Origin of the sequence: Pedobacter psychroterrae (assembly GCF_004331695.1) — a bacterium.
Lineage (GTDB): Bacteria > Bacteroidota > Bacteroidia > Sphingobacteriales > Sphingobacteriaceae > Pedobacter > Pedobacter psychroterrae.
In genome coordinates this window covers 115,343-173,013 of the sequence record NZ_SJSL01000001.1, presented here as the reverse complement: position 1 = coordinate 173,013, position 57,671 = coordinate 115,343, and the positions used below count along the sequence as shown (strand labels likewise).

Sequence of the window (57,671 nt, the reverse complement as noted above, 5' to 3'; positions counted from 1 at the left end):
TTATCTCCTATCTTAAGGTTAGCAACCTGAGATTCGTTGACGTTTACCTTTAGTTTTAATTTAGAAACGTCTACGATTTCAAACATCTGGGTTCCCTGCGTATTCACAAATGCACCAACCTCAATGTATCTTTTATTGATGATCCCATTGATTGGAGATTTGATATTCGCATCACTTAATTTTCTTTGCGAAGCCTGCAGGCGCAATTTTGCATTTTGAGTTACCAATTTGGCCTGATCCAGCTGCTGTTGGGTTACACCGCCAGTTGCATAAGAACTTTTATACCTGGCTTCATCTCTCAATGCATTTTGATAAGTTGCTTCTGCTGTTTCTCTGTCTGTATTGATAATCTCTGCATCTATGCGGGCCAGCACCTGGCCTACACTTACACGGTCTCCTTCATCAACAAAAATTTTGCTAACCCGCCCTGCATTTTCTGACAGGAAGTTTAGTTCTTGTTTCGGAGCAAAGGTTCCGTTACTGCTAAAATCCAGATCAACTATTTTCTTTTCTACATTTGCTACACGGACCGCCACCGCACCGCCACCTTCAGCTATAAAGGCAGTTTTTGCTGCATTCTTCTTCTTATTATTTGTCAATACCAGGGCTATTGCTCCGATAGTTACAATAACTACCAGGACTGCTATGATTATTCTTTTCATTGTAAAAGTGATTTTATATTTCCGTTTGATTTGATTAATTGTATTTCGGCTATTTTATAATTCAGTAAAGCCTGGGTGTAGCTATTTTGTGCCTGTGTAAGAGAGTTTTCTGTATCCAGTAAATCGGTCAGGCTAGCCAGTCCGTTGTTATAATTGTTTTGTGTGCTGTTATATATTTCCTGTGCCAGCAACACGTTCTGACGCTGAGAATTGATGGTATTGATATTGTTTTTCAACTGGATCTTTGCATTCTCATATGCCATGTTTAATGAATTCGTCGCCTGTCTTCTGTCCTCTTCTGCTTTTCTCAGGTTCACATCTGCCTGGCGGATTTTTGATCGGGTCAAAAAGCCATTAAAGATCGGAACTTTCAGGGTCAGCCCGATAGATGAAGCATCAAAGCCGATCGCCTTAGGGTTAGAGTTTAGAAAATCAAACGTATTGTTCTGGCTGGAATAAGTATAGTTTCCGGTCAGCGCCAGGTTTGGATAATACTCGGCCACATAAGCCTTGCGCTGTAGCGTTAAAAGCTTGTCCTGGATGTCCAAAATTTTGATCTCTGTCCTGTTGGCCAGTGACAGGGAATCTGCAAACTGGGGCAGTATATTTACTTCAGTGAGTTCCGTTTTAGGTAATGCAATGTAAGCGCTTACCGGCATGCCCATCGAAAATTTCAATTGGTTTTCCAATTGGGTTATGGCATTAAGGATTTGCTCACGCTGTGTCTGCAAGTTGGTCAGGTTCACCTTGATCCTGTCTACATCGATTTTCTTGGCCAGGCCATTCTGGTACTGGTTGCTAATGATGTTTTCAATCACCTTTACATTCTTGATGTTCGTGTCTATCACATTCAGCTGCTGTCTGCTTACCAGTACCTGGTAGTAATTGTTGGCTACCAATTCTATGATCTGCTCTTCAGTCATCTGTGCAGTAAGGTTATAATATTCCTCACTTGATCTTGCTGCCTTCAATCCGGTAAATACCGTCTGATTGAACAGCTGCTGCGATAGCTGAACGCCTGCAGAAGAGTTCCACTTTTGTCCAAATTTCAGGGTCTGTACCTGTCCGCCAAAATCTACCACCTGCTGGCCAATAATGGCATTGTAAGTTAACCCTGCATTGCCGGTCAGTTGCGGTAAAGCCTGAGACCTGATCTCTTCTGTTTTAAATTTACCACCCGCTATATCCAGTTTCGCTTTACGTACGTTCACACTGTTCTGTACCGCATAGTTCAGGGCATCCTTTAAGGTAAGCGTTTGCTGTGCGCTTGCAGAGGTGGACAGTGCCAGTCCCAGCAGGAGCAAAGGAATTGTTCTTAATTGTTTAATTATTGTATTCATATATAGTTGTTTCTGTTTTATTTCAATCCTTTAATGAATATCTGCGACAAACTGAGTTGCTTGTCCAGTATTGTTTTTAACTCTTTTTTACTTGGGAAAAGCTCTTTATTGCCATGCATGATACAGAGTGAGGTAATCCCTGCCAGGCTTTCCAGGTACAGTTCGGCTATTTTCTCCGTATCTGTAGGGGCTATATGGCCCGTTTTCATGGCCTCTTCAAATATGGCTGCGTGCATCTTCAGGTCCTTGCCTTTCATTTTCATGAAATGGGTTTTCAGATCAGCTGAATTTAATGAAGAATCAGGGCTGCCGCCAGATAGGTGAAGCATGTAATATTTTTGGAAGAAACGGTGTTTTATTTCAATGAAAGACGAAAGGCGTGCTTCAAGTGTTACCTCATTAAGCAATTCTTTTTCTGCCAGTTCAAAATAATCAGAGAAGATCTTATCGATCACTCCAAATACCAGGCTGCTTTTATCAGGAAAATAATAATACAAGGAGGGCTTGGATACCGACAGGTCCTCAGCTATCTCGTTCATAGTTGTTTTATTAATCCCAAAATGGATAAAGCGTTTTATAGCCCCATATATTATCGCATCCCTTTTTTTATCAATCTCTACCATTCTACTTTTTTACTTTTTGACTATTTTATTTCAATGGTCAAAGTTACTGCCATAATTTTGATTCAGGAATAAATCGTTAAAATTCCTTAGGAAACTTACATAATCATGACGAATAGAGGGGGTTAGGCTTTCAGGCCTGTCAAAAAGATCTCTGCCAGCAGTTTTTCTTTGGCAAAGATTGCCTTAAATTGTTCCTTTCCGGGGAATATATGCTTCTCACGGGTCATTTTGTTAAAATGTATTCCCGATACCGCATCCAGAAAAACCTCTGTTACTTCTTTTGGATCTTCCATACGCAGTTCACCGCTGGCCAGGCCGCGACTGAAAAGCGAGCTGATCAGCAGGTTTTCAAATGCCCTGGCCCGGCTAAACTTTTCATAAAGTTCTTCCGGCAGTTCATTGCTGATCATTTTGCTGGATTCAAACAAGTTATAGTACTTCTGTATATATTGCTGGCGTTTCAGGATCAGTTTTAGTATAGCCTCTCTGCAAGAAATGGTTTTGTCTATCGATTTTACAATATCGCGGCTTATCAGGTGCATCAGGTGCTCCATGGTACTTACATAGAGGCTCAGTTTATCAGGAAAATAATAATACAGCAAAGCCTTCGAAAAGGAAATGTCTTTAGCTATTTCAGTCATTGTAGTCTTTGCCAGACCATAATGCGCAAAACGCTTCAATGCAGCTTCAATTATTAAAAGTCTTTTCTTATCCTGGTTATCCATAAAATGTAAATTTAAAGATATTTATTATAATCCTTATAGATTACCTTTGTTCTATGTCAGTTGTTCAGGAGTATAAATCGCTAAAAGCATATAATAGTTTTGGTATAGATGTCAAATCCCATTATTTTATCGAGATTTTTACTGAGTCCGCCTTGACAGAATTGCTTCATTCTGCCATCGTCCGTCAGCAAAAGCTACTGGTGCTGGGAGGGGGCAGCAATGTGTTATTTACGCAGGATTTTGACGGTTTGGTCATAAAAGTAAGTATTCCCGGTATTTCGGCAGCCGCACAGGAAGATGGTGATGAAGTCATTGTCACCGCCGGAGCAGGCGTAGTATGGAATGACTTGGTGAATTATTGCGTGGCGCATGATTTTGCAGGGATAGAAAACCTTAGCCTTATCCCTGGTACCGTTGGGGCCTCACCTATACAAAATATCGGTGCCTATGGGGTAGAGCTCAAAGATGTCTTTCATTCCTGCAAGGCCTATGAAATAGCAAGCGGACAGGCACGGACTTTCAGTTTTGAAGGCTGCCGTTTTGGTTATCGTGACAGTATCTTTAAAAATGAACTAAAAAATAAGTACATCATTACCTCCGTCAGCTTCAGACTGAGTAAGGTAGCCAGTCTCCATACAAAGTATGGCGCCATTCAGGATGAACTGGCCAAACGAAATATTAACCATCCCGGTATTGCCGATGTATCAACCGTGGTGGCCCACATCAGGGTCAGTAAATTACCAGACCCATCTACAATTGGCAATGCCGGAAGTTTTTTTAAAAATCCGGTGATAGATCAATCACAGTTTCAGCAGTTGATTGCGCAGTTTCCCGGAGTGGTCAACTTTCCTGTGGGCAGCGATAAGGTAAAAATAGCCGCTGGCTGGCTGATAGAGCAATGCGGTTTCAAAGGGAAAGTGGTGGGCAATACAGGCACTTGGAAAAATCAGGCCTTAGTTTTGGTCAATCATGGTGGGGCAACTGGTCACGAAGTGTATAGTTTTTCAGAACAAATCATCAAAGATGTGGATGCCAAGTTTGGCATTCAGCTTGAAAGAGAGGTAAATATTCTGTGACATTGTCAAATTTATTTAGATAACCAATAAAATTTATTTCCTGGCATAAATTCTCATTTTTTGGTACACCTATTGTATATGTTTTAGTGTATAAGATTAAACAAATATACGAGCGCCACGTTGAAAACTCGGTTTTGTTTGCTTTTTTAACCTTAAAACTTTAAACATTATGACAAAAAATGAATTCAACCTCCAGTTAAATGACCATTCGGTTTCTTTGCAGTCATTCGCTTTAAATTTTACAAAAGACATTGAAGATGCAAACGATTTGGTTCAGGATACCATGCTCAAAGCGGTAACCTATTATAGCAAATTTAAAGAAGGTACAAATTTAAAGGGTTGGTTATTTACTATCATGAAAAACACGTTCATTAATAATTACAGGAGGTTGGTAAAAACGAATGCGTTGATCACACAATCAGATGATATCTCCTCTGCCAATCTGCACTACAGTGCTTCAAGAAATACCAGTGAGAGCAAATTTATCATAGGCGATATCAATAAAGCATTGGCCACCCTGCAACCTGAGTATTATGTGCCATTCATCAAATATTTTGAAGGATATAAATACCATGAGATTGCAGACGACCTTAACATTCCTATCGGAACCGTTAAAACGAGGATTCACGTTGCGCGTCAGATTCTGAAAAAATACCTTAAAACATATTCAAAAGAGATTCTTGGCGCAGACATCGCGTAAACGATATTATATATAAATCATCTATCGAGGAATAGGGAAGGATGCAAGTCCTTACCCTATTTTTTTTGCTTCAGCACCTGGCTTGTCAATTTAGCCTACCCAGGTACTCACTATATGAAACCTAATCTCCAAAGTCTTAAAACCCACATACCTAACCACCAACACCCCATCATCCGGCACATTCGCCAGCACAAACTCACCCTTCACATCCGTCTTTGTACTTCTAGTAAATCCTCCCTACTTGTCGGGACCGGGGGCCTTCAGTCCCGCCGTCGCCCCCTCCAGCGGTTTCCCATTCTCATCCAAAATCTTCCCACGGACATCAATAAAAGTAAAAACAGACTTAGGTAAATCCAGAAAGGAAGGCTGTTTCTCCTTCACTACAATGGTATTTTGTTCTATGGTAAAATTTAAAGGCTGATTTTGAAAACATGCATGGAGTGCATCTTCCAAATCTGCATCTTTAAGGTGTATGGTTACTGGTTTTGCTTTTGCTATTACATCTTCGGTGTATACAAAGTTGTAGGCTGTCTGCTGCTTTCCGGCAACCAGCACCTGTTCCAGCGGAACATTTTTGAAACTTAAACTAACCTTTTGGGCCAGTCCTGCTGCAGATACCTGCATCAGCGCTATAGTAATTATGACGATGGTTAGCCTCATATCCGCATGAATTTACTCTTAAAAAATTTCATACATTTGTATTGGTTTGGTTGTTTAATTGATTTGTCTAAAGCACTTTTATTGGTTCCAAACCCTCCACCAGTCCCTACTGTGAATCGGGATTGGCTTTTTGAAAGAAACCTTTATAGGGAGGATGAAGTATTCGTATTCATTACTTCATAACCGTCACCCTCCGTCCTTCTACCTTAAAGTGAACTTTTCCTGTTAGTTCCAGTACCTGGAGTATGGATGATATGTCTTTAAACCTGGATATTGAACCTGTTAATAGTATGTTTTCCAGTCCCGGCCCGTACACCACTTCTACGTCATACCAGCGCGAAACTCCTCGCATAATGTCTTGCAGGCTTTGCTTTTGGAAAACAATCATGCCGTTTTTCCAGGCTATGGTCTGTTCTATGTTGGCAATGATCACATCAAGCTTGTTACCAGTCATAATAGCTTGCTGGTTGGGTTTGAGGACTTCAGAAAACCCTTTGCCTATCTTGCCCCCCGGCGTAGGCTGCCGGCTCACTTTTACCGATCCTTCCAGCAAAGTAGTCTTGATACTGCCTTCATCCTGATAGGCTTTAATGTTAAAATGTGTACCGAGTACTTCTACCAGTTGCCCGCCGCTTTCTACTATAAATGGCATTTTCTTATTCTTGGCTACTTCAAAATAGGCTTCTCCTTCTAACAGAATTTTTCGTTCTGATCCAGTAAATTGTGAAGGGAAGGAGATTTTTGAATCTGCGTTCAGCCATACTTGTGTTCCGTCGGGTAGCACCACCTGGTACGTTCCGCCCCGAGGGGTACTTGCCGTAAGCATCGTCGTTACCTGTACACTATCTGTTACCGTTACACTTGTTCTGTTGGTGTCCAGGTGAAGTACTTTACCATTGGCCAGTGTCAGGGTTGCTGTATTCTTACCCGGGGCAATGTCATTGACCGCAGCCTGTGCTGAACTTGTTTCAGTATCAGGATGACGTGGAGTATAATAGAACCATACACCCAAGGTAATCGCTGCTACCGCAGCGGCTACACCTACCAATCGCGGCCATAGCCGCGTAGGTGTTGTCACTTCAGCAATCCGCACATTAATCTCCTCGCCAATCCTTTCGTCAATCCCCGCCTTAACATTTGCTTTCAGCTTTTCCTTCAGCTCATCACTAATCAATAGCATCACATCTTCATCCGCCATAAAAAGCGCATAATACCCATATAGAAAATTCCGCTCTTCTAAACTTGCGTCCCCCTGCAGGTATTTACTCAGAATCGATATAAAATGCTTCTTTTCCATCCTATTAGTTTGTTCCCATATACTCCATGAGACATGAATTGAAAAAAGTCACACAAGAAATGAAAATAAATATTGAGACTGTTCATGCTAACACACTCGTCCTGAATTTATTTCAGGATCCCAGAATAGAAAACCGTGCGATCAAAGCTGAAACTGGTTTCCTATTCTGGATCTTTTTTCAGGAATGCAATATTGGTCACTTTATAATTTAATGCACTCGTAGTGCCAGCAGTTATATCAATGGTAACACCTGTAATTTTGCCTGCCATCGATGATGATAGAAATACTGCCGTATTGGCTATATCTTCCATAAGTGGGAGCTGTTTTAACATGGTGTCGTCTTCCAATTTTTTGAGAAAATCTTTTACTTCAACCCCGCCTGTTTCTAAAGCTTCCTTAAAAGGTCTCGAATCAGGAGATCCTGCTGAACGGATATTCACTACGCGAATGCCATAAGGACCAAGTTCCGACGCAAGGTTACGGGAAAACCCTTCAACGCCGTTACACGCAGGACCAAACCCGCCTACATTGGCATATCCTATGCCTCCTGGCGTAGCAGTAAGTGAAAGGATCACTCCAGACTTATGCGTTATCATCGCTCTTCCGGCTGCTGTCGCTGTTATAAACTGTGTTTCTAAAGCAATATTTATTGGGCGCATAAAATCCTCCAGAGTCATATCCGTTAGTGGAATGTCCTGCGTGTCCTGCCAGCCTATCGCATTAAATGATATATCAACAGATCCCGCTCTGCGCAATACTGAATTTATATGGTCATCTACCGATTTTTCATTTCTGGCGTCTACCTGGTCAATTGAAACCTTTCCACTCGCCGCCTCAATTTTACTGGCTGTTCTTTTTACGCTCTCCAGATTATGACCTGTCAGGAATACATGTGCACCCTCGGCTGCAAGTGCAGTGGCAACAGCTCCTCCAAGTGATCCGCCTGCGCCATATATAATTGCATTTCTATTTTGTAATAACATAGTGTAGCTAGTTGATAGTCAAATTTGTAATAAAATACTGATTTATATACTGTGCAATCATGACAAAATATATGGTCGTTTGCGACAAGAAAGTTTCATGTATACCGTATACTTTTCCTATTGCTGACTAATCAACACGGCATAGAAAGCAACGAAGCCCTAAGCATCGTCACAGCCCTGGTAAGCTGGTTTTGCACAGTGCCTCTCGATAAATTCAGCTTTTCTGCAATCTCCAGCGTAGAAAGATCTTCATGATACCGCATCCTGAAAATCGTTTGCTGGGCCGGGGGCATAGACTGGATCAGCAGGTCATAGGTCCTAAAAAATTCTTTTTCCAGCAGTTCCGCATCCGCATCGGGATAGTGCAGCCTGCTTTCTACTATCAGATCAGAAATCGGAATAAACTTTCCTTCTTTCTTTAAGGCCCTGAATACATTGTTCCTCACCGCAGAAAACAGGTAGGCCTGCAGGTTCTCTATATGGTTATCCTCCCGGTGCATCCACAGATAAACAAAAACATCCTGGGTAATGTCCTTGGCCAGGTCCGGATCATTCAGTTTTTTAAAAGATTGGCTATATACCTTATCCCAATGCTTTTCATACAGCACATCAAATGCATACCGGTCACCCGCCCTTAGTTTGGCCAGCAATTCCTGATCAGTAAATGAGCCGTAAGCAGCCATGACATTTCTCCTTTAATTAAAGTTAACGAAATCTGTTAACAAAGCTATATAAGTTTTCAGCACCGGCACTAAATTTAATCTTTTCTGTTACCTAACATTTTCTTAACAGTGGATCTTTACCTTTGTACCAGTACCTTTTAACCCATATCGACCAATGATCAGCTCAAGAAGAAGTTTTATAAAAAATACAAGCCTGGTAAGTTTAGGCTTTATCGGATTAAATAATTATGCGGCCAACGCTGCCATGAACCTCCTTGATCCTGCTGGTCTTGATGTCGGGTTCGGCCCCCTGTTTCATAAAGCAGGTGATGTACTGAGCCTGCCAAAAGGCTTTATCGCCAAAGTGATCTCGCGCAAAGGAGACCCGATGAACGATGGCTTGCTCACACCGGGCATGTACGACGGGATGGGCTCATTCAGGCATAAGAACAAAACCATCCTCATCAGAAATCATGAAAATTCCCCGGGTGCAAAAGCCCTGGGCCCGTTCGGAGAAAACAATGAGCTGATCAGTAAGATCCATAAAAACAAGGTATACGATTTTGGCAGTGCCGAGCATACTTGCGTAGGGGGTACAACCACTCTGGTATATGACGAAAAAACACAAAAATTAGAATCCCAATACCTTAGCCTGATAGGCACAGTAAGAAACTGTGCTGGTGGCATCACCCCATGGAACTCATGGATCACTTGCGAAGAGAGTACACTCAAAATTGGTACTAAAGGCATTGCACTCGAAAAAGACCATGGCTTTAACTTTGAAATTCCGGCTACTGACCGCATTGGCCTGATAGATCCGCTTCCAATCAAGCCAATGGGCCGTTTTACCCATGAGGCAGTTGCTGTTCAGCCAAAAACGGGTATTGTCTACCAGACAGAAGATGAAGGCGACAGCCTTTTTTACAGGTACCTGCCAAATACTTACGGCAAATTGCAGGGTGGGGGCAAACTTCAGTGCCTTTCTTTTAAAGAATGGAAAGCCGCCGATACCCGTAATTATGAAAACCTGACTACCGATAAATTCCCTGAAAAAAAATCTTTCACAGTAGAATGGATAGACCTGGACGATGTGGAAGCTCCGGAAGGCGATTTAAGACTTAGGGGTTTCAAACTTGGGGCTGCGAAATTTTCAAGAGGTGAGGGCATCTGGTATGGAAAAGATGAATTGTTTTTTGCCTGTACCGATGGCGGCAGAAATAAAAATGGCCAGATATTTAAATACATCCCCAGCAAATTTGAAGGCCGGCCGGAAGAAAAAGACGCACCCGGGGTACTGGAGCTTTTCCTGGAGCCCAATGATGTGGAGACTTTTCAGAACTGCGATAACCTGACCATTGCGCCATGGGGCGATGTGATCATCTGTGAAGATAAAAGCGACCCGAGAGTGATCGGAATTACACCTCAGGGTAAAACCTATGTGATCGCAAAAAATATTGGTTACAGAGGCTCCGAATTTGCTGGTCCTGTTTTTTCTCCTTCAGGCAATACCTTGTTCATCAATATCCAAAGTCCGGGTTTAACACTGGCCATAACCGGCCCCTGGAAATAAGACAAGTAAACTTAACTCTAAGCCAATGTTAACAGTTTTCTTTGTGCTTAACATAATGATAATATTAAAGTAACACTTACATAACATATATTTGGGCTTATGAATAAAAGTAAGCTCAAATCATTGGTCAAATCTGCAAAGAAAGCATTAAAAGCAGACATTAAACTTGGTTTAATTAAGGAATTGAAACAAATAACCGGTAAACTGGGTCAGGAATCTAAAAAAATATCAAAAGAGATCGAGAAAGGCGCCGAAAAGTTGGCCAAAAAGATCTCCAGAGAAATAAAAATAGATAAATCAACCTTAGTGGAGCCTGTTGCAGACCCTAAACCAGCCGTTGCGGTGAAGGTAACTACACCAAAAGTTAAAGAAAAGCCTTTAAAAAAGGAGACTGAACAACCATCATAAAGATCGTGTAATTACACTTTATACTTAACGCCTGCTTAACATTTCAAGGCTAACTTTAAGGCTTCTTACAAAAGCTGGAATGTAGCGTGAAAATGAAATTGTCCTTCTGTAGATTACTGTTATTAATTGCATGCTGCTCATCAGCCTATGCACAGAAAGTTGAGTCCGACAAATTCCTGCAAACGGATGACCTCATTAAACAAAAGCCGGATACCGCCTTCAGAAAAATAAGAGCTGCACTCACCGATGCCGTAAACCGCAAGGATCAAACTGCGGCAGCCATTTGCTATGAGCAGATCGGGGTATTGTTTTATGATCAGGCGGCCTATTCACAGGCATTGGTCAACTTCTACAAGGCCAATGCCTTGTTAAGAAAACAAAACAGGACTGACCTGCTGGCTGGTAACCTTAATAAAATTGGCAAGACTTATTTTTATAACAGGCAATACACCACCGCACTCAAAACGTTTCAGGAAGCGCTCAGCAATTATAGAAAACTCAACAACCTGAATGGCATTGCTGATTCTTACGGCTTTATCGGGCAGACCTACGAAAAACGGGACGACCATAAACAGGCTTTCAGGTACCAGACCCTGGCCCTCGCTGAGTTTAAAAAGCTGGATGACCAAACAGGAATAGCTAAGATCTATGAGAATTTAGGGAGCATCTATGAGGATAGACTGGTGCTGGATTCTGCACTGAAGTACTTTCGCCTGGCGCTTGAACTCAATAAAACGCAAAAAATCCCCAAAATAGAGATCATCAACAACATTGGTGATGTATACCGCAAAACGGGCAGGTATAAGGAGGCGATGCCTTATTCCTTAAAAGCGGCACAAATGGCCAGGGATATGAACGAACAATACCAACTGGCCAGCGCATACCGGGACCTGTCAAAAACATTTTACCTGGAGGGCCGGTATGACAGTGCCTATCATTATAGTGAGGCCGGCAGGGATATTTTTCTGAATATCTTCTCTGAAGACAATAAAAAACAGATTTTACTTTTACAGACTTTGTTTGAAATTGAACAAAAGGACAATGCAATTATCCAGTTTGAAAAGGACAAGAAGATCAATACCGTACTTACCATTGCTGCCATTACCATTACGGTCCTGGTATTGTCCCTCGGTGCCAGTATCATTAGCCGGCAACGGCTAAAGATCAGGAACGAACGAAAACTCAATGAACAGAATAACGCATTGTATGAAGTGCAAAAAAAGGCCATGGAGGCCGATCTGGAATTGAAGAGTAAAGAGCTGACCAGCCATACCCTGCACCTGATCCAAAAAAATCAATTGCTGGAGGAACTTAAATCCAGGCTCAGCGAAATGATCAAAGATGATAAGCGCGATCAGCGGAAGGAATTGAAACAGGTAATTAACCTGATCACCTTTAATAATAATCAGGAAAAGAACTGGGACGATTTCAGGATTGTCTTTGAACGGGTACACGAAAATTTCTTTGAAAGCTTAAAAAAACATAGCAAGGCGTTAACCGCTTCTGAGCTTCGTTTGGTAGCCCTGCTTAAAATGAACCTCAGTTCAGCAGACATTGCTACGATGCTGGGGATTTCACAGGATAGTCTCAGGATCTCCAGATACCGGCTGCGTAAAAAACTGAACCTGGAGGAAGGAGAAAATCTAAGTGCTTTCCTGCAGCAATTGTAAAAAAAACAGCGCTTTATATACAGGTAATCGTATGTTAACACAAGCTTAATGGCTGAATTCTAATTTACAAATCATTGATAATCACTTATTTGTGTATGAGTTTTCTGCTTTGTTAATGTTTTGTATACGCAGTTTGCGCCACTGTATACATTTTGTAACGTCATAAAATTGATTCCCTGATGGAACCGCTTAATCTTTGTCCCAAAGCAAAAAATAAATCAAATTTTATGAAACTTAAAATGTTACTTTTTGGAGTTCCTCTTTTATTACTCGGCACAGCGGCTATGGCCCAGCGGGGAATAATAAAGGGCAGGATAACGGATCAAAAGAACAAAGAGCCGCTTACGGGCGCTACTGTGGCGGTGAGTGGTACCAGCAATGCCGCAGCTACCAATCTGAGCGGTGAGTACCAGTTTTACGTAAATTCAGGCACAGTAAGCCTCACCCTGAGGTACCTGGGCTACAGGGACACTACCCTGACTGTTACCGTAAAAAGCAATGAACTAAAAGTGCTGAACATTGCCATGTCGGGCAGACAGCAAAATCTAAACAATGTGGTGATAACCGGCTACACTCAGGGACAGGCCAAAGCATTGAACCAGCAAAAGAATGCGGACAACATTAAAAATATCATTGCTGCCGATCAGATAGGCAGGTTTCCAGATCCTAATGCTGCGGAAGCTTTACAAAGGGTCCCGGGCGTAAATATAGAACGCGATCAGGGAGAGGGCAGGTACGTCTCCGTAAGGGGCCTGGCGCCTCAGTTTACCAATACCAGTATCAATGGGGAACAGATCCCTTCGCCTGAGGCTGATGTGCGCTTTGTGGCGCTTGATGCCATTCCTTCAGACCAGCTGGCTTCGATAGAGGTAAGCAAAGCACTGACCCCTGATATGGACGGTGACGCCATCGGTGGATCGATCAACCTGATTACCAGGATCGCGCAAAATAAAAAGGCTGAAGTAAGCGGATCTTTTGGAGGTGGTTATAACAACCTCATGGGTAAGCCCAACCTGCAGGGGCAGCTGCAATATGGTCAGCGTTTTGGAGAGAAAGAAAAGTTCGGCCTGCTGCTGAACAGCAATTACTACCACAACGACCTTGGCTCGGACAATGTAGAGCGGGCTGTAGAAGATAACGAGCTGGAAATAAGGGATTATTCCCTTACCCGTACCCGCCTTGGTTTGAGCTCTTCTATGGATTACAAGTTTAATAGTCATCATGAGGTATATTTTAAAGGGCTGTATTCAAGGTTTACCGACAGGGAGCAGCGCAGACGTTATGTGTTTAAACCGGGCGATGAAGAGATTGAAAAACTGTTGAAAGACCGCTTTGAGTCTCAGTCAGTAATTTCACTGAACGCAGGGGCCAGACATACTTTTAAAACGCTGTTTCTTGACTACGAAGCTCAGTATAGCTATGGTGAGCAGGATACGCCTTATGATAACGAGGCGGCTTTCGTCGCTGGCATTTCCAGTACACTGGATTTTGGTGATGCCAGGTTTCCAAAATTTGAGGCTGACGATTACCTGAACAATTCCCTGTACGAATTTGATGAGATCGGCTATGGAAAAACAATAGCAAAAGATAAAAACCTGACCGCCAAATTTAACATAGGAATACCATACAAGCTTGGCAACAACGATGGGTTGATTAAAATTGGTGCCAAGGCAAGGTCTAAGGATAAGAATTACAGCATTCAGCAAAATACCTTCCAGAACCTGGGTGGCGTACCCAATCTGGATCAGTTTGACGGAGCACCGGTAAAAGATGAATTTTTGAAAGGACGCTACAATCTGGGAAGACCATTGGCCATCAATAGATTGATGAATTACTTTAATGCCAATCCGGGACAGTTTGAACTACAGGTAGAAGACAAGTCTATAGACGAGGCTTTGGAGGCTTTTACGGCCAATGAGGATGTGGTAGCGGGATACCTGATGGCCAGGCAACAGCTTAAAAAACTGATGGTGCTGGGTGGTGTAAGGTATGAGCGCACCAAAGTAAGCTATACATCAAGCGATGTGATCATCAGCGAAAACGGAGACCTGGACCAGATTGTACCTGTTTCCGGTAGCAGTACCTACAATTTCATCCTGCCTCAGTTTCACCTTAAGTATGAGCTGAACCCGCTTGCCAATATCCGTGCAGCGGTTACCTGGTCATATGCAAGACCAAACTTTTCAGAGATCATCCCCGCACAGGAAATTAACCGGGAGGATGGCGTAGCTTCATCCGGAAACCCTGCCCTGCAGCCCGTTAGTGCCATTAATTATGACCTGATGTTCGAACATTATTTCGGCTCGGTGGGTATTGTATCGGCAGGTCTGTTTCACAAAAAACTGGATGATTTTATATACAGAAGGGTGTTGTTCAACTCGTCTTATCCGCTCACAGGGACACCTACCGCAACGGGTATAGATGTGACGCAGGCGCAAAATGGCAATAATGCCAGCCTGAATGGTTTGGAGCTGGCTTTTCAGCGCAGGCTTACCTTCATTCCTTTACTGAAAGATTTTAGCATCTACCTCAACTATACGTATACCAAATCAAATGCTCAGATTCAAAGCAGGGACGCAGGTGCAGGTAATGAAAATGCAACGGAAGAAATCAGGCTTCCCGGCCAGTCTGTAAGTGTCGGTAATGCTTCACTGGCTTACGAAGGCAAGCGCTTTTCACTTCGCTCATCAATGAACTTCAATGGCTCATTCCTGTCAGAAGTAGGCGGTACCAAAGATGCCGATATCTATGTAAAAAGCAGGATGCAGCTGGATGCCAGTGGCAGCTATTCAATTACGAACCGCATCAGGTTCTTTGCCGAGGTAATGAACATCACCAACCAGCCGCTGGAAGTGTATCAGGGCAATAAAACTCAGACCATACAGCGCGAGTTCTATTCGTTCTGGTCTCGCTTTGGGATTAAATTCAATTTATAGCCAGGCACAGGGCCGGCTGCGGCAAATGCAGAGGCTGCAAGAGTTTAATGTGCATGCATGCCTTTGCCCGCCTAAAATAAGACGAACAGAAAAAAAAATCAACTTTTTAATATAATAGAAATGAAACCATTAAAATATTTACTCCTGGCGCTGGTGCTCTTGTCAGCCTGCGAGAAAAAGAATGAAGACCTGGTAAAGCCATTGGTAGAAGGTGATTTCCCGCAAATCCTGATGCTTTCTGACGAAGGCGATGGAGAACTGGAAGATGAAGATAAGTTTAGCTTCAAGATTATGCTGGCCGACCGGCCGGATCCTACCGGCAAAGAACTGGGCGGAAAGGTAATCCCTCTGGAAGCAGATGTGACTGTGAACTTTGAAGTCAGCAGTTTCAAAGGATTTAGCAAATTATCTGATTACCTCCTTGACGCCACAGCATTTTATGAAATAGATGATTGTACCACTTCGGAGGACGAAGACATAGACCTGAAGCTTGTTTTTGATAAAAATACAGGCAAGGGAAGCGTTACCTTTCCAAAAGGCGTGGAAGAAATTGAAATAGAATTCGTAACCGACGAAGATTTATTTGACGATAAAATATTTAATACCCAAAGCCGTAAGCTGGAAATTAACCTGACATCGGTAGACCCACGTGGACAGAAAGTGGTGGTCAACGACCAGAATACTTTTGAATACCTGGTTCTTGACGATGATGGCGTTTATGGCGAGTATGAACTGGATATCGACGATCAGGAGCAAATTCAGAACTACATCAAGCTTTTTGGTGTGATCAATGAAGATGTAAAAGGCCTTAAGGCGGACGATATAGAAGAGATTAAAATTGAATTCCAGTATGGCGAATTCAAAGCCATTGTGGTACTCAAAGAAACAGAAGAAGTAGAAGAGTGCGGAGAAACAGAGACCGTAAACAAGGAAATTGAAATCGAAGGGGATTTTGAGGATCTTGAAGACGACAAACTCTCCGGCGACCTGGAAATAGCTGGTGATGTGGAATCAGACAATGGACAGGAAAAAGAATTCAGTTACAAAGGCAGCTTCAAACTCGTACACGGAAAGCTTGAGCTGACTTTGCAAGGTGAATTCGATGATGAGGAGACAGATGAAATCACCCTGATCTTCCATAAATAATTTATAGCTTTAATACATTCAAGAAAAATGAACCTAAATAGAATATTCATTGTAGCGATGGCCGGCATGTTGTGCATGTCCTGCGGTAATACGGGCACAGATACAATTATCAAGCCTCTTTATACTACAGAACCTGTTGAGTTTGACACTGATGATCCAGCCATATGGTTAAATAAACAAGATCCCTCTCAATCATTGGTGATAGGTACTGACAAGGACGAAAACGGAGGCCTGTACGTGTATGACCTACAAGGAAAGATTATCAAAGAGAAGGTAATCAAAGGAATTAAAAGGCCTAACAATGTAGATATTGCCTATGGTCTACAACTTGGTGGCAAATCTCTTGATATTGCCATTCTTACAGAAAGGATGACACATAAGATCAGGATTTATTCACTTCCTGATATGAAGCCAATTGATAATGGCGGAATTGAAGTGTATGTGGGTGAAACCAATGAGATGTACCGTGATTTGATGGGTATCGCGCTATATACTACACCCACGGGACAGATCCATGCAATAGTCGGTAGAAAAACCGGGCCAACCGATGGTACTTACTTATGGCAATATTTGCTGGAAGACGATGGGCATGGTAAAGTGAAAGCTACAGTTGTAAGGAAATTTGGAAAGTATAGTGGAAAGAAAGAAATAGAGGCAATAGCTGTCGATAATGAACTGGGTTACATCTATTATTCAGACGAGCAGTTTGGCGTACGTAAATACCATGCAGACCCTGCCAAAGGGAATAACGAACTGGCTTTATTTGCCAAAGAAGGATATACGGAAGACAATGAAGGTATCAGTATTTATAAAACTTCTGATACTACGGGTTATATTCTTGTGTCCGACCAGAGTGCCAATCAATTTAAGGTATATAGCAGAGAAGGCGGGAAAAATGCCAATGACCATCCGCTGATTACTTCCATCAAGACTTCTACCAATCAAAGTGATGGTTCGGATATTGTTTCTGTGCCATTGAACGGCGATTTTAAGCATGGGTTGTTTGTGGCAATGAGCGATAATAAGACTTTCCAGTTTTACAGATGGGAAGATCTGGCAGGAAAGAAGCTAAAGATAAACCCATAGTTTTTTAAGCCCTTTTTGTGATATGATGATGTTATGGTTCGTGTTTAACGTCAGGTCCATATCTGGATAGTATCACAATAGATGTTGGTTCGCTTTCAAACGAACCAACATCTATTGTGATATTTTGTTGATACTTCAATGTTATTGCGCAGGGAGCATGGCAAGACCAGTGCTCGTTATTGCTTTTCTACGAAGGCCTTTAAGTTTGCCAATCCTTTTTGATAATCCTTACCAATCATCCCGTCGTACATTAATGCCATCCATCTTTCCGAGATGGAGTTATTTTCGCCGCTAAAATCCCAGGTTACCTTGGTGCTGCCATTTGCTATGGACTCAAAATAAAAGGAAGTCTTTGATGTGCTTTGAAATGGTTCTAAAAATTCCAGGCGCTCGTCTATTTGTTTAAGTGGGGTGATTTTCTCAATGGTCATGCTACCGGTTCCGACTTCTTTCCCTATCCATCCAAAACTGGAGCCTACCGATACTCCATCTCCGGTAATTGTTTTCTTGGCAGAAGGTTCCATTTCCATCCATGGATTCCAAAGTGCAAAATCATTAAGGTTAAGCGTTTTCTGGAACACTAAGCTATCAGGACTGTTTATTTCAATAGATCTGCTTACCCTGAAGCTTGTAGGCAGGAAAAATCCGATGATAAAGAAAAGTGCGACTAGTCCCAAAACGATCCCGGCCAGAATTTTAAGAATTTTCATGATATTAGTTTTTAGTTTAAAATGGTTACTTAAAGTTATTATAAAATATTTAATTAATAAAAGAAATATTTTTGTTCATTTGGTGTATGGATTTACCGGTTTATACCAAACAACAACTAGCCTTGAGAAACGGACAGGATAAACCACAGATATGGGTGGCCTATAAAGGACTGATCTACGATGTAACGGAAAGCAGGTTATGGAGAAATGGCAAGCACTATGAGCATTGGGCGGGGCAGGACCTCACAGACGAGCTGCCGGATGCACCACATACGGAGACAGTGTTTGAAAAGTTCAAAGCAATAGGGGTGATAAAATAGGCTTACTACGCTTCGATGGTAAAGGAGCTCAGGCTTACAAACTCCTGTACACGCGCTTTTACTTCTTCTTCAGTTAGATTAAGGATTTTCTCGATCCCGAATTTTTCTACGCAGAAAGAGGCAAGTGCCGATCCAAAGATGATCGCATTCTTCATGTTGTTGAAGTTTACTGTGCCTACTTTGGCCATATAGCCTATAAAACCACCTGCAAATGAATCACCGGCTCCTGTTGGATCAAATACTTCAGCCAATGGCAGGGCAGGGGCAGAGAAGATCTTACCGTCGCCAAATAGCAATGCACCATGCTCACCTTTTTTGATAATCAGGTATTTTGGCCCCATTGTAAGGATCTTTTGAGCTGCTTTTACCAGGGAATATTCGCCTGATAGCTGGCGTGCTTCGGCATCATTGATGGTAAGCACGTCTACCAGCTTAATGGTTTCCAGCAGGTCAGACATCATAATGTCCATCCAGAAGTTCATGGTGTCGAGGACGATCAGCTTTGGCCTTTTTTTAAGGCGTTTTATAACTGTTTGCTGTACGATTGGGGTAAGGTTGCCCAGCATCAGGTATTCGCAGTCCTGGTAGCTGTCAGGTATGATAGGATCGAAAGTTTCCAATACATTGAGTTCCGTGGCCAATGTGTCGCGACTGTTCATGTCATTGTGATACTTGCCTGCCCAAAAAAAAGATTTTTCGCCTTCTTTTATTTGCAATCCTTCGGTATCTATATGGTGTTCTGTAAAGGTGTCAATGTTCTCTTGTCCGAAATCATCACCGATCACTCCTACAATTTTCACCTTATTATAGAAGTAAGAGGCGGCAAGACTGGCGTATGTAGCAGCACCACCTACTATTTTATCGGTTTTTCCGAAGGGTGTTTCAATAGCGTCAAATGCTACAGTTCCTATGATTATCAGGCTCATATGTAAAAGTTGAATATTTTTTTAAATTTTTTCACTGCAAATATTGCATAAATAATTTAAAAGCCCTAATATTGCATTCCCAAAACGGACAAAGCTTTATGTTCTTAATCGAATCAAAAAAGCCCATTTTGAGGAAAACCAGCACTCCTTCTTAGCTCAGCTGGTTAGAGCATCTGACTGTTAATCAGAGGGTCGCTGGTTCGAGCCCAGCAGAGGGAGCAGATTTAAAAGCCTTACAGAAATGTAGGGCTTTTTTATTTCCAAAATAGGAAGTTTCCTATTCCATTTAATTTAGTATTGATGTTGAAATAAGATAAGATAAACGGATATTATTCGGTTATCTTGTTAATATTATACATATTTAAATATTTTGTGTAGTTTTGACATAAGATAAACGAATTTTAATCGTTTATCTTATTGATATTTTACAATGGATATTCGAACAGCACTAAGAGAGCTATCTAGCCAACCGCTGACCCACCAGCTCCTGGCAGGTCTTTTGAAAGATTACAAACGACCAAACGATAAAATATTATCTTTAAAAGCAGATGGTCTGATCGAACCGGTCAAAAAAGGACTTTATATAGCAGGTAGGTCCCTTGGCTCTGAACGACCTGAAAGCGCACTGCTTTCCAACCATATACTCGGACCAAGCTACCTTTCAATGGAAAGTGCGCTCGCCCATTACGGGCTAATTCCAGAGAAGGTTTTTGCGGTCACTTCAATGACTACAAAGACCTCGAGGAAATTTCAGACCAGCATTGGACTATATACCTACACTAACCTGCCATTGCCTTATTATGCTTTCGGTCTTGCCACCGTGAGCCTGTCTAAAGACCAACAGGCCATAATGGCAATCCCTGAAAAGGCACTATGCGATAAAATAGCTGCAACAGCGGGCATAACCTTGAGAAGCCAGTCTTCTGCAAGGGACTATGTTTTTGGAAACCTGAGAATGGAGGAAGAAGATCTCGCTAAGTTTGATCTAAATGCTATGTTAAGCTGGCTGGAAAATGCACCCAAAAGGGAAAGTCTGGAAATGTTAATCAAAATGATCGAAAAAATATGATAAAGGAATGGCTCGAAGGTTATCATCCCGCAAACCGGGAGGAAGCTAAAGATGCGTTGAGGGAAATCATGCAGGAGATTACCTTGGCGGGACTTAACCGCGCCGGTTTTTTTGAAAAAGCGGCATTCTATGGCGGAACTGCTCTCAGAATATTCTACGGGCTAGACCGATTTTCAGAGGACCTGGATTTTTCGCTGCTTGCCGTTGATCCGGATTTTTCGCTGGAGAAATACCAGGAGGCCATCATAAACGAATTCGCTGGCCTTGGGATGCAGGTATCTATTTCAGAAAAAAGGAAGACAGTGAAAAGTAATATCAACTCTGCTTTCCTAAAGTCAGAAACCATTTGGAAGGAACTTGTGCTAGAAGGCATCATCCCACAAAACGGCCTCAACGAAGTGGCCAGTATCAAGATCAAGATAGAAGTGGATAAAGAGCCGCCATTGGGGTTTTCTACTGAGGAAAAGTTATTGCTCAGACCTTTTTCGTTTTATGTGAAGTGCCTGTCGCTTCCTAACCTTTTTGCAGGAAAGATGCATGCATTGCTTTACCGAAAGTGGGGTACGAATGTAAAAGGGCGGGACTGGTATGATATGGAATGGTATATCAAAAAAGGATATCCCCTCAATCTCGACCATTTCTTGCTAAGGGCGATCGACAGCGGTGACTGGAATAAAGATGCCATCAACGAAGAGGAGTTCAGGAAATTATTGAGCGAAAAGATCGAAAGTGTTAAAATGGACTTTGTTAAAGCTGACATCTCCAGATTTATAAAGGATCCAAAGGTACTTGAAATATGGTCCCCAAGTTATTTCCATGACCTGAGTGCAAAACTAAAAATCAATACATCAAGTTAAGCTCTAGACCTTGGCTTGGGAAAAATTAAAACCAGAGGCCATGTATTCAAAAGAACGTACTAAATTCGTTAATAATTAAAAGCCGTTACAAATATTTAACGGGATTTCTTTGATAGCTTGTAGCCGATTGGTTAAGATATAGTTAGAGTTGGGCAGCCTCCGTCTGTTAATCAGAGGGTCGCTGGTTCGAGCCCAGCAGAGGGAGCCAATGCCCTTCACGATATCGTGAAGGGCATTTCTGCTTTTAGCTGATTTTCAAATCGCTACATAGCGCAAATAAAGGCCCCTTTTTGTTTGATCATATATCTTTTTCCCTCGATCGAAGATTTATCATAAAAAAATCCAATTGTTCAATATTTCCAATAGCTTTTAGAGTAAAGCGTCCATCCAGCACGGCCGCATCTGTTGTTAGGCGTATCCCTCTGTGATCAAATTGTTGAATATTAAAAATTGAGCTTTACAACAAAGCATGTGGATTTTTACAGGATTACATTTGTCCTATTAATTCATAACCACAAAAATTTAAAAAAATGAAAACAACAATTAAAATGATCCTATCTGGAATCTTAGCATTAAGTACCACGGTAGCTTTTTCTCAAGGTTCTTTGAACCCATCAAAAAAAACAAATCCCGTAGTAACACGCCTTGAAACAAAGAACACTGAATTCGTCAAGAAATTTATTGATCAGGTGATTAATGGCGGAAAGGTTAATCTTATTGACAAGTTCTGGAATCCAGATATGATTTGGAGAGGTGGAAGCCTTGGAGAAATTAACGGTATAGCCAACTATAAAGCATTTGCAAAAGCAAATATTGGTGGCGCATTTACCGATATGCATCTCGAAGTCAAAGATATCCTAGCCAAAGGGGATAAGGTTATGGTGAATTTCACTAATAGCGGAAAGAATACTGGAGAATTCATGGGTCGAAAAGCTACCGGAATAAATGCTAAGTGGAACGGAATGGGTATGTATAGGCTAAAAGACGGTAAAATAACTGAAGCCACATTTTCTGAAGATATTCTTGATTTACTAATGCAACTAGGGATTTTTAAACTGTAGCACCAAAGAGCATTGATTTTTTGGTGACGCACACCTATACTATAAATTAAAAAAAATAAAAAAAATGGAAAACAAGACAGTAATTGTTACAGGAGGTTCGACAGGAATCGGAAAGGCAACAGCTTTGGCTTTTGCAAAAAATGGGTACAATGTTGTTATTTCTGGAAGAAATAACAAAGCAGGTGAAGAAGCCCTAAAAGAAATCAAGGAAACAGGTGCTGAAGCACTATTTGTAGCAACAGACGTAACTAATGAGTTAGATGTGGTTAACTTAATTTCAAAAACTAAAGATACATTTAAAACAATAGATGTTTTTGTTAATAATGCAGGAATAGCCGGTGCAACTGAAGGTTTTTTGGCAGATTCAAGCGAACAAAATTTAAGAAGTCTGTTTGAAACTAATGTTATTGGAGTATTCTTCGGAATGAAGCATGCTATAAAGTCGATGCAGGAAGCAGGCGGAGGATCTATTGTTAACCTTGCTTCCATTGCAGGATTAAACGGAATCCCTTATGCCGCACAGTATTGTGCTTCAAAACATGCTGTAGTAGGGCTTACTAAAGCAGCAGCAGTCGAGTATGCCACACAAGGCATTCGCATCAATGCAATTGCTCCTGGAGCAATTAAAACCGACATCTTGAAAAGCGCAATAGAATCGGGTAGTTATAGCGAGGAAACCATTGCAGCAATTCATCCGATGAAACGATTAGGAACTGTTGAAGATATTGCCAATGGTATCTATTATTTAGGTTCATCAGAATCTCCTTTTATGACAGGGCACGTGCTTGCTGTTGATGGTGGGTATAATGCACAATAATTTTTTATTTTAGTAGGCGTCGACATTTGAATGATGTCGATGCTTATTATAACTAATTTCGTTTTATTATTCACTTAAATACTTTTGCTATGGATGTGATGCCAGTTGCTAAATTTGTGCACGCGTGTTATTCAAATAAAAAGCTTGTTACTGATCCTTTTATTACAGAATTCGCAATAATGCACATTAAATCAGGTAGTTTTATAGTTTACGAAGCGGATAAAAAGCAGATTTTTACAGCGGGCAGCATTATATTTTTTAAAAAGAACCATCTCGCAAAACTTATAAAAGTGCCTGAAGTAGATAAGAATTTCGAATCGGTAAGCATGATTTTGAATGATACAGTAATTAAAAAATATATTTCAAGCAATCACTTAATTATGAAGGAGAGATACAAAGGACGAAATATTTTTGCGTTAAAAAAATGTATACCGCTTCAGGATTATTTTGATTCCTTGTATAAATATGGAAACGGATCAAACGAAGGAAAGCTGATTGAAAAATCTATGGTCTTGCTTGATTTGTTGTTGTTGCATGCACCTCAATTACAAAGTGCCTTATTAGATTTGGGTATGCCCGGTAAGATAGATCTTGAAGCGTATATGAGTAAGAATTTTATGTTTAATACTGAGATTAAAAATTTTGCTCATCTCACAGGAAGAAGTCTAGCAAGTTTTAAAAGAGATTTTAACCGACTGTTTTTTACCTCACCGCACAAATGGCTCCAACAAAAAAGACTTGATATGGCTTTCTTTATGTTAAAAGAAAAAAGCCTTAAGCCTACACAGGTTTATCTTGAAGTTGGCTTTGAGGACTTATCTCATTTTTCTTTTGCTTTTAAAAAGACTTTTGGAATTCCTCCATCCATGATATAGTTAGGTTGTTGAAGATGAAAATACAGGTGAAGTAACATAGATGCCTTATTGCTCTTACACCAAATTTTGAAAATCAAGACTATGGAAATCCAATGTACCGATAAAAAGACCTTGGAGCTGACTTGATGGCCCGAAAAAGAGGGGCATATCGTACGATAGTTTGTTTACCCATAATGCTGTTCCGCTATAGTTTATTATTATATGCTCAGTTTTTTTGTTCGATACTGGTAAATTTTATGGGATAGAAAGTTTTGTTGGCATTTCCATCAATTCAACCCTCGATATTCTTGAGGGGTCATTCCAGTTTTCTGCTTAAACAACCTTGTAAAATGTTGTTGGTATTTGAAGCCCAGATCGGCGGCTATTTCGTTAAAAGTTTTTGAACTGTCAAAAATGTAGGTTTTTGCCTCATCTATCATCTTCGATTGGAGGTAATTAAGGGCGGTACTGCCAGTTTCCTTTTTGATCAGGTCGCCAAAATAGTTTGGTGAAAGATGTAACTGGTCAGCGCAATAGGCAACAGATGGTAAACCCAACTGAGATGCCTTTTCCGATCGGAAATAATCAATCAACAGATTTTCGAACCGTACAAGGATATCTTTGTTTGCGTGGCTTCGGGTAATAAACTGGCGATCATAAAAACGCATGCAATAATTCAGGAACAGTTCTATATTGGAAACGATGAGGGTCTTACTATGCTTGTCAATGTTCTGCTCTATTTCCGCAGCAATCTTTTCCAGGGATTCCATTATCGTCTTTTTTTCCTTTTTTGAAAGGTGAAGGGCTTCATTCACCTCGTACGCAAAGAAATTATAGTCCCTGATGGTCTTGGCCAGATGTGTGCCCTTTAACAGGTCGGGATGGAAAATAAGTCCCCAGCCCGAAGGGATTATTGCTTGGCCACTGCTATCAATTCCATAGACCTGCCCCGGTGAAACAAATACCATTGTCCCATCTTCGTAATCATAGTTCTGACATCCGTAGGTTATGTTGCCACATTTGATATTCTTAAAGAAAACCGCATAGACCCCCATGTAATGTCTGTAATGTATAATGGTTGGCACATCATTAAAATTGACGACACTGACCAGGGGATTTAGTGTATCCACGCCAACATAATCGTTATACTGACGAACGGTGTCCAGTCTTTTCACTTCTTCCATATCCTTGATTTTACAATCCAAATTTAACAAAAATGAACCTGTAATAATTACTTCCGATTTAGAATCAGTAAAAGTGGTAAACAATACCGTATTCTGTATAAACCCAAAGCAACGAATGCTGCCGACATTTGTAATGTGGATTTCTTTAGTAAGATCCCGCCGGATTAAAGACAGTAAATTTTAACAAAATGATAGCAGAAATAGAAAAGGTGAATATTCTTGAACGGTTAAGATCAGGCGAACCTATCCGGTTGAATGATCCGGCATATTACGAAATAAATGAAGTAGTGGGCAGAACGCTAAAACTTTCCCAGAAGCTAAATATGTCATCCGACCTAATTGCTGTTCGGGATATCCTTGGTGATATCATCGGTAAAACGGTGGACGAAAGCACCACTATTTTTGTTCCATTCTATACCAATTTCGGAAAGTTCATCAGTATTGGAAAGAACGTGTTCATCAACTATGCCTGTTCTTTTTTGGATATGGGTGGAATCACGATTGCGGATAATGTACTGATTGGCCCAAAGGTTAATCTTGTTACAGAGAATCATCCCTTGGATCCGGATGACAGAAGGACCCTGATCACAAAACCCATCGTCATTAAAAAAAATGCCTGGATCGGTGCGGGATCAACCATACTTCCGGGTGTAACCATTGGAGAAAACGCTGTAGTGGCTGCGGGTGCTGTGGTTTCCAAGGATGTTTTACCCAATACTGTTGTCGGTGGTATTCCAGCGAAGTTTATCAAATCAATTTAAATAGAAAATTAAAGACCAAAATGATGAAACCTATAAAAATAATTATAGCAGCATCCCTGATGATATTAGCACAGGCCTGCACAGAAAAAAAGGAAAAGGAACAGGCAAAAAAACCAGAAGAAATGGAAAAGCTATCGCCGAAAGATTATACCACTTTTAAAGTGGATGACAGTATTGAAATGTATAGGGTTACTTTCAAAAATCTATATAAAATGGATGTTGTTGGACATCTGTTCATCCCAAGAAACCTGGATCGTGGTACGAAGCACGCAGCTATTATTGTTGGCCACCCAATGGGCGCCGTAAAAGAACAAAGTGCCGATGTGTATGCTTCCAACATGGCAGTTCGAGGCTTTATAACCTTGGCCATTGACCTATCCTTTTGGGGTGAAAGTGAAGGCGAACCCCGTAACGCGATTTTACCGGATGTTTATGCAGAGGATTTTAGCGCAGCAGTTGACTTTTTGGGCACCCGTGATTTTGTTGACAGGAATAGCATTGGTGTGATTGGTGTTTGTGGCAGTGGAAGTTTTGTGATCAGTGCGGCCAAGATCGATCCGAGGATGAAGGCTGTTGCAACCGTTAGCATGTATGATATGGGATCGGCTAACCGTAATGCCCTGAACCACTCACAAACACTGGAGCAAAGAAAGCAGATCATAGCCGAAGCAGCGGAACAAAGATATGCTGAATTTACAGGTGGAACAACCAAATATACCGGTGGAACGGTTCTAAAACTACAGAATAACACACATCCCATCCAGCGTGAGTTTTTCGATTTTTACCGAACTCCCCGCGGAGAATATACGCCAAAAGGGACATCTAGAGAGACTACAACAAAACCAACTTTGAGTAGTAATACGAAGTTCATGAATTTCCATCCTTTCAACGATATCGAAACTATTTCTCCTCGCCCAATGCTGTTCATTACCGGAGACCAGGCACACTCGAAAGAATTTAGCGAAGACGCATACAAAAGAGCTGCAATGCCCAAAGAACTGGTTTATGTCAACGGCGCAGGCCATGTAGACCTTTACGATAAAACCGATTTGATTCCATTTGATAAACTGGAGACATTCTTCACGACCCATTTAAGATAAAATAGGATGAAAAACTTACTAACAGGCCTGATCCTATGTGCCTCCATGTCCTTAAGCATGGCAAGCTGTGACAAGGGCAATGACCCTATCTCAACCCCAGATAATGGAAATTCTAATGTAACTGCCACTAATCCAACAGGAAGCAAGATAAAGATAACAATAGGTTCTGCTGTTTTTACGGCCACACTATATGATAACCCGTCTGCAAACGCTTTGAAGACAAGGTTGCCACTTACCATCAATATGGAGGATTTGAATGCAAACGAGAAATTTTATTACTTCTCTAGCACCCTTCCAACCAGCGCATCTGCCGGAGGCAATATACTGGTGGGAGACCTGATGTTGTATGGGAACAATTGTCTGGTACTTTTCTACAAGGGATTTAATACCTCATACAGCTATACAAGGCTCGGAAAGATTGATAATCCTACAGGACTTGCAACTGCATTGGGTAACGGAAATGTAGTTTTGAAATTTGAGAATAATTAAGAATAAATCATTATGAAAAATAGTTTAAAATCTGCTGCGCTATTGATATTTGCTTCAATAACAATACTAGCTTGCAGCAATAAAAATGAACTGAACACTATTTTCCCGAAAGGAGAAAAAGGTTCCAAAGATTTATTTACTGGAAATGCTTATCCTACTGGCTTGGTAGATTCAGATAGCATTTACAACACTGTGGTTGGAAACGTATATTTCGAACCCGGTGCAAGAAGCAATTGGCACAGCCATCCTGCCGGGCAAATTTTAATCATTACTGATGGAATTGGCTATCACCAGATCGAAGGAAAACCAGTTGAAATCATCAAAAAAGGAAGCGTAGTAAAATGTCCGCCAAATGTTCGCCACTGGCACGGAGCAAGTGCTGACGTGGGTTTGCAGCAATTGTATATCGTTCCGAATACTGAAAAAGGAATTGTAAATTGGAACGAAGCCGTAACAGATGAAGTGTATAAAAGTGCCTGTAGATAAAAATAAAACTTAAAATGCCGCAGTTGAAGAAAAACTAATGCTTTTGACCTTTATTTACGCTGAACAGGTGCAGTACCTGTGGGAACAGGGCAGCCATATATTCTTCGGCGCCTTTTTTTGAGCCTGGGAAAGTTAGCAGGAGCGTGTCGCCCGCGAACCCCCCTACCCCTCGTGATAACATGGCATAGGGCATGCGCTGCTGGCCGTAATTCCTTGCCGTTTCCATAATTCCATCTACCCTGCGGTCGATCAGCGGAGCGATCGCTTCAGGGGTAAGGTCCCTTGGAGACAGGCCAGTTCCGCCGGTAAAAATAACCAGTTGATGTATATCACCGCATAATTCTTTTGCCTTGGCCGTGATCAATTCTGGATCGTCCGTTACGATCTCATAGCTAAGCGTTTCAATTCCGAATTTTTCAAGAAGAGCTATTATGGTCTTTCCGGAGCTATCTTCCGCTGTGCCCCCTGCAATGGAATCTGAGCAGACTACAACCGCGGCCTTGATTTCAGGGAATTTGAGGTTTTTCAGATCGGATTTTCCGCCAGACTTTTTAAGCAGTTTGATGCTGCTGATCTCGACACCCTTGTCGATGGGCTTGAGCATATCATAAATGGTGAGTGCTGTGATGGAGGCGCCATGCATAGCCTCTACCTCGACCCCGGTTTTATAGATGGTATGGACCTCTACCGTAATGATCAGGTTTAGTCCCTGGATTTCATAGGTGATGGCAGTATATTCTACCGGCAAGGGATGGCAGTCGGGGATCAGGTCGCTGGTCTTTTTTACGCCAAGTAGCCCGGCCGCCCTTGCAAATTCAAAGACATCTCCCTTTGGAACCTTGCGCTGCTCGATAGCTTCGATTGTTTCTTGCCTGGATACGCTTACTGTTGCAGTAGCAATGGCGATGCGAAGGGTGCTGGATTTCTGTGTGATGTTGACCATTATTTATTTTCTTTCCAATGATGGGTATTGTCCTGAAATATTTCCTTACCCCAGATTGGCAGTTCTGCCTTTATCCGTTCGACCAATTCTGAGCAGGCCTCAATTGCAGGTTTTCGGTGCGCCGATGAAGTAAAGACAAATAGGCAGATCTCTCCGGCGCTGACATCCCCTAAGCTATGGTGCACGTGCATGCAGCTCAGCGGATATTTTTCAAAGATCGCTTCTCTGATCTCGTGCATTTTTTCAAGGGCCAATTCCTCAAAAGCGCTATACGCTATTGCTGATACTAACTTTCCCCCGATCTCATCTTGCCGTACCTGTCCCATAAAAATGCTGTGACCGCCTATAGCTGTGTTGGAGCTGTGTTTTGCGATACAGTCAGTTATAAAGCCTGGGCTGATCGCCCCTTGTATGAATATGTTCTTTACTTTTTTTTTGCTTTCCATAGTTATCCTCCCGAGAATGGCGGCATAACCGCCACTGAATCACCGCTGTTCAAGTGTGTGTTTTCCTGGATCAGGATCTTGTTGACCGCGAGTTTATATTTTAGGTCTGCAAGCTGCAGAAAATTGCTTTCAAGATAAGCCTTGAGCTGATCGGTATCTGAGATACCTTCTATCTCCAGCTGCTGACTGTGCAAGAATTCTGAGATCTTTCCAAAACTGATGAGCTGGATTTCCATTTTGCTAATTTACGATTAAGATGTGGTTATAGATCACAATATTGTCCATAGTTATGGACTTGTACGTAAGGTATTTCATGTTTTAAGCTGTAGTAAATAAAAGTTTGTAGGATGCAAGAACCAGTACAATGGCCAGTATGTATTTTAAGGTGGTCTGCGGGAATTTCAGCGAACCAAAATAGGCACCAGCGATGCCTCCTGTAAAGGCAACAATTACATATAGAAACATATCACCGGTAAAATTAATTCCCTTGATCAGCTGCCCTGCAAGGCCGGCAAACGAGTTGACAAATATAAAGGCAGCGCTAATAGCAGCTGTCTGTTTCTGGTCGGTCCATTTAAGCAGGATCAAGATGGGCGAGAGAATAATGCCCCCGCCAATGCCGATCATACCTGAGAGCAGACCGATGATGGCGCCAATCAGGAGCGAAAACGGAATATTTGAAGGTTTACAATCCTTTGGATCTGAATTGGGTAAAAAGAAGAACCGCAATACTGGAATAATCAGTAATGCCCCCAGGATCTTTTTATATATATTGCTCTCGATGGCCATTGTTCCCCCCAGAAATGAAAAGGGGATGGAGGTTGCCACGAATGGCCAAAATGTCTTCCATTTGAAGTGGCCTCCCCGGTAGAATTGGGCAAAAGATACCGTGGAAACAAAAAGGTTGAGGAGCAGCGCGGTAGGCTTCATGACAAGGGGTGAAATGGCGAATATGGCCATCAGGGCCAGGTATCCGCTGGCTCCGCCATGGCCAACTGATGCATATAGAAAAGCAACAATGAATAATAGGGAGAAAAAAAGTAAAAATTCTGTCTGCATATTTTGTTAATTGGGCAACAAAAATACAGTGATCTTGTCCCCGATTTTGAAATCTGTTTTTTCCTCCTCCAAACAGATCAGGCAATTTGCCTGGGCGAAGGAGCTTAGGCGATAAGATTCCTGTGCGCCAAGCGCTGTGGCTTTACCGGCATCGTACCTGCCTTTTAAGAAATGGGTGAGCCCTCCAGGCTTTTGGTAAGCCGCAGTAAGTTGGGCTTCAATTTGCTGGATTTTGCTCGTGGTGTTACTGAGCAGGGCAATTGCTGGCAGCACATAATTGTAAAAGCAGCTAAGAACGGAAGAAGGGTTTCCCGGAAGACCGAATATCAACTGGTTCTGTTTGGTTCCGAAGTATAATGGTTTTCCAGGCTTTTGTTTGACCTTGTGGAAGATCTGTTTTACACCACAATTACCTGCTGCCTGAATGACGAAGTCATAATCGCCAACGCTTACCCCACCTGTCAGCAGGATCATATCGTTTGTTTTTAGCGTTGCATTCAATACTTCAGTCAAGGTTTCCAGGTCGTCTTTTGCTTCCAATACCTCGATGCTAGAGATACCAGCCTGTCTTAGCGCTGCCTTGAGGGCATAGGAATTGGACTCATAAACCTGCCCAAAATTTAGTGGCAGGCCTGGCTTTTGCAGTTCGTTGCCTGTTAGAATAATGGCAATTTTTGGCTGGGGATAGACACTGACCTCGGTAGTGCCAATTCCAGCAAGAAATCCCAGAGCGGCAGGAGTCAATTGACTGCCCCGGGTCATAGCGATTTCGCCAGTGCTGATCTCCGAACCTTTTTCCCTGGCGTTAATCCCAGCTTTAAGGTTTGGGTCATTAAGGAAGACCCTGTCTCCTTCGATGGTGACCTTTTCCTGCATGATGACTGTATCGGCACCGTTTGGTAGCGCTGCCCCGGTAAAGATTCGGTAAGCCTCACCTTGGTTGATTGTATTTTCTTTATCTGAGCCGGCCGCCATTTCTCCGGCCAGGCAAAGTTCGGCCAGGTTTTCTTCAAACTTTAGCGCATAGCCATCCATTGAGGATTGGCGAAAGGCCGGGATATCACAGCTGGCGCAGATATCCTGAGCTAAAGTATGCCCTGCAGCTTCGCTCAGCTGTATTTGGACCGGATTTAGTGCAGTAGTATGCTCCTGTATAAGTTTTTTTGCCTGTTCTACTGAAATCATTTTTATCCTCCAATTGTGATCATGCTACGGTTATTAATGCTGTCTGCATCCAACTGCTGGAAATGTTCACCGAGCTGTCCGCCAAGTTCCTTTTTCTTGCTCCAGATGCAGGACTGGATAAGCGGAAGTATTTCCTGCTGGTTTCGAAGCGGGGTCAATAAATCCGTTTCCCCATTGCTGAACAGGCAGTTTTTTAGCTTTCCATCAGCAGTCAGGCGCATACGGCTGCATGTTGAGCAGAAGGGTGCTGTCATGGTGCTGATGATGGCAAAGGAACCCTCGTGTCCCGGGATCATGAAACTCTTGGCGGTATCATGCGCTTCGGCTTTGACAGGGAGTACAGTAAAATCTTTTTCAACCGTCTTCAGTATTTCTGCTAATGAGAACATCTTATTACTTGTCCATTTGTTGCCTGAAAAGGGCATGAACTCTATGAATCGGATTTGGATGGGATTATGCTTTGTCCAGTCGATAAAATCTCTGATCTCGTTATCGTTCAGCCCCTTCATCACTACCATGTTGATCTTTACGGTTATTTTATGATGTAGTAAAAGCTCGATATTGCTGCGTACCTGGTGGAAAAGATCCCGCCTTGTGATCATTAGAAATTTTTCAGGCTGGAGGGTATCAAGACTTATGTTGATGGTTTTAATGCCGGCATCGATCAGCACAGGAAGCATTTCTGCGATCCTGGTTCCGTTGGTGGTAATGACCAATTCAACTGGAAGCTTTCCAAGTGCGGAAATGATTTCTGCGGCATCCTTGCGGACCAGCGGTTCGCCGCCGGTAAGCCGAATTTTTTTTACGCCGTTTTCAACAAATATTCTGGCCAGTGTCAATATCTCACCAGGCTGCATGAGCCTGGAGGCGGGGGTAAAGTCATAGTCCTCCTCTGGCATGCAGTAAAAACAGCGGAAATTGCAGTTATCTGTGAGCGATATCCGCAGGTAGTCGTGTACGCGTCCAAATGAGTCGGCTATCATTGTGCTTTAGTTAAATTGTTTAATCTGTTTGCGTGTCAATATCCATGTGTCCCAGCTCGAAGGCTCCTGTCTCTATCTCTTTCGCGTATTTTAATGCAATTTAGCTAAAATCAGCTATAAATAGCTTTCTATTCTCTTGGGAATGGCAAGGTCAATGTAATGAACTAACAGCATTTAGGACTGATCCTTGATAAGTTGATGCAAAAAAGGCACATTTACATTTAAAGAGTGCTCCCCTGAAATAAATCTAAAACTGTAAGGAATAATTATGATAAAGAAAACCGGCTTAATGGCTATCATTTTTTTATTGGTATTTATGGGTTCTAAAGCCCAACAAATTTGGCCAAAAGTAGAAAAGGAAATGCGTCCTTGGACAAGGTGGTGGTGGATGGGAAGTGCGGTTGATAAGGAAAATATCAACAATATGCTTAATCAATATCAACAAGCTGGCATCGGAGGGGTAGAAATTACACCCATCTATGGTGCCAAAGGTTTTGAGAAGAAGTACCTCCAGTTCCTCTCACCAGAATGGCTAGATATGCTATCTTATACTATAAATACTGCTAACGGCTTAGATATGGGAGTAGATATGAATACGGGAACAGGCTGGCCATTTGGCGGTCCCCAGATAAAGCCACAATATGCGGCCACAAAACTAATTGTTCAGAAGTATAGTTTGGAGCAGGATAAAGCATGGAATGAAAAGATTACTGTGAAAGACGCAAAGCAGGATCACGCTATTTTACAAGCGTTAACTGCCTATGGCAGTAGTGGTGAAGCGCTTGATTTGTTAGATAAGGTAGAAAAGGATGGTACACTTAATTGGAGACCGGCAAAAGGTAATTGGGAATTGTACGCTTCATTTGCAGGTAAGACTCGTCAGCAAGTAAAAAGAGCCGCTCCCGGTGGGGCTGGTTTTACTTTAGATCATTTAAATAAAGAGGCTGTAGGCGTTTATTTAAACCGGTTTGACGATGCTTTTAGAAAAATATCTCCAGGGGTTAGAGCTTTCTTTAACGATAGCTATGAAGTATATGGCGCTAATTGGACCTCGGAATTCTTCTCAGAATTTAAAAAACTTCAGGGCTACGATTTAAGTAAAAACATGAAGAAATTAATAGAGGAAAATAAAGGAGATGAGGTTGCCAGAATAAAATCTGATTACAGAGAAACAATGAGCGAAATGCTACTAAACAATTTCACCAGGAACTGGACAAATTGGGCTCATGGATACAAGAGCTTAAGCAAGAACCAAGCTCATGGTTCACCTGGTAACCTGTTAGATTTATATTCCGCAGTAGATATTCCGGAGTGTGAGACTTTTGGGTCGAGCAATTTTCCTATTTCTGGATTACGAAGAGATAGTTCAGCTATTAGAAACGTTGATCCAGATCCAATCATGTTTAAGTTTGCAACTTCTGCTGCACATACAAATGGTAAAAAATATGTTTCTTCTGAAACCTTTACTTGGTTAACAGAACACTTTAACACATCATTGTCTCAGGCAAAACCGGAAGTTGAACAATTGTTCTTAACAGGTGTAAACCATGTCTTCTTTCACGGTACCACCTACTCGCCCAAAGAAGCAGGTTATCCTGGGTGGTTATTTTATGCTTCGGTAAACTTTACACCCAGTAACTCTATTTGGCCTCACCTGAAAGGGATGAATGAATATATTACCAGAGTTCAATCTGTTTTACAAAGTACAAAACCAGATAACGAAGTGCTCATGTATTGGCCTGTTTATGATGTTTGGCATAATCCACATGGAATGGACGCAGCGTTAAAAATTCACGATGTGGATCAATGGTTATACCCAACTCCTTTTTATAAAGCGGCAAGTGAACTTACAAGGAAGGGCTATTCTTTAGATTTCGTTTCCGATAAACTAATCGCAAAGTCACAAATTTCAAAGGGTTTGATTATAACCAATGAAAATGCCACACCATATCAGACATTGATTGTTCCTAAAGCCGGCTTAATGACAGTAGCGACTTTAAAGTCTATTCTCGATTTAGCTAAACAAGGAGCGAACATTATCTTTCAGGAATTACCAAAAGATGTTCCGGGCTTAAAGAATTTAACAGCTAGAAGAACCGAATTTAAAGAACTGATTAGTGAATTGAAGTTTAATAAGGTAGGTGCTATTAATAAGATGAAAATTGGCAAAGGGCAGGTAATTTTGGCTCAAGACTTAGCTGAGGCGCTAAGGTTTGTCAAAATAAACAAGGAAACTTTCACCGATACAGGCTTGCAATTTACTAAGAGAACAACCGCAAACAATAAGTATTATTATATTGTAAATCATACAGCAAAAGATATTTTTCAAAAAATTGAAATTAATGAAAAAAGCCCTTCTGTACTTGTTATGGACCCTCAGACTGGAGTGTTTGGGTTGGCTGAAGCAAGTGAATCTACAAGTGGGACACAAGTTAAAGTACAAATAAAATCTGGAGAAGCGATTATTTTAAAAACTGGTCAAGTTGCAGCTGGAATAGAAAAATGGAGATATCTGGGGGCCGCGACAGGGGCTTTTACTATCACTACCCCTTGGTATTTAAATTTTGAGAATGGTGGGCCTGAATTACCCAAAAAAAGAAAATTAAAAAGCCTTACTTCCTGGACAGATTTAGGTGATCCCAAGGCAAATAAATATTCAGGAACAGGAAGTTATGTAAATACCTTCAGCTTCGATCCTAAAAAAGGCGAAGCATATGTTTTAGATTTAGGAAAAGTAGCAGAAAGTGCAAGGGTATGGCTTAATGGAAAAGATTTAGGAATAGTCTGGAGTATTCCCTTTCAGCTCCGAGTGACTGATAAACTTAAAAGAGGTAAGAACATTTTAAAAATTGATGTGGCAAATCTGATGGCTAATAGAATAAAAGATATGGATCAAAATAAAATAGACTGGAGAAATTACCATGAAATAAATTTTGTAAATATTGATTATAAACCTTTCGATGCCTCAAACTGGGAGTTGATGCCATCTGGATTAATTGGTCCGGTATGCATTAAATCCTATAAGTAATTTTAACTTTACAAAGTAAATGGGGAATGCCGTCAATTTGAGTCCAAAACACCTGTTAATGGTGTTGTCTGTTGTTTTAATCTGGGGCACTAATTTTATTGCTGTTTATATCGGACTAAAAGGGTTTCCTCCTTTCCTGCTGTGCGCAGCTAGGTTTGCACTCGCTGCATTACCATGGGTCTTTTTTCTACCAAGGCCCAAAGCGTCTTTTAAGTTAATCTTCGGCTATGGGTTCTTTACCTTTGCAATGCAGTTTGGCTTTCTCTTTAGCGGGATTCATTTGGGTCTATCCCCAGGTCTCGCTTCGCTGATTCTCCAGATCCAGGTTTTTTTTTCGATAGGCCTTGCTTTCCTGTTTTTTCAGGATCGACCCGGGACATGGAAAATTTTTGGTTCGTTAATATCATTTGTTGGTATCGGAATAGTTGCTACTCACTTGAAGGGAAGTGGAACATTTATAGGGCTCATTTTTACTTTACTGGCTGCGTTTTCCTGGGCCGTTGGAAACATGTTCACAAAGAAAGTCGATGCTGATTCCCCATTGTCGCTGGTAGTTTGGGGAAATCTGGTAGCTTTTCCATTCATGGTTGGCGTTTCGTTATTCCTGGAAGGACCAGTTATGATTTTGGATTCCCTGCAAAATATGTCCTGGGCTACAATAGGCGCTATTGTTTACATCGTTTATCTCTCTACACACGTTGGATATGGCCTTTGGGGATTCCTTATCAAATCCTATCCTACATCTGTGGTGGTTCCTTTCACATTGCTGATCCCTGTAGTAGGGTTCTTGAGTTCTGCGCTGTTTTTAGGTGAGGAACTGCCTTGGTGGAAACTCTTCGCTTCTCTTTTTATTATGGGTGGGCTTGTTTTTAATTTACTTGAGAATCAGGTTAAGCGGTGGTTTGGCGTTATTAAAGACTAAAAGCATCCACAATCATATAGAAAGTGAAAATGAAATAGGACTTTTTACTAAAAAGATTGTCATATGTTAGATTTCTAACCAGATTAAACCATCCATGACAAAATTCTATTTACCAGTACTTTGTCTTTTTTTCCTGTTTTCATGTACTGAATCAAGAAAAGACATTACCGTGGCCGAAAATTCATTATTTACTTTGCTCGATTCCTCCAGTACCAATATTCTTTTCAACAATGTGATCAAAGAGGATTTCGATAAAAACATAAATGGATTTTATCAGGGCTTTTACAGTGGAGGCGGGGTAGCACTCGGTGATCTGAATAACGATGGATTGGATGATGTGTATTTCTCTGGTAATATGAACGGGAACAAACTATACCGCAACCTGGGTAACATGAAGTTTGAGGACATTACAGAAGCTGCGGGAGTAGGGGCACGCATTCCTGGCTGGAAAAATGGGGTTAACATGGTTGACATCAATGGCGATAGCTTTCTGGATATATATGTCTGTTATGCCGGACGAAAATCCGGCCCGGAGTCAAAAAATCAGTTGTTCATCAATCAGGGTCTGAGTAAAGATGGAATACCTAGATTTAAAGATGAAGCAGCGACATATGGCCTTGCTGATTCTTCTTACAGTACACAATCTGTGTTTTTTGATTTTGATCGTGATGGTGATCTGGATATGCTGCTCGTAAATGATAATATTAAGGTACTTAGTGACCTGGATGACAGTGTCATCGAAGAACTAAAAAAACAGGATGATCCCCTTGTCAGTTCCAGGTTATTCAGAAATGATGACGGGCATTTTAAAGATATAACCCGACAGGCCGGATTGGACATGTCTATTTTGTCCTATGGCCTTGGAGGAGGGGTAGCAGATATCAATGGCGACGGTTGGCCTGACATATATTTGTCTAATGACTATGCTGTTCCAGACCGCATGTACCTGAATAACGGAGACGGAACATTTACCGACAAAATGAGCGAACAGCTGGATCAGATTTCCTTATTTTCTATGGGCAGTAATATCGTAGACATAAATAATGACGGGCTCCCGGATATTTTTACGCTTGATATGCTACCGGAAGACAATAAGCGACAAAAATTACTTTCAGGTTTAGACAACTATGAAGTGTTTAACGTCAACCTTCGTAATGGATTTTATTACCAGTACGTTAGGAATATGTTGCATGTAAATAATGGTAACGGCACTTTTAGTGAAATTGGACAGTTGTCAGGTATTTCTAATACAGATTGGAGTTGGGCGCCATTGTTTGCTGACTATGACAACGACGGCTGGAAAGACCTTTTCGTGACCAATGGTTTTATGCGCGATTTTACCAATTTGGATGTGCTCAAGTTCAATGAGAACTATATGAAAAGCCTGAATGGTCAGGTAGAAGCGAAACATTTGGTGACTATGCTTGAAAAAGTACCTTCTTCTGATGTAAAGAACTATATCTATAAGAATAACGGTGATCTGACATTTAGCAATAAAGGGTTCGACTGGGGTGTCAATATCTCATCAAATAGTAACGGTGCAGCCTACAGCGATCTTGATAATGACGGTGATCTGGATCTGGTAGTCAGTAATATCAACAAAGCGGCCTTTGTTTATGAAAATAGGGGTGATTCATTAGCTCACTATTTAAAAGTGAGGCTTAAGGGTTCAGGCAAAAACACCGATGGTCTTGGTGCAAAGGTAACTATATACTACCGTGGAAAGCAGCAGTGCATTGAGCAAATGCCATCCAGAGGCTATTTGTCAAGCGTATCCCAAAATTTGCATTTCGGATTGGGTAAAAATAAAACGATTGACTCTGTCCGGGTAGTATGGTTAAGTGGAAAACAGCAGCTGCTGCAGGGTGTTAAGTTAAACGGACAGCTGGTATTGAACGAATACGATGCAAAGGATGTGTATCGCAAACCTGGGGTGCCTGATGCATTATTTACTGAAATAGCTTCATCAATCAACGCTACTCAAGTCAGAAATCAAATCAACGATTTCAAACGTCAGCCTTTAATGGTGAGCCCGATGTCATTTTCAGGCCCATGCATGACTAAAGGAGATATAAATGGAGATGGTCTGGAAGATGTATTTGTAGGAGGTGACGTGCATGAGCCCGGCACTTTGTTTACTCAGCAAAAGAATGGAAAGTTTGCAGGCAATCAACAGCCATTTATCGATGATAAAGAATGTGAAGACACAGATGCGGTATTTTTTGATGCCAATGGAGATGGTTTTACCGATCTGTATGTAGTCAGTGGTGGATATCACAATTACAGTCCTGCTGAATTCCGTTTGCAGGACCGCCTGTACCTGAATGATGGCAAAGGCAGCCTTGCCAAAGCCGTAAAAGCTTTGCCTGAGATGCTGGCCAGTAAAAGCTGTGCCAGGGTAGCAGATTTTAATGGAGATGGGCATCCAGATATCTTCGTGGGTGGCCGGGTGGTTCCTTCCCGCTATCCTGAACCGCCAAAGAGCTATCTGCTGATCAATGATGGCAAGGGTCACTTTACCGATCAGATCAAAAAGATTGCCCCTGAGCTTGAGCTTGCAGGGATGATCACAGATGCTGCCTGCATAGATCTGAACGGTGATAAAAAGCCAGATCTGGTAGTGACAGGTGAATGGATGCCACTGAGTGTATATCTTAATGAAAACGGCAAACTGACGAATAAAACGACTAAATATTTTGACAAGGAATACAGTGGCTGGTGGAACAAGCTGCAGGTAGCAGACATGAACAACGATGGAAAACCAGACCTGATCCTGGGCAACCTTGGTCTCAACAGCCAGTGCAAGGCCAGTGATGCAGAACCTGCAGAGCTGATCTACAAAGATTTTGACGACAATGGCGCCATTGATCCCATTCTGTGTTTTTACATCATGGGCACCAGCTACCCATACCTGACCAGGGATGAACTGCTGGACCAGATGAGCATCATGCGCCCCCGCTTTCCCGACTACAAAAGCTATGCTGAGGCTACCATGAAAGATGTTTTTACCACAGAGGAGCTGGAAGGGGCAAAGACCTTGAAAGCCAACTATCTGAAGAGTGCATATTTCGAAAGCACCAATGGCAAGTTCAAAGAAAAGCCATTGCCCGTACAGGCACAGTTTGCCCCTGTGTATACCATTACCCCGCTGGACTATGATGGTGATGGCAACAAAGACCTGCTGCTGTGCGGCAATATGAACCAGGCACGCATCAGATTTGGTAAATATGCAGCCAATCATGGTGTTTTGCTAAAAGGAAATGGCAAAGGAGGCTTTGTCTATATTCCGGAACAGCAGAGCGGATTAAAGCTTAAGGGTGATGTGAGAAGTGTGATAGCCCTAAACAACACTTTATATGTAGGCATCAACCAGCAAAAAATAAGGGCATTTCAGTTTAGCAGATAGCTCAAGCTATTGCGTGTTACCCCTGCAGGTTAAAATTTCATTCAATTTTTGTAATGTGAAAGTATGTATGTACATTTACGTTAACAAAACCAAATGAAACTTAGTATGAACAAGAGGCTTATTTATATAATGCTGACGGTCATGGGTATTGTATACATTATACAAGCCTGCAACAGGTCGCCAACTAATCAAGTTGCTGAGGAAAAAATCCCTGATAGTATTAGTTACAATTTTCATGTAAGGCCAATTTTATCTGACAAATGCTTCATCTGTCATGGGCCTGATGCGAATAAGAGGGAAGCCAGTCTTCGATTGGACATTGCTGAAGAGGCTTATAAAGCATTAAAAGATAATCCTTCTGCGCATGCCCTTGTGCCATTCAAACCTGGTGCTTCAGAAGTTTTCAGGAGGATCACTTCAGCTGATTCTGCCGTGATGATGCCGCCTAAATCATCAAACCTTAAATTAACATCGCGAGAAATTTCCATTTTAGAGAAGTGGATAAAACAAGGGGCTAAGTATGAAAATCACTGGGCATTTACCTCGCCTAAAACTCCGTCAATTCCAAAAATATCGAACAAAAGCTGGATAAGAAATGAGATAGACTATTTTGTGCTGGACAGGTTGGAGCAAAAGGGTATAGAACCTAATAAAGAAGCCGACAAGGAAAGGCTGCTGAAACGTGCGAGCCTGGATATAACAGGACTTCCGCCAAGTTTAGAAATGATGGATAAGTTTCTAGCCGATAATAGTGCAAATGCCTATGAAAAGATCGTAGATCAGCTGATCAGCAGCCCTGCATATGGGGAAAGAATGGCGCTGCACTGGCTGGATGTAGCACGCTTTGCAGATTCGCATGGTTACCAGGATGATAACTATAGGTCTCAGTGGCCATGGAGGGACTGGGTAATCTATGCATTCAACAAAAACATGCCATATGACCAGTTTATAACCTGGCAGTTGGCGGGCGACTTATTGCCGAACGGAACCAAGGAGCAGCTTCTTGCAACGGGTTTTAACAGAAATCATAAAATTACGGAAGAGGGGGGAGTGATAGACGAGGAATATAGGGTAGAATATGTAACCGACCGGACCAATACTTTTGGCAAAGCACTCCTTGCAGTGACCTTAGAGTGCGCACATTGCCACGATCACAAATATGATCCTGTTTCTCAAAAGGAGTATTATCAGGTTTTTGCATTTTTTAATAATGTAAAGGAAGTTGGGATAGAATCTGTAGTGGGTGGGCCTGAAACGTATGCTAAAAAGCCCCTGATGGAAATTACGAATGAGGATGTGAAAAGTATCCTCCAATTTGTTAACAAACAGGATACGAACAAACTGATCGTTTCTGTGATGGGTGAGGATACTGTAGTGAGGAAATCGTATATTCTCAACAGGGGTGTATATGACAATCATGGAGAAGAGGTACAGGCAGGGACACCAAAATCTGTGTTGTCTTTTGATAATAAATATCCTAAAAATAGGTTGGGCTTGTCCAAGTGGTTGTTTGATAAGCAAAATCCACTTACCGCCCGGGTATTCGTAAACCAGGTATGGCAAGAATTTTTTGGCCGGGGCATCGTCAAGACCATTGGCGACTTTGGTATGCAGGGCGAGCTACCTTCACATCCCGAATTGCTGGACTGGCTGGCAGTGGATTTTATGAAACATAACTGGAATATCAAACGGTTGGTTAAGCAAATAGTATCGTCTGCTACCTATCGTCAGTCGGCAGTAATCAGCCCCGAGAAAATGCAAACTGATCCGGAAAACATCTTGCTGGCGAGGGCTCCGCGTTATCGCGTCCCTGCCGAAATTGTAAGAGATGTCGTTTTATCCAGCAGTGGCTTGCTAGTCAGTAAAATAGGAGGGCCAAGTGTGAAACCTTATCAGCCGGCAGGATTGTGGGAAGGAGCGACATCTGGTCGTGGTCAGTTGGCCAAATACGTACAGGATCATGGCGAGCATCTATATAGAAGGGGAATCTATAGTTTTATTAAAAGAACGGTCCCTCCCCCAATCATGGGTATTTTTGACGCCAGTAACCGGGACCTTTGCGAAGTTCAGCGCTCTAAGACTAACACCCCGCTTCAGGCACTGGCGATGATGAATGATCCAAGTGTGCTGGAGGCATCTAGGGTTTTGGCAGATAGCCTGCTAAGGGAAAAATCCAGTACCCAGGCAATGATCACAAAGGCATTCAGGCTGATTGTATGCAGAAAACCTAAAGAAAAAGAGGTACAGGTGCTTACTGCATACTATACTGATCAGTTAAAGGCATTTAAAAAAGGTACTGATGCAGACGAGGTGTTAAAAGTTGGTGAATACCCTGCATCCGGCAAAGTAAATAAAGTTGCCCATGCTGCCATGATGGGGGTGATCACTGCTATTTACAATTTAGAAGAAACCATTACTAAATCCTGATGTATGGAAAAGAATATTTTAGAACACGGGCTTAACTTTAACAGAAGACGTTTTCTTTCACGGCTGAGTTTGGGATTGGGAAGTGTTGCCCTTGGCTCGCTAATGATCCCCGATCTCTTTACCGGTGGTACAGAGGATGCACCGTTTGCGCCGGGAGTTCCAGATTTTGCACCAAAAGCTAAACGTGTGATTTACCTGTTTCAGAATGGTGCGCCATCGCAACTGGAATTGTTTGATTATAAGCCTAAGCTTAGAGAAATGATGGGACAGGAGCTACCGGCATCTATTAGAGCCGGACAGCGCCTCACAGGAATGACATCTGGCCAGGCTTCCTTCCCATTAGTTGGTTCGATTTACGATTTTAAACAGTATGGTGATTCCAGGGCATGGATCAGTGATATCTTTCCACATACCGCTAAAGTGGTAGACGACATTTGCATCATTAAATCGATGCATACAGAGGCCATCAACCATGATCCGGCACTTACTTTTTTTCAAACAGGTGCACAGCAGGGTAACAGGCCAAGTATGGGGGCCTGGCTCAGTTATGGGCTGGGTAGTGAGAATAAAAACCTGCCTGCCTTTACGGTATTGTTGTCTCGTGGGAGAGGTGACGGTCAGGGAGTATATTCCAAACTTTGGACGAATGGATTCCTTGACTCCAGACATCAGGGTGTTCAGTTTAGCAGTGGTGAAGACCCGGTATTATATCTGAAGGACCCTGCCGGTCTGAACAGATTTGAAAGAAGGAAAATGCTCGATAAACTGGCTGAGATGAATGAACTGTCTTACCAGGAATTTAACGATCCGGAGATTACTGCTAAAGTGCAGCAATATGAAATGGCATACCGCATGCAAACCGCCGTACCGGAGGTGACAGATATCTCTAAAGAACCGGAAGAGATTATTGAAATGTATGGTCAGGATTGTCGCACACCCGGTACTTTTGCTGCCAACTGCCTGCTGGCACGTAAGCTAAGTGAAAATGGAGTGCGTTTTGTGCAGCTCTATCATCAGGGCTGGGACCAGCATGGTAATCTGCCCAGAGATATTAAGTGGCAGGCAGAAGATGTGGATAAAGCATCGGCTGCCCTGATTACAGACCTAAAGCAAAGGGGGCTGCTGGATGAGACACTGGTAATCTGGGGAGGGGAATTTGGAAGGACAAATTATAGTCAGGGTACCCTTACAAAAGATAATTATGGTCGCGATCATCATCCCCGATGCTTTAGCATATGGATGGCTGGCGGCGGTGTGAAACCGGGAATGGTGTATGGAGAAACAGATGAATTTGGCTATAACATAGTCAAGGACCCTGTTCACGTAAACGACTTTCATGCCACCGTATTGAACCAATTGGGCCTGAACCACGAAAAATTAATTTATAAACACTTAGGCCGCCGTTACAGACTAACTGATGTGGCAGGTAAAGTAATCAAAGACATTATAACGTAAGCATTTCATGAAGAGAAAAGATTTTATCAAACACACTGTAGTTGTATCGGCCAGTTTTTTTATCAGCAAAGATCTCCTGGCAAAACCAAAGGGACCAGTTTACGGGCATGGAAACATGCGCTATTCTATGGATGATAAATGGGGCCAGTTAAATCCGGAGGTCAATCCTGTAAATGATTGTCATGAAATGGTGCAGGATTCAAAAGGAAGAATAATCCTGCTTACTAACGAAACTAAGAATAATGTGTTGATCTACAATAAATCGGGCAAGTTGCTTGAATCATGGGGACATGAATTTCCGGGTGCGCATGGATTGACCCTGACTAAAGACGGTAAAAATGATTATCTCTTTATTACAGATACCAACAGGCATCAAGTGTTTAAAACAAGCCTTGACGGAAAGATATTAATGACTATTAATTGTCCCATGGAAACCGGACTTTATAAAAAAATTGAAGAGTTTGTTCCGACTGAGGTAGCCGTAGCGGATAATGGAGATTTCTTTATTGCAGATGGTTATGGTGCGCAATATGTGTTGCATTATAATGCTGAAGGCAAGCTATTGAGCTATTTTGGAGGAAGGGGAACAGAGACAAAGAATTTGGACAATGCGCATGGGGTTTGCATTGACAAACGCAAAGGAACACCAACATTGCTGGTGACTGACCGTACCCGCAATTGCTTTAAAAAATTTGATATGAAGGGCAATCTCAAAGAGATTATCCAGTTGCCGGGAGCTTGCGTTTGCCGTCCGGTGATACATAAAAACTATTTATACGCGGCTGTGTTGCGCTCGCCAGTTCTGGACAATGCAGGTTCTGGTTTTGTTACGATTTTAGACAAAAACAATAAAGTTGTCTCAAATATAGGTGGTAGCGCACCAGTGTATACCAATGGTGTATTAGAGCCGATGGCACAGCTGGAAAAAATATTGGCCAACCCCCATGATGTATGCGTAGATGATGACGAAAACCTGTATGTAGCACAATGGGCATCCGGAAAAGTTTATCCTTATAAATTTACCCGCGTATAAGTCATTATGAGGTTTGCTGTCAGAGGTTTAGCGGAAAATATACTATTTGCCCTCAATATATTTATTGTCTTTTTGCTGTTATTTGGAGATAAAATCTCCGTGCCGATTTGGCTGCAACCGCTAGGGAGAATGCATCCAATGATATTGCATTTTCCTATTGTATTGCTGATGCTGGCGATGCTGCTGGAGTTCTTTCGGTTCAAACAAGTCTATAATGGCGAGAAGCTTTATCAGCGCTTTACTACAGGATTGCTGTTGACAGGAGTTTTACTGAGTGCGGTTACAGTTGTAATGGGTTTGTTCCTTTCCAAAGAAGAGGGGTATGCTGGTGATGCGCTCTGGTGGCATAAATGGACAGGTGTGACCGTTGTATTTGTTTCTTCAGCAATTTACTGGTCGCGAAATAAGACCTGGTACAAAGCACCTTTGGCAAAAGCAGGAGCGGTAATGACGACATTTTGTTTAATTGTGGCGGGGCATTACGGTGCAACTTTAACACACGGTGACAACTATGTGCTGGAGCCTGTAACTTCCGCAAAGCAGGTACCGGTAGATCAGGCCATTGTATTTGAAGATGTGGTGATGCCAATTTTTTCCGAAAAATGCCTGGGTTGCCATAACCTGGACAAAGCTAAAGGAAGTTTAATAATGGACAATGCCCGTTCTCTGCTTAAAGGAGGTAAAACAGGAAAATTATTTGTAGCAGGCAAACCGGAAATCAGCCTGCTTCTTGAACGTGTCCATCTGCCTGTGGAAGATAAAAAGCACATGCCGCCTAAAAACAAGACACAGCTGACGAGTGAAGAGACGACTATTTTACGGCTCTGGATAAAGGGGAATGCTGAACTTAAAAAGAAAGTTGTCGATTTGCCACAAAATGACTCATTAAGGATGCTGGCAACGGCACTATTGGGACCGGAAAAAGCCGCTGAAGAAAAATTTGATTTCGCTGCGGCAGATGATGCCGCAATAGCAAAGCTGAACAATGACTACAGAGTGATTACCTCACTGGCCAAAAATTCTCCTGCACTGGTAGTGAACTTGTATAACAAAAGTATTTATAATGCTAAGCAACTGGAAGAACTTGATCCTGTCAAAAAGCAAATCGTATCCTTAAATTTAAATAACCTGCCCGTGAAAGATGAAGATTTAAAGATTATTGCAAAGTTTGGCAACCTCAGAACGCTCCATCTTAATTCCACTGATATTACGGGGGCCGGCCTGAAGCACTTATCCCAATTGAAAAATTTGAAGGAACTTACTTTATGGAAGACAAAAGCTAATCAGGCAGAGATCAAAGTTTTGTCAGCCGCCAATGGGGATTTAAAAATCATAGGCGGGATTTAATTTTAAGCATACTATAATTATTCCAACTGTTCTGCTAAATTTGTCGTTTTGAAACGGTTGTAAAAAGCGAGTCTTGAATTTTATGTCAATAAAGGTCTTAATAGTAATGCCCTGTTATAATGAGGAATCCGCTTTGCCATTATTGCTAAACGAGCTGTGTGCCCTGGCATTGCCTGAAAAATACGCATTGACCCTGCTGGTAATTAATGACTGCTCCAAAGACAATACCGTTGCAGTTGCCAGAAAACATCAAGTAAAGCTATTAGACCTGGTAAATAACCTCGGCATCGGCGGTGCGGTACAGTCAGGACTCAAATACGCTAAAGAGAATGACTTTGATGTAGCCATACAGCTTGACGGTGACGGACAGCACCCGCCTGCAGAGATCATAAAACTGCTGCAGGGACATGAAGATGGTACTGACGTTGTGATCGGATCAAGGTTTTTGAGTAAGGAAGGATTTCAATCATCATTTATGAGAAGAATGGGAATCCGCTACTTCTACAGGTTAAATCAGGTGCTCACTGGCAATAATATTTATGATAGTACATCAGGATTTAGACTGTTGGGCAAAAAAGCCATTGACATTGCGGCAGCATATTATCCCGATGATTATCCGGAACCTGAGTCTTTGATCATCTTTTCAAAAGCTGGTCTTAAGATTAAGGAAGTTCCTGTTTTGATGAGTCACCGGCTGGGTGGCACCTCTTCCATAAGTAATAGCTCTTCCATCTATTATTGTATTAAAGTAACAATAAGCATGTTATTCTCGTTTATTCGAAAACCACAATAAACCATTATGACCAGAATCCAAATCATCACCATCATCATTAATGTCCTTTTTCTACTTTATATTTCCAGACTGATTGTCAAAGGAAGGTTAAGGGAAGAATATGCGATTGTATGGCTGATTTGTACGCTGGCAATGCTTGTTTTTTCCTTTTGGGCTGAGGGCCTGGATGTAATGTCTAAATTATTTGGGATCCATGTGCCTGCAAACCTGGTGTTTACAGGCTTTATATTTATCATTCTTATATACCTGCTGCACTTATCTGTCGTAAATTCGAAACTACAACGCCATGTAACGAAAATTACCCAGGAACTGGCACTAATGAAAGAAAAACTTGAACAAGGAAGCGAAGAAACCCATGACAAAACCAAATAAAAATATCTTTAAGCTGGCAGTTGTCCTGCTGGTAGTTTTAATAGCTGCATATGCCAATCATTTTGAAAATGAATTCCATTTCGATGATTTTCATACCATTGTCAACAATGTCTATATCAGAAATATAGCAAACATACCGCAGTTCTTTTCTGATCCAAAGATGTTTAGCGTAGACCCTGATCATCATGGCCTTAGACCGCTGGTTACTGCCACCCTGGCAATAGATTACTGGTTGGGTGGTGGACAGATGATCCTCTTTTATTTTCATTTGTCTACCTTCCTGTGGTTTATTTTCCTCGGCCTGATCATGTATTTCCTATATAAAAAATTACTGGAGATCTCTTTTCAGCATAGCTGGATTCCATATATTTCCCTGTTTGCCGTAGCCTGGTTTTTACTTCATACAGCCAATGCAGAGACCATAAATTATGTGATATCGCGATCAGATGTGCTATCAACATTTTTTATAACTGCCGCCTTTGCAGTCTATGTTTTGTATCCTGATCGCAGGAAATGGTATCTCTATGTGATCCTTGCTGTAATCGGTGTTTTTGCCAAGGAAACAGTATTGGTACTGATTATTGTCCTGTTCTTTTATATCCTGCTGTTTGAAAAACAGCTTTCTGTTGCTGAACTGTTCAAGGCAAGAAACTTTAAAACAGTATTGAACGTTGTTTTAGCCCTTTTACCGGTTTTTATCGTAGTGGCTGCGGTACAGTTCTATACACTCTCTAAAATTGAAGCCATTCCGGGTATTTCCAATCCGGCGGGCTATTACTGGCTTACTCAGTGTTATGTCTGGCTACATTATTTTATCTCTTTCTTTTTCCCTGTGAGCCTAAGTGCGGATACAGACTGGACTGTTATTACAAACGCTTTTGACAGAAGGATTGTGGCAGGTGTGGTATTTGTAGTGCTACTGGTGATTACGATATTCAAAACCTCGGCTAAAAAAGAGACTAAGCCAATTGCCTTTGGACTGATTTGGTTTGCAGCGGCATTATTACCAACCTCCGTAGCCCCTTTTGCAGAAGTTATGAATGATCACCGGATGTTTTTCCCTTTCATCGGACTGGCACTAAGTGTGGTAACTTTTATCGGCTTAAGGTTGATCAGGCAGGAAAAGAGAATAATGGCCAGTCAGCCATTTCGTATCATCATTGCAGGATCTGTTTTGATCATTTTGGGCTTAAACGCCTATGGAGTTCATGAGCGGAACAAGGTATGGAGAGATGAAGAGACACTTTGGTACGACGTGACCATCAAAAGCCCGCTCAATGGAAGAGGTCTGATGAACTATGGCCTGTCTCAAATGGGGAAGGGAAATTTTGAAACAGCCCTGAATTATTATGAGAGGGCATTGCCTATGTTGCCCACCTACAGTTACCTGTATATAAATATTGGTATTGCCAAAGGCGCTACAGGTCATCATAAAGAGGCTGAGGATAATTTCAAAAAGGCTATTTTTTTTGCACCTAATGCGTTCGATTCCTATATGTTTTACGCACGTTATTTGAAGGAAAATAACAAGAATGAAGAAGCCAGACCCTTGGCGGAAAGGGCATTGTCACTTAATCCTCAGTCTTTCATGAACCTGACTGTACTGATGGAAATCTACAATAATTTGGGTCTGTGGACGGAGCTCCAGCAAACAGCGGAACAAACATTGACATTACTGCCGAACGATCCTGCTGCGATTGAGTTTTTAGCAGCAGCTAAACGTAAAAAGCCACTTGTTAACAAACCAAATACCAAGTCAAAAAACAGCCCTGAAGACCTGCTAAATTTAAGCCTTGCATTTTATAAAGTAGGGATGTATGAAAAATGTATCCAGGCATGCAGACAAGCCATTGAATTAAAACCCGATTATGCAGATGCATATAGTAACATTGCCGCAGCGTATAACCAGTTAAAACGATGGGAAGATGGGGCCGCAGCGGCTAAAAAAGCACTGGAGATAGATCCTGACCATGCACTTGCAAAGGGAAATTTAAAATGGGCATTGACAAAGTCATATCAGTAGTCTATTTGACCATAATCGTTACACCAACAAGCACAATGAATGCACCTACCGCCTGTTGCATGTTAAGCCGTTCATTTAGAAAATAGTAATTGGCTACAAGAATGAAAACAAGGGACAATAAGGTAGCAAATGTAGCTACGGACGTTGATGCCTCTGCAAGCCTTGGGATTTTTAGCAATGAATTGTTGAGCATAATGAAACTGATCCTTGTTGCTACCGCAAAAAACATAGCTAAAATAAATTTCCAGTTTAGTATCAGACGAAGAATGTTGTCTGCATTTAGTAAATTGCCCGAAATGAGCGACCGGTCGCCCAATAAGACAATTGATAGCGTGTTAGTAATGCAAAAAGCAAGAAGCCAAAAAATACCTAATACCATATAATCCTTTAAAGAGCGGTTAGCTTATGAAAACATGTCAAATATATGAAAGAGTATCATAGTACGAGCGATAAAAGTTATACCGAAGGCCTGATCTACAGACAATCTGCCTGGTGGAAAAAGTTGCTGAATGTTCAACTCCCGTATAAATGGAATATTTTAAGTTTGAAACCCGGATTTGTATTGGATGTGGGTTGTGGTATAGGTAGGAATTTGCTGCACCTGAATGGCAATGGTGTAGGTGTAGACCATAATGAAATGTCAGTAGAAGTATGCAGGCAGAGAGGGCTGGAGGCTTATACTGTTGATGAATTTCTAAAGTCATCATTAAATGTTCCCGAAAGATTTGATTCGATATTGCTGGCCCATGTAGCCGAGCATATGACCAGACCAGAGTTTGTGAATTTATTTGACGCTTATCTTCCCCTGCTAAAAAAGGGCGGAAAGGTTATTGTAATCACTCCGCAGGAGTATGGATATAAAACCGATGACACACATGTTGAGTTTACGGATTTTAATGCGGTCAGGGATGTATTTCAACAGTTGAATCTGACCACTCACAAACAATTTAGCTTCCCTTTCCCCAGGTTTGCAGGCAAGCTTTTTCAGTATAATGAATTTGTAAGTGTTGCAGTGAAATAATATAATTAAAGTTCATTGTCCTTATATCCTGCGGCATATAATCTGGAGATAATTTTGGCCATACCTTTTCCCCACATTTGTTCAAATATTTGAAGTTCCTCTTTTTGCCTTATGCCGAGGCTAAGCTGATTGGTTGTTTCTGAATCAGGATGTATCCTGTGCTGCACAAGTTTCCTGTTTATATAGAGGAATGAGCCTTTACGTTTGCTTAGTTCCAGCCAGGCATACCAGTCGAGCGCGCAGGAATAGTCTTTTGAAAAAGCAAAGTCATTATTTAGCGCCTCAAGGTTAAAGGTCACCGCAGGGCAGGCAATGGGATCCCCAAATAACAATATGGATTTCTTAGCAAGCCTGCTTTTCAAACGCCTGGAGAAGAAGAATGGCCATAGCAGTGCACTTTTAACAAATGTATTCAATGAAAACCCCCGTATTTTCCCGGCTACAAGGTCAGTATAGCTGGTAAAAGCAATCAATACGTCTTTACCCTTACTTATACCTTTAATTACACTTTCTGCATACTGAGGGTCATAAATATCGTCCTGATGGGCTATGGTAGCCAGTTTTGTGCCGGCTTTGGATAATGCAAAATTCCAGTCCCCGGATATACTTCCTAATTCGGGATTGATAAAATAGTTTAAACTGTATTTCTTTGCCAGGTCTTCTAAAAAGGCGGACGGTGTAGAAGTAGTTAGCACAATTGCACTTTTTACCGTCTGATCGAGCAGGCTTTGTATACAGCTTTCCAGATAGGGAGAAATTTTATACGCAGGAATTACGAAAGTATGATCAGGCATTGGTCATTGCATTTACCTGCAAATATAACCTTTAACTGCTTATATAGCTTTCCAATTGCGAGATTGTTTGTTTCTGGTCGGCTATGATAAATTTTACCACATCTCCTATGGATACCATACCCAAAACCACATCGCTTTGCATTACCGGTAAGTGTCTGATGTGTTTGTCGGTCATGATCTGCATGCAGAGTTCAATACTATCATCTGGCAATACCGTAATCGGATCTGCTGTCATTACATCTTTCACTTCTGTATCTGCAGAAGATTTGCCATGTAAGATTATTTTTCTTGCATAATCCCTTTCTGTAAAGATTCCGAGTAATTTCTGATCATCAATGATCAGAAGTGCACTTATGTTTTTCTCCATCATCAGCTGCAGCGCTTCCAAAACAGATGTATTTTGCGAAACTGAAATGACCTGGGCCGGTTTGGTGTTCAGGATTTGTTGTACCTTCTTCATAAGCTGTTAAGAATTACCTATTTAAACTTAACTAAAAAAACTTAATTCACCAAAAATCTACGCATGCATTTTTAACAGGGGTAATATTTCCTCTACATACTTCCTGTCATTGGCTAGTCTGGGAACTTTATGCTGCCCGCCGAGCTTACCTTTGGACTTCAGCCAGTTGTAAAATGTATTGTTTGGGGCATTGTGTACCTTGGGGCGGCGCAGTGCCATGTCCTTAAACCGCTTGGCGTCATAATCAGAATTTACTTCTCTTAAAGTCTGATCAAGTACATCTATGAACTTCTCAAAATCATTTGGCTGCTGGTCAAACTCAATGATCCATTCATGCCCGCCTACTTCTTCTCCTTTAAAATAGATCGGACATGCAGTATAATCTTTGAAAACTGCATTCGTTACATTGCAGGCCTTGCAAATTGCCTGCTCTGCATTGTCTATGATCACTTCTTCACCAAATGCATTGATGAAATGTTTAGTTCTGCCGGTGATCCTGATGCGGTATGGGGAGAGGCTGGTAAACTGAATGGTATCCCCGATCATATAACGCCATAAGCCCCCATTGGTGGAGATAATGATGGCGTAATTTTTATTTAGCTCAACCTGATCAAGCGAATAGGTAACTGGATTTTCATCTTCTATATATTCGATGGGCAAAAATTCATAGTATATGCCATAATCCAGCATTAAAAGCATTTCATCAGCATTTACCTCATCCTGAATGCCAAAAAAACCCTCAGAAGCGTTATAGGTTTCCAGGTAATACATGTCATTACAAGGAATTAATTCTTTAAACTGCTCTCTGTAAGGTTTGAAATTTACTGCACCATGAATATATAATTCAAGGTTGGGCCATACTTCAAGTAAATTTTGTTTGCCGGTAATTTCTAATACTTTTTTTGCCAGTACAATTGTCCATGTAGGTACCCCGGCTATATTGGTTACATTCTCCTTGATGGTAGCCTCAGCCATTTTTTCCATCTTTTCCTCATAGTTATCCATTAATGCAATGGAAATGTTTGGCGTGCGGTAGTATTCAGCCCACATTGGCAAGTTTTTTATCAATACAGCCGACAGGTCACCATAAAAAGAATCTTCATTAAGCTGATTGATCTGATGGCTCCCGCCCAATACAAGGCCTTTTCCGGTAAGTATCTGATTTTCTGGCCTGTTATTGCAGAATATCGACAGCAGGTCTTTACCTCCTTTAAAATGACATTCCTGCAAAGATTCTTCAGAAACCGGGATAAACTTACTCCTGTCGCTGGTAGTGCCGGATGATTTAGCAAACCACTTGATCTCTGATGGCCATAAAATATTTTGTTCACCTTTAAGCATCCGTTCAATGTATGGTTTCAGCGTATCATAGTTCTGAATCGGCACCCTTTCTTTAAATTGCTTTGGAGTTTCTATCGAGCGGTAATCATATTTTTCACCCCATTCGGTATCTTCTGCTGAGGAAATTAGTTTTTGAAACCATTCTTCCTGTACGTCATGTGGATATTTCATGAAGAGCTCGATTTGATGAACCCGCTTTTTCATGTACCAGGTAAAAATTGAATTTACAATTGCCATACTTAGGTATTATAAGTTTTTGCTGCGAAGTACGAAGTTTGAACCAAGATATACCCGCCGTACCATCTCGTTTGCTGCCAGGACTTCAGGTGTTCCTGACTCCAGGATTTTACCTTCAAACAAGAGATAAGCCCTGTCGGTGATGGATAGGGTCTCCTGAACATTGTGGTCAGTAATCAGGATGCCAATGTTTTTTTGCTTTAGTTTAGCTACAATGGTCTGGATTTCTTCAACGGCGATGGGGTCAACGCCTGCAAATGGTTCGTCCAGTAAGATGAAATTTGGGCTTGCAGCCAATGCCCTTGCTATTTCTGTACGCCTGCGTTCACCTCCCGAAAGCAGGTCTCCCCGGTTCTTGCGAACTTTATGCAAACTAAATTCGCTGATCAGTTCTTCCAGTTTTTCATGGCGCTCCTCCTTCTTCATTTTCGTCATTTCAAGTATAGCCATGATGTTGTCCTCAACAGACAATTTTCTGAAGACAGAAGCTTCCTGTGCCAGATAACCAATCCCTTTTTGCGCCCTTCGGTACATAGGGTCGGATGTGATATTCTCATCATCTAAAAAAATAGTACCTTGATTAGGTTTTATCAGCCCAACTATCATATAAAAGCTGGTGGTTTTACCCGCACCGTTAGGGCCGAGTAGCCCAACAATCTCTCCTTGTCCTACCGAAAACGAAACATCATTTACAACAGTGCGCTGCTTGTATTTTTTTATCAGATTTTCTGCTCTTAATATCATGTATGGTTACGAATATTCTGGTTTAATTCCTTTTATATTTAATTGCAAACGCCGTTGGTCTTTCCATATGTTTTCTTCTATTGTATAACAAACAGAAAAAGGTTGGTTTGGTTGCAAAAGGTTTTCATATTCTGCCAGGCCAAATCCAATGCTATCAAAAATAATGGAATTTTGTTGTTTTATAGTCAATTTTAAATGTTTTATGCCAACAACATGCGGCTTGCCCGATAAAAATACATTGTGTGTTATAAATACCGGTGCTGTATTACTTGGTCCGAAGGGCGCCATCCGGGCAATGATGCGCTGAAATTTGCCGTCAATCTGATTAAAGTCCAGCTCCGCATCTATTTTTATCTCCGGACAAAGCATGTCCTCTGTAATGGTCGAAGCAACGATCTCTTCAAACCTGTCGGTAAAAGATTGGATGTTTTCCGGCTTGATGGTTAACCCGGCTGCAAATTTATGTCCCCCAAATTGCTCCAGCAGATCTTCACAGCCCAGCAGGGCCTCATACAGGTCAAACCCCGAAACGGATCTTGCAGAACCTGTTAACAGGCCATTTGAAGTAGTCAATACCACTGTAGGGCGGTAATACCGTTCTATTAGTCTCGAGGCCACAATGCCGATTACTCCTTTATTCCAGCTTTCATGGTATACAACGGTAGTTTTTTTATTGATCAGGATCTCACATTCGTCAATCAAAGCAAGGGCTTCCTCGGTCATATTTTGATCTGATGTTTTACGCGCTGTATTTTGCAGATTGATCAGCAAACTTTGTTCCCTGGCCATTGCATCATCCCTGCAGATCAGCATTTTTACCGCCTCATTGGCATGATCCATTCTTCCTGCAGCATTGATCCTGGGAGCCAGTACAAATACCACATCAGTCAGTGTAAAATCCTTGTTTTTACCTGCAATGTCCATCAGTGCCTTTAATCCTTTGCAGGGTTCCTGATTAAGCCTGATCAGTCCATGGTACGCCAGTATCCTGTTTTCATCTTCAACCGGAACAATGTCTGCAGCGATGCTCACCATAACCAGGTCTATATACTGTTCGTACCCCCCAGGATCTAAAGAGTGTCGTATGCTATAAGCCTGGGCCAGCTTAAAGCCTATGCCGCAGCCTGCCAGTTCCTTGAAAGGATAGGGGCAATCCGCTCTTTTTGGATCTAATACTGCAACGGCAGCCGGTAGTTCATCACCGGGCAAATGATGATCACATATAATAAAATCAATATTCAAACTATTTGCATAGGCTATTCTCTCTACAGATTTGATTCCGCAATCGAGGGCGATGATCAGACTGAAACCATTTTGGCTTGCATAGTCTATTCCCTGAACAGAAATTCCGTAACCCTCTTTATGCCTGTCTGGAATATAGTAATCGATATGCTGGGTAAATTTACTGAAAAATCCATATGTCAGTGCCACAGCAGTAGTGCCATCAACATCATAATCACCATAGATCAATATTTTTTCCCCCATCGCAAATGCATCATCTATTCTTGATACCGCGATATCCATATCCTTCATGAGGAAGGGATCATGCAGTTTAGACATTTGTGGCCTGAAATAAACACGTGCTTCATCAAATGTGGAAATACCTCTTTGAACAAGTACCTGGGCCAGGCTTTTGTCTATATTTAATTGTTGTGCAAGCGAATCTGCTGTTTCTAAATTGCCTCCCGGGGCCTGCACCCATCGTCTTTTCATCCAGTATTTATTATCTTTGCAATGATATCGTAAATATATCATTTAATTTATTTTTTCTTAAATAACTACGCCATTGCAAGTTTTCACTTTATTTGAAGGATCGTATTCAGTAGACGCTACAAAAAAATTCATACCGTTTAATAGAGATACGGATAATCCCAAAGATCGCCCTGCATCCTTATTTATTCATGTACAACCCTTTTTGATCAAGTTAAAGAATCAGCTGATCCTGATTGATACTGGTCTTGGTTATAGTGATGCCAATGGCGAACTGATCCTGCACAACAACATTAGAAATGCAGGATTTGATCCTGAAGATGTGAAACTGGTTTTGATGTCGCACTTACATTTTGACCATTCGGGCGGTATGGTGCATGATCGCAACGGAAAGATGGAACTAAGCTTCCCGCATGCTACTTACGTGATACAGCAAGGCGAATGGGAGAGTGCCTTTACCAATCCTTCTTCGTCTTATAAAACGGAGATATTTGATTTTCTGCAGCGCAATGCCCAGCTACAGTTTATAGAAGGCTCCGGTAAGCTCACAGAAGAGATCAGCTTTGAGCTAACTGGTGCCCATACACCCTTTCACCAGGTCTTTTTATTAGACGATGGTACAGATAAGGTATTTTTTGGTGGTGATGTATTGCCTGAACCGGAAGAACTGATCAAAAAATTCATCGCTAAATATGATTTTGATGGCAGAAAGGCCATGGAACTAAGGAATGAGTTTGGTATCAAAGCAGCGCAGGAAAATTGGAACTGTTTGTTCTATCATGGAAAAAGCATTACAACAGGCTACGTTACCTTATCAGACGGACAGTTTAAGATTGCCGCTAAAGCCTGATCCCTTTTAATAATTCAGAAAGCCGTTCTATTGAAAGTGGCTTTGATATAAAGCCTTTGATGGTTTTATATGTTTTTGCTTTTTCTATGTCGTTTTCATAGACTGAGGAAGAGAGCATGTACATATCTACTTTATGGGCAATGCCCAATCTGTCGTATGCTTCTAAAAATTCCCAGCCATTTAGTACAGGCATATTAATGTCAATCAGTATCAGATGCGGAAATAAGTCTTGTTCGTCTGCAATTTCGGCTAAATAATCTGCTGCTAACTGACCATTGCTTTTTGAGGTCATATTGACCTTGAATCCAGTTTTTTCGACAATTTTCCTAATAATGAAGATATTAATATCGTCATCATCAATAATCAGCAGGTTGATTTTAAGGTCCGTCATAAATTTGGGAAACAGAAATAATATATACTAAGTTATGCAAATAAAACAAATGTTTAAACGCATAATTATCATTTTATAAAAAAAAGGCCATTATTTTCATAATAGCCTTAATGTAAATCAGTTAAGATTATTTCTTTGCGACAAGCTTAACCGCAAGTTCAAATTCATCATAGATCATCTTATCTCCTATATCCGGAAACATGCCTTTAGATCTGAATTTAATGCCAAATTTTGTCCTGTCTACAATTATCTTATCAGCAGTAGCAGCAATGCTGCCATCAGCGTTCCAAGCTACGGTGGCAGGGAAAGTAATAGAATTAGTTACGCCTTTGATGGTAAGGTCACCTGTAATGGTCACCTTATTGGCACCTGCAGCAGCAACTTTTTTAACTACAAAGTTTGAAGTAGCGAATTTATCTACGCCAAAAAAATCATCCGCTTTTAAATGTCCCTCAAGTCGGTCACTCTTGTCAGCATCTTTAATTGTAGTCATGTTAATGACAAAATTCCCGCCTGTCAATTT

The 57,671-nt window shown here is 41.6% G+C and carries 55 protein-coding genes and 1 tRNA gene (2 of these 56 running past the window's edge); 31 read left to right on the top strand and 25 right to left on the bottom strand.

All coding sequences use genetic code 11. The features are described 5' to 3' along the window. The 4 genes from EZ437_RS00770 to EZ437_RS00755 all read right to left on the bottom strand — a co-directional run. On the bottom strand, positions 1–662 hold the 5' portion of the coding sequence (locus EZ437_RS00770; protein ID WP_131592206.1) for an efflux RND transporter periplasmic adaptor subunit. It extends 406 nt beyond the left edge of the window; only the first 662 of its 1,068 coding nucleotides appear in the window; the start codon lies at positions 660–662; its stop codon lies beyond the left edge, outside the window. Further along, positions 659–2,002, bottom strand: coding sequence for a TolC family protein (locus tag EZ437_RS00765; protein ID WP_131592204.1), 1,344 nt, complete (start codon positions 2,000–2,002; stop codon positions 659–661). Before EZ437_RS00765 ends, EZ437_RS00770 begins: the two co-directional genes overlap by 4 nt. A gap of 17 nt (positions 2,003–2,019) precedes the next feature. Then, positions 2,020–2,625 carry a TetR/AcrR family transcriptional regulator gene (locus EZ437_RS00760; protein ID WP_131592202.1) on the bottom strand — a complete coding sequence of 202 codons (606 nt, stop codon included), beginning with the start codon at positions 2,623–2,625 and terminating at the stop codon, positions 2,020–2,022. A gap of 122 nt (positions 2,626–2,747) precedes the next feature. After that, on the bottom strand, positions 2,748–3,350 hold the full coding sequence (locus EZ437_RS00755) for a TetR/AcrR family transcriptional regulator (protein WP_131592200.1): 603 nt from the start codon (positions 3,348–3,350) through the stop codon (positions 2,748–2,750). 53 nt (positions 3,351–3,403) lie between these two features. On the opposite strand from EZ437_RS00755, the gene murB reads away from it, so the two are divergent. Together murB and EZ437_RS00745 are read left to right on the top strand one after the other, a co-directional pair. Continuing rightward, a complete protein-coding gene (gene murB, locus EZ437_RS00750) occupies positions 3,404–4,426 on the top strand; it encodes a UDP-N-acetylmuramate dehydrogenase (protein WP_131592198.1) in 1,023 nt (340 codons plus the stop codon). A gap of 169 nt (positions 4,427–4,595) precedes the next feature. Then, a complete protein-coding gene (locus tag EZ437_RS00745) occupies positions 4,596–5,126 on the top strand; it encodes an RNA polymerase sigma factor (RefSeq protein WP_131592196.1) in 531 nt (176 codons plus the stop codon). 237 nt (positions 5,127–5,363) lie between these two features. Here EZ437_RS00745 and EZ437_RS00740 read toward each other — a convergent pair whose 3' ends face one another. From EZ437_RS00740 to EZ437_RS00725, 4 genes are all read right to left on the bottom strand, one after another. Beyond that, positions 5,364–5,786: an STN domain-containing protein gene (locus EZ437_RS00740; RefSeq protein ID WP_131592194.1), complete on the bottom strand. Its 423-nt coding sequence runs from the start codon at positions 5,784–5,786 to the stop codon at positions 5,364–5,366. A 172-nt stretch (positions 5,787–5,958) separates the two neighbouring features. Continuing rightward, on the bottom strand, positions 5,959–7,083 hold the full coding sequence (locus tag EZ437_RS00735) for a FecR family protein (protein WP_131592192.1): 1,125 nt from the start codon (positions 7,081–7,083) through the stop codon (positions 5,959–5,961). Between the two features lie 161 nt (positions 7,084–7,244). Continuing rightward, on the bottom strand, positions 7,245–8,066 hold the full coding sequence (locus EZ437_RS00730) for an SDR family NAD(P)-dependent oxidoreductase (protein ID WP_131592190.1): 822 nt from the start codon (positions 8,064–8,066) through the stop codon (positions 7,245–7,247). A gap of 131 nt (positions 8,067–8,197) precedes the next feature. Beyond that, complete coding sequence (locus EZ437_RS00725; RefSeq protein ID WP_131592188.1) at positions 8,198–8,749, bottom strand: RNA polymerase sigma factor; 552 nt, start codon at positions 8,747–8,749, stop codon at positions 8,198–8,200. A 154-nt stretch (positions 8,750–8,903) separates the two neighbouring features. Here EZ437_RS00725 and EZ437_RS00720 point away from each other — a divergent pair, with 154 nt between their 5' ends. The 6 genes from EZ437_RS00720 (at position 8,904) to EZ437_RS00695 (ending at position 17,544) form a co-directional block, all read left to right on the top strand. Continuing rightward, complete coding sequence (locus EZ437_RS00720) at positions 8,904–10,298, top strand: alkaline phosphatase PhoX (protein ID WP_131592186.1); 1,395 nt, start codon at positions 8,904–8,906, stop codon at positions 10,296–10,298. Positions 10,299–10,397: 99 nt separating this feature from the next. Then, a complete protein-coding gene (locus tag EZ437_RS00715; protein WP_131592184.1) occupies positions 10,398–10,706 on the top strand; it encodes a hypothetical protein in 309 nt (102 codons plus the stop codon). A gap of 92 nt (positions 10,707–10,798) precedes the next feature. Beyond that, positions 10,799–12,376: a tetratricopeptide repeat protein gene (locus EZ437_RS00710; RefSeq protein WP_131592182.1), complete on the top strand. Its 1,578-nt coding sequence runs from the start codon at positions 10,799–10,801 to the stop codon at positions 12,374–12,376. A 227-nt stretch (positions 12,377–12,603) separates the two neighbouring features. Beyond that, entirely contained in the window at positions 12,604–15,312 is a 2,709-nt protein-coding gene (locus EZ437_RS00705) for a TonB-dependent receptor (RefSeq protein WP_165500315.1), read from the top strand. Between the two features lie 120 nt (positions 15,313–15,432). Further along, the gene (locus EZ437_RS00700) at positions 15,433–16,458 is read left to right on the top strand and encodes a hypothetical protein (protein ID WP_131592178.1); all 1,026 of its coding nucleotides are present in this window, start codon (positions 15,433–15,435) and stop codon (positions 16,456–16,458) included. 27 nt (positions 16,459–16,485) lie between these two features. Beyond that, positions 16,486–17,544 (top strand): phytase, encoded by a 1,059-nt coding sequence (locus EZ437_RS00695; protein WP_131592176.1) that lies wholly within the window; start codon positions 16,486–16,488, stop codon positions 17,542–17,544. 176 nt (positions 17,545–17,720) lie between these two features. Here the strand turns inward: EZ437_RS00695 and EZ437_RS00690 are convergent, their stop codons facing one another. Next, positions 17,721–18,254 carry an SRPBCC family protein gene (locus EZ437_RS00690; protein ID WP_131592174.1) on the bottom strand — a complete coding sequence of 178 codons (534 nt, stop codon included), beginning with the start codon at positions 18,252–18,254 and terminating at the stop codon, positions 17,721–17,723. Between the two features lie 86 nt (positions 18,255–18,340). Here EZ437_RS00690 and EZ437_RS00685 point away from each other — a divergent pair, with 86 nt between their 5' ends. Beyond that, positions 18,341–18,574: a cytochrome b5 domain-containing protein gene (locus EZ437_RS00685; RefSeq protein WP_131592172.1), complete on the top strand. Its 234-nt coding sequence runs from the start codon at positions 18,341–18,343 to the stop codon at positions 18,572–18,574. A 5-nt stretch (positions 18,575–18,579) separates the two neighbouring features. On the opposite strand, the gene EZ437_RS00680 is transcribed toward EZ437_RS00685, so the two are convergent. Next, positions 18,580–19,500 carry a PfkB family carbohydrate kinase gene (locus EZ437_RS00680; RefSeq protein ID WP_131592170.1) on the bottom strand — a complete coding sequence of 307 codons (921 nt, stop codon included), beginning with the start codon at positions 19,498–19,500 and terminating at the stop codon, positions 18,580–18,582. 145 nt (positions 19,501–19,645) lie between these two features. On the opposite strand from EZ437_RS00680, the gene EZ437_RS00675 reads away from it, so the two are divergent. From EZ437_RS00675 to EZ437_RS00650, 6 genes are all read left to right on the top strand, one after another. Then, positions 19,646–19,719: transfer RNA gene (locus tag EZ437_RS00675), tRNA-Asn, on the top strand. Between the two features lie 211 nt (positions 19,720–19,930). Beyond that, positions 19,931–20,569: a type IV toxin-antitoxin system AbiEi family antitoxin domain-containing protein gene (locus EZ437_RS00670; protein ID WP_131592168.1), complete on the top strand. Its 639-nt coding sequence runs from the start codon at positions 19,931–19,933 to the stop codon at positions 20,567–20,569. Next, the gene (locus EZ437_RS00665; RefSeq protein WP_131592166.1) at positions 20,566–21,426 is read left to right on the top strand and encodes a nucleotidyl transferase AbiEii/AbiGii toxin family protein; all 861 of its coding nucleotides are present in this window, start codon (positions 20,566–20,568) and stop codon (positions 21,424–21,426) included. The genes EZ437_RS00670 and EZ437_RS00665 overlap by 4 nt, the downstream gene beginning before the upstream one ends. A 530-nt stretch (positions 21,427–21,956) precedes the next feature. Next, positions 21,957–22,487, top strand: a complete 531-nt coding sequence (locus EZ437_RS00660; RefSeq protein ID WP_131592164.1) for an ester cyclase — start codon at positions 21,957–21,959, stop codon at positions 22,485–22,487. 64 nt (positions 22,488–22,551) lie between these two features. Beyond that, entirely contained in the window at positions 22,552–23,304 is a 753-nt protein-coding gene (locus EZ437_RS00655) for an SDR family NAD(P)-dependent oxidoreductase (RefSeq protein WP_131592162.1), read from the top strand. An 89-nt stretch (positions 23,305–23,393) separates the two neighbouring features. Continuing rightward, complete coding sequence (locus EZ437_RS00650; RefSeq protein WP_131592160.1) at positions 23,394–24,179, top strand: helix-turn-helix domain-containing protein; 786 nt, start codon at positions 23,394–23,396, stop codon at positions 24,177–24,179. A gap of 266 nt (positions 24,180–24,445) precedes the next feature. Here EZ437_RS00650 and EZ437_RS00645 read toward each other — a convergent pair whose 3' ends face one another. After that, positions 24,446–25,342: a helix-turn-helix domain-containing protein gene (locus EZ437_RS00645; protein WP_131592158.1), complete on the bottom strand. Its 897-nt coding sequence runs from the start codon at positions 25,340–25,342 to the stop codon at positions 24,446–24,448. Positions 25,343–25,530: 188 nt separating this feature from the next. Between EZ437_RS00645 and EZ437_RS00640 the strand changes: the two genes are divergently transcribed. Genes EZ437_RS00640 through EZ437_RS00625 form a run of 4 tightly spaced genes read left to right on the top strand, consistent with a single transcriptional unit; the run spans position 25,531 to position 28,178 of the window. Then, a complete protein-coding gene (locus EZ437_RS00640; protein WP_131592156.1) occupies positions 25,531–26,103 on the top strand; it encodes a DapH/DapD/GlmU-related protein in 573 nt (190 codons plus the stop codon). Positions 26,104–26,123: 20 nt separating this feature from the next. After that, positions 26,124–27,203 carry an alpha/beta hydrolase gene (locus tag EZ437_RS00635; protein WP_205942623.1) on the top strand — a complete coding sequence of 360 codons (1,080 nt, stop codon included), beginning with the start codon at positions 26,124–26,126 and terminating at the stop codon, positions 27,201–27,203. 6 nt (positions 27,204–27,209) lie between these two features. Then, positions 27,210–27,692: a cyclophilin-like fold protein gene (locus tag EZ437_RS00630; RefSeq protein WP_131592154.1), complete on the top strand. Its 483-nt coding sequence runs from the start codon at positions 27,210–27,212 to the stop codon at positions 27,690–27,692. Between the two features lie 12 nt (positions 27,693–27,704). Then, positions 27,705–28,178, top strand: coding sequence for a cupin domain-containing protein (locus tag EZ437_RS00625; protein ID WP_131592152.1), 474 nt, complete (start codon positions 27,705–27,707; stop codon positions 28,176–28,178). 34 nt (positions 28,179–28,212) lie between these two features. On the opposite strand, the gene moaCB is transcribed toward EZ437_RS00625, so the two are convergent. From moaCB to moaA, 6 genes are all read right to left on the bottom strand, one after another. Beyond that, positions 28,213–29,121 (bottom strand): bifunctional molybdenum cofactor biosynthesis protein MoaC/MoaB, encoded by a 909-nt coding sequence (moaCB, locus tag EZ437_RS00620; RefSeq protein ID WP_131592150.1) that lies wholly within the window; start codon positions 29,119–29,121, stop codon positions 28,213–28,215. Then, a complete protein-coding gene (locus EZ437_RS00615) occupies positions 29,121–29,567 on the bottom strand; it encodes a molybdenum cofactor biosynthesis protein MoaE (RefSeq protein WP_131592148.1) in 447 nt (148 codons plus the stop codon). The genes moaCB and EZ437_RS00615 overlap by 1 nt, the downstream gene beginning before the upstream one ends. Positions 29,568–29,569: 2 nt before the next feature. After that, positions 29,570–29,803: a MoaD/ThiS family protein gene (locus EZ437_RS00610; protein WP_131592146.1), complete on the bottom strand. Its 234-nt coding sequence runs from the start codon at positions 29,801–29,803 to the stop codon at positions 29,570–29,572. Between the two features lie 82 nt (positions 29,804–29,885). Further along, complete coding sequence (locus tag EZ437_RS00605) at positions 29,886–30,626, bottom strand: sulfite exporter TauE/SafE family protein (RefSeq protein ID WP_131592144.1); 741 nt, start codon at positions 30,624–30,626, stop codon at positions 29,886–29,888. 6 nt (positions 30,627–30,632) lie between these two features. Further along, a complete protein-coding gene (locus EZ437_RS00600) occupies positions 30,633–31,811 on the bottom strand; it encodes a molybdopterin molybdotransferase MoeA (RefSeq protein WP_131592142.1) in 1,179 nt (392 codons plus the stop codon). 2 nt (positions 31,812–31,813) lie between these two features. Next, positions 31,814–32,794 carry a GTP 3',8-cyclase MoaA gene (moaA, locus tag EZ437_RS00595; protein ID WP_131592140.1) on the bottom strand — a complete coding sequence of 327 codons (981 nt, stop codon included), beginning with the start codon at positions 32,792–32,794 and terminating at the stop codon, positions 31,814–31,816. 268 nt (positions 32,795–33,062) lie between these two features. Between moaA and EZ437_RS00590 the strand changes: the two genes are divergently transcribed. The 10 genes from EZ437_RS00590 to EZ437_RS00545 all read left to right on the top strand — a co-directional run bounded on the left by EZ437_RS00590 (position 33,063) and on the right by EZ437_RS00545 (position 49,600). Then, positions 33,063–35,822 carry a glycosyl hydrolase gene (locus EZ437_RS00590; RefSeq protein ID WP_131592138.1) on the top strand — a complete coding sequence of 920 codons (2,760 nt, stop codon included), beginning with the start codon at positions 33,063–33,065 and terminating at the stop codon, positions 35,820–35,822. Between the two features lie 64 nt (positions 35,823–35,886). Beyond that, a complete protein-coding gene (locus tag EZ437_RS00585; protein ID WP_205942622.1) occupies positions 35,887–36,744 on the top strand; it encodes an EamA family transporter in 858 nt (285 codons plus the stop codon). 94 nt (positions 36,745–36,838) lie between these two features. Next, positions 36,839–40,150 (top strand): VCBS repeat-containing protein, encoded by a 3,312-nt coding sequence (locus EZ437_RS00580; protein ID WP_131592134.1) that lies wholly within the window; start codon positions 36,839–36,841, stop codon positions 40,148–40,150. A 105-nt stretch (positions 40,151–40,255) separates the two neighbouring features. Further along, positions 40,256–42,577 (top strand): PSD1 and planctomycete cytochrome C domain-containing protein, encoded by a 2,322-nt coding sequence (locus EZ437_RS00575; RefSeq protein ID WP_131592132.1) that lies wholly within the window; start codon positions 40,256–40,258, stop codon positions 42,575–42,577. Between the two features lie 3 nt (positions 42,578–42,580). Then, positions 42,581–44,032, top strand: coding sequence for a DUF1501 domain-containing protein (locus EZ437_RS00570; protein ID WP_131592130.1), 1,452 nt, complete (start codon positions 42,581–42,583; stop codon positions 44,030–44,032). A 7-nt stretch (positions 44,033–44,039) separates the two neighbouring features. Beyond that, positions 44,040–45,065: an NHL repeat-containing protein gene (locus tag EZ437_RS00565; protein WP_131592128.1), complete on the top strand. Its 1,026-nt coding sequence runs from the start codon at positions 44,040–44,042 to the stop codon at positions 45,063–45,065. 6 nt (positions 45,066–45,071) lie between these two features. Then, complete coding sequence (locus tag EZ437_RS00560) at positions 45,072–46,412, top strand: DUF2231 domain-containing protein (RefSeq protein WP_205942621.1); 1,341 nt, start codon at positions 45,072–45,074, stop codon at positions 46,410–46,412. A 106-nt stretch (positions 46,413–46,518) separates the two neighbouring features. After that, complete coding sequence (locus EZ437_RS00555) at positions 46,519–47,205, top strand: glycosyltransferase family 2 protein (RefSeq protein WP_205942620.1); 687 nt, start codon at positions 46,519–46,521, stop codon at positions 47,203–47,205. Positions 47,206–47,211: 6 nt separating this feature from the next. After that, entirely contained in the window at positions 47,212–47,577 is a 366-nt protein-coding gene (locus tag EZ437_RS00550; RefSeq protein ID WP_131592122.1) for a DUF2304 domain-containing protein, read from the top strand. Beyond that, positions 47,561–49,600 carry a tetratricopeptide repeat protein gene (locus tag EZ437_RS00545; protein WP_131592120.1) on the top strand — a complete coding sequence of 680 codons (2,040 nt, stop codon included), beginning with the start codon at positions 47,561–47,563 and terminating at the stop codon, positions 49,598–49,600. Before EZ437_RS00550 ends, EZ437_RS00545 begins: the two co-directional genes overlap by 17 nt. A 1-nt stretch (position 49,601) precedes the next feature. Here EZ437_RS00545 and EZ437_RS00540 read toward each other — a convergent pair whose 3' ends face one another. After that, entirely contained in the window at positions 49,602–49,979 is a 378-nt protein-coding gene (locus tag EZ437_RS00540) for a hypothetical protein (RefSeq protein WP_131592118.1), read from the bottom strand. 45 nt (positions 49,980–50,024) lie between these two features. Between EZ437_RS00540 and EZ437_RS00535 the strand changes: the two genes are divergently transcribed. Further along, positions 50,025–50,621 carry a class I SAM-dependent methyltransferase gene (locus EZ437_RS00535; protein WP_131592116.1) on the top strand — a complete coding sequence of 199 codons (597 nt, stop codon included), beginning with the start codon at positions 50,025–50,027 and terminating at the stop codon, positions 50,619–50,621. A 5-nt stretch (positions 50,622–50,626) separates the two neighbouring features. Here EZ437_RS00535 and EZ437_RS00530 read toward each other — a convergent pair whose 3' ends face one another. The 5 genes from EZ437_RS00530 to recJ are packed head-to-tail and all read right to left on the bottom strand — an operon-like array spanning position 50,627 to position 55,910. Further along, a complete protein-coding gene (locus EZ437_RS00530; protein WP_131592114.1) occupies positions 50,627–51,415 on the bottom strand; it encodes a glycosyltransferase in 789 nt (262 codons plus the stop codon). Positions 51,416–51,446: 31 nt separating this feature from the next. Continuing rightward, complete coding sequence (locus EZ437_RS00525; protein ID WP_131592112.1) at positions 51,447–51,875, bottom strand: CBS domain-containing protein; 429 nt, start codon at positions 51,873–51,875, stop codon at positions 51,447–51,449. Between the two features lie 57 nt (positions 51,876–51,932). Next, positions 51,933–53,453: a GH3 auxin-responsive promoter family protein gene (locus tag EZ437_RS00520; protein WP_131592110.1), complete on the bottom strand. Its 1,521-nt coding sequence runs from the start codon at positions 53,451–53,453 to the stop codon at positions 51,933–51,935. A gap of 9 nt (positions 53,454–53,462) precedes the next feature. After that, the gene (lptB, locus tag EZ437_RS00515; RefSeq protein WP_131592108.1) at positions 53,463–54,197 is read right to left on the bottom strand and encodes an LPS export ABC transporter ATP-binding protein; all 735 of its coding nucleotides are present in this window, start codon (positions 54,195–54,197) and stop codon (positions 53,463–53,465) included. A 6-nt stretch (positions 54,198–54,203) separates the two neighbouring features. Next, complete coding sequence (gene recJ, locus EZ437_RS00510; RefSeq protein WP_131592106.1) at positions 54,204–55,910, bottom strand: single-stranded-DNA-specific exonuclease RecJ; 1,707 nt, start codon at positions 55,908–55,910, stop codon at positions 54,204–54,206. Positions 55,911–55,983: 73 nt separating this feature from the next. On the opposite strand from recJ, the gene EZ437_RS00505 reads away from it, so the two are divergent. Further along, positions 55,984–56,757, top strand: coding sequence for an MBL fold metallo-hydrolase (locus EZ437_RS00505; RefSeq protein ID WP_131592104.1), 774 nt, complete (start codon positions 55,984–55,986; stop codon positions 56,755–56,757). Here EZ437_RS00505 and EZ437_RS00500 read toward each other — a convergent pair. After that, positions 56,747–57,148, bottom strand: coding sequence for a response regulator (locus EZ437_RS00500; RefSeq protein WP_131592102.1), 402 nt, complete (start codon positions 57,146–57,148; stop codon positions 56,747–56,749). The two genes, EZ437_RS00505 and EZ437_RS00500, sit on opposite strands and share 11 nt — an antisense overlap. A gap of 127 nt (positions 57,149–57,275) precedes the next feature. Further along, positions 57,276–57,671, bottom strand: the 3' portion of a protein-coding gene (locus EZ437_RS00495; protein ID WP_131592100.1) for a YceI family protein. 198 nt of this gene lie beyond the right edge of the window; 396 of the gene's 594 nt are visible here — the last part of the coding sequence; its start codon lies beyond the right edge, outside the window — the gene reads right to left on this strand; its stop codon occupies positions 57,276–57,278.

Excerpts from the sequence above, each read along its gene's own strand:
- EZ437_RS00765 (WP_131592204.1), bottom strand. The coding sequence starts at position 2,002 with ATGAATACAATAATTAAACAATTAAGAACAATTCCTTTGCTCCTGCTG.
- EZ437_RS00760 (WP_131592202.1), bottom strand. The coding sequence starts at position 2,625 with ATGGTAGAGATTGATAAAAAAAGGGATGCGATAATATATGGGGCTATA.
- EZ437_RS00755 (WP_131592200.1), bottom strand. The coding sequence starts at position 3,350 with ATGGATAACCAGGATAAGAAAAGACTTTTAATAATTGAAGCTGCATTG.
- murB (WP_131592198.1), top strand. The coding sequence starts at position 3,404 with ATGTCAGTTGTTCAGGAGTATAAATCGCTAAAAGCATATAATAGTTTT.
- EZ437_RS00745 (WP_131592196.1), top strand. The coding sequence starts at position 4,596 with ATGACAAAAAATGAATTCAACCTCCAGTTAAATGACCATTCGGTTTCT.
- EZ437_RS00740 (WP_131592194.1), bottom strand. The coding sequence starts at position 5,786 with ATGAGGCTAACCATCGTCATAATTACTATAGCGCTGATGCAGGTATCT.
- EZ437_RS00735 (WP_131592192.1), bottom strand. The coding sequence starts at position 7,083 with ATGGAAAAGAAGCATTTTATATCGATTCTGAGTAAATACCTGCAGGGG.
- EZ437_RS00730 (WP_131592190.1), bottom strand. The coding sequence starts at position 8,066 with ATGTTATTACAAAATAGAAATGCAATTATATATGGCGCAGGCGGATCA.
- EZ437_RS00725 (WP_131592188.1), bottom strand. The coding sequence starts at position 8,749 with ATGGCTGCTTACGGCTCATTTACTGATCAGGAATTGCTGGCCAAACTA.
- EZ437_RS00720 (WP_131592186.1), top strand. The coding sequence starts at position 8,904 with ATGATCAGCTCAAGAAGAAGTTTTATAAAAAATACAAGCCTGGTAAGT.
- EZ437_RS00715 (WP_131592184.1), top strand. The coding sequence starts at position 10,398 with ATGAATAAAAGTAAGCTCAAATCATTGGTCAAATCTGCAAAGAAAGCA.
- EZ437_RS00710 (WP_131592182.1), top strand. The coding sequence starts at position 10,799 with ATGAAATTGTCCTTCTGTAGATTACTGTTATTAATTGCATGCTGCTCA.
- EZ437_RS00705 (WP_165500315.1), top strand. The coding sequence starts at position 12,604 with ATGAAACTTAAAATGTTACTTTTTGGAGTTCCTCTTTTATTACTCGGC.
- EZ437_RS00700 (WP_131592178.1), top strand. The coding sequence starts at position 15,433 with ATGAAACCATTAAAATATTTACTCCTGGCGCTGGTGCTCTTGTCAGCC.
- EZ437_RS00695 (WP_131592176.1), top strand. The coding sequence starts at position 16,486 with ATGAACCTAAATAGAATATTCATTGTAGCGATGGCCGGCATGTTGTGC.
- EZ437_RS00690 (WP_131592174.1), bottom strand. The coding sequence starts at position 18,254 with ATGAAAATTCTTAAAATTCTGGCCGGGATCGTTTTGGGACTAGTCGCA.
- EZ437_RS00685 (WP_131592172.1), top strand. The coding sequence starts at position 18,341 with ATGGATTTACCGGTTTATACCAAACAACAACTAGCCTTGAGAAACGGA.
- EZ437_RS00680 (WP_131592170.1), bottom strand. The coding sequence starts at position 19,500 with ATGAGCCTGATAATCATAGGAACTGTAGCATTTGACGCTATTGAAACA.
- EZ437_RS00670 (WP_131592168.1), top strand. The coding sequence starts at position 19,931 with ATGGATATTCGAACAGCACTAAGAGAGCTATCTAGCCAACCGCTGACC.
- EZ437_RS00665 (WP_131592166.1), top strand. The coding sequence starts at position 20,566 with ATGATAAAGGAATGGCTCGAAGGTTATCATCCCGCAAACCGGGAGGAA.
- EZ437_RS00660 (WP_131592164.1), top strand. The coding sequence starts at position 21,957 with ATGAAAACAACAATTAAAATGATCCTATCTGGAATCTTAGCATTAAGT.
- EZ437_RS00655 (WP_131592162.1), top strand. The coding sequence starts at position 22,552 with ATGGAAAACAAGACAGTAATTGTTACAGGAGGTTCGACAGGAATCGGA.
- EZ437_RS00650 (WP_131592160.1), top strand. The coding sequence starts at position 23,394 with ATGGATGTGATGCCAGTTGCTAAATTTGTGCACGCGTGTTATTCAAAT.
- EZ437_RS00645 (WP_131592158.1), bottom strand. The coding sequence starts at position 25,342 with ATGGAAGAAGTGAAAAGACTGGACACCGTTCGTCAGTATAACGATTAT.
- EZ437_RS00640 (WP_131592156.1), top strand. The coding sequence starts at position 25,531 with ATGATAGCAGAAATAGAAAAGGTGAATATTCTTGAACGGTTAAGATCA.
- EZ437_RS00635 (WP_205942623.1), top strand. The coding sequence starts at position 26,124 with ATGATGAAACCTATAAAAATAATTATAGCAGCATCCCTGATGATATTA.
- EZ437_RS00630 (WP_131592154.1), top strand. The coding sequence starts at position 27,210 with ATGAAAAACTTACTAACAGGCCTGATCCTATGTGCCTCCATGTCCTTA.
- EZ437_RS00625 (WP_131592152.1), top strand. The coding sequence starts at position 27,705 with ATGAAAAATAGTTTAAAATCTGCTGCGCTATTGATATTTGCTTCAATA.
- moaCB (WP_131592150.1), bottom strand. The coding sequence starts at position 29,121 with ATGGTCAACATCACACAGAAATCCAGCACCCTTCGCATCGCCATTGCT.
- EZ437_RS00615 (WP_131592148.1), bottom strand. The coding sequence starts at position 29,567 with ATGGAAAGCAAAAAAAAAGTAAAGAACATATTCATACAAGGGGCGATC.
- EZ437_RS00610 (WP_131592146.1), bottom strand. The coding sequence starts at position 29,803 with ATGGAAATCCAGCTCATCAGTTTTGGAAAGATCTCAGAATTCTTGCAC.
- EZ437_RS00605 (WP_131592144.1), bottom strand. The coding sequence starts at position 30,626 with ATGCAGACAGAATTTTTACTTTTTTTCTCCCTATTATTCATTGTTGCT.
- EZ437_RS00600 (WP_131592142.1), bottom strand. The coding sequence starts at position 31,811 with ATGATTTCAGTAGAACAGGCAAAAAAACTTATACAGGAGCATACTACT.
- moaA (WP_131592140.1), bottom strand. The coding sequence starts at position 32,794 with ATGATAGCCGACTCATTTGGACGCGTACACGACTACCTGCGGATATCG.
- EZ437_RS00590 (WP_131592138.1), top strand. The coding sequence starts at position 33,063 with ATGATAAAGAAAACCGGCTTAATGGCTATCATTTTTTTATTGGTATTT.
- EZ437_RS00580 (WP_131592134.1), top strand. The coding sequence starts at position 36,839 with ATGACAAAATTCTATTTACCAGTACTTTGTCTTTTTTTCCTGTTTTCA.
- EZ437_RS00575 (WP_131592132.1), top strand. The coding sequence starts at position 40,256 with ATGAACAAGAGGCTTATTTATATAATGCTGACGGTCATGGGTATTGTA.
- EZ437_RS00570 (WP_131592130.1), top strand. The coding sequence starts at position 42,581 with ATGGAAAAGAATATTTTAGAACACGGGCTTAACTTTAACAGAAGACGT.
- EZ437_RS00565 (WP_131592128.1), top strand. The coding sequence starts at position 44,040 with ATGAAGAGAAAAGATTTTATCAAACACACTGTAGTTGTATCGGCCAGT.
- EZ437_RS00560 (WP_205942621.1), top strand. The coding sequence starts at position 45,072 with ATGAGGTTTGCTGTCAGAGGTTTAGCGGAAAATATACTATTTGCCCTC.
- EZ437_RS00555 (WP_205942620.1), top strand. The coding sequence starts at position 46,519 with ATGCCCTGTTATAATGAGGAATCCGCTTTGCCATTATTGCTAAACGAG.
- EZ437_RS00550 (WP_131592122.1), top strand. The coding sequence starts at position 47,212 with ATGACCAGAATCCAAATCATCACCATCATCATTAATGTCCTTTTTCTA.
- EZ437_RS00545 (WP_131592120.1), top strand. The coding sequence starts at position 47,561 with ATGACAAAACCAAATAAAAATATCTTTAAGCTGGCAGTTGTCCTGCTG.
- EZ437_RS00540 (WP_131592118.1), bottom strand. The coding sequence starts at position 49,979 with ATGGTATTAGGTATTTTTTGGCTTCTTGCTTTTTGCATTACTAACACG.
- EZ437_RS00535 (WP_131592116.1), top strand. The coding sequence starts at position 50,025 with ATGAAAGAGTATCATAGTACGAGCGATAAAAGTTATACCGAAGGCCTG.
- EZ437_RS00530 (WP_131592114.1), bottom strand. The coding sequence starts at position 51,415 with ATGCCTGATCATACTTTCGTAATTCCTGCGTATAAAATTTCTCCCTAT.
- EZ437_RS00525 (WP_131592112.1), bottom strand. The coding sequence starts at position 51,875 with ATGAAGAAGGTACAACAAATCCTGAACACCAAACCGGCCCAGGTCATT.
- EZ437_RS00520 (WP_131592110.1), bottom strand. The coding sequence starts at position 53,453 with ATGGCAATTGTAAATTCAATTTTTACCTGGTACATGAAAAAGCGGGTT.
- lptB (WP_131592108.1), bottom strand. The coding sequence starts at position 54,197 with ATGATATTAAGAGCAGAAAATCTGATAAAAAAATACAAGCAGCGCACT.
- recJ (WP_131592106.1), bottom strand. The coding sequence starts at position 55,910 with ATGAAAAGACGATGGGTGCAGGCCCCGGGAGGCAATTTAGAAACAGCA.
- EZ437_RS00500 (WP_131592102.1), bottom strand. The coding sequence starts at position 57,148 with ATGACGGACCTTAAAATCAACCTGCTGATTATTGATGATGACGATATT.